At 45.6% G+C, this 57,671-nt stretch carries 49 protein-coding genes, 3 tRNA genes and 2 pseudogenes (1 of these 54 running past the window's edge); 18 read left to right on the forward strand and 36 right to left on the reverse strand.

From position 1 onward, the window contains the following. Positions 1–62 precede the first annotated feature (62 nt). The 7 genes from DWX33_RS19185 to mltG all read right to left on the reverse strand — a co-directional run bounded on the left by DWX33_RS19185 (position 63) and on the right by mltG (position 9,294). Positions 63–1,793: a bifunctional UDP-sugar hydrolase/5'-nucleotidase gene (locus tag DWX33_RS19185; RefSeq protein ID WP_122380883.1), complete on the reverse strand. Its 1,731-nt coding sequence runs from the start codon at positions 1,791–1,793 to the stop codon at positions 63–65. A gap of 18 nt (positions 1,794–1,811) precedes the next feature. After that, positions 1,812–4,238 (reverse strand): alpha-L-rhamnosidase N-terminal domain-containing protein, encoded by a 2,427-nt coding sequence (locus DWX33_RS19190; RefSeq protein WP_122380884.1) that lies wholly within the window; start codon positions 4,236–4,238, stop codon positions 1,812–1,814. 121 nt (positions 4,239–4,359) lie between these two features. Continuing rightward, positions 4,360–5,148 (reverse strand): 4Fe-4S binding protein, encoded by a 789-nt coding sequence (locus DWX33_RS19195; RefSeq protein ID WP_122380885.1) that lies wholly within the window; start codon positions 5,146–5,148, stop codon positions 4,360–4,362. Between the two features lie 5 nt (positions 5,149–5,153). Continuing rightward, positions 5,154–5,663 (reverse strand): TlpA disulfide reductase family protein, encoded by a 510-nt coding sequence (locus DWX33_RS19200; RefSeq protein ID WP_008778142.1) that lies wholly within the window; start codon positions 5,661–5,663, stop codon positions 5,154–5,156. A 297-nt stretch (positions 5,664–5,960) separates the two neighbouring features. Further along, positions 5,961–6,542, reverse strand: a complete 582-nt coding sequence (locus DWX33_RS19205) for an indolepyruvate oxidoreductase subunit beta (protein WP_034531934.1) — start codon at positions 6,540–6,542, stop codon at positions 5,961–5,963. After that, positions 6,539–8,140: a thiamine pyrophosphate-dependent enzyme gene (locus tag DWX33_RS19210; RefSeq protein ID WP_122380886.1), complete on the reverse strand. Its 1,602-nt coding sequence runs from the start codon at positions 8,138–8,140 to the stop codon at positions 6,539–6,541. Before DWX33_RS19210 ends, DWX33_RS19205 begins: the two co-directional genes overlap by 4 nt. Before the next feature lie 104 nt (positions 8,141–8,244). Beyond that, positions 8,245–9,294: an endolytic transglycosylase MltG gene (gene mltG / locus DWX33_RS19215; RefSeq protein WP_122380887.1), complete on the reverse strand. Its 1,050-nt coding sequence runs from the start codon at positions 9,292–9,294 to the stop codon at positions 8,245–8,247. A gap of 139 nt (positions 9,295–9,433) precedes the next feature. Here mltG and DWX33_RS19220 point away from each other — a divergent pair. Both DWX33_RS19220 and DWX33_RS19225 read left to right on the forward strand, forming a co-directional pair. Next, a tRNA-Ser gene (locus tag DWX33_RS19220) sits at positions 9,434–9,520 on the forward strand. A gap of 139 nt (positions 9,521–9,659) precedes the next feature. Next, positions 9,660–10,274: a recombinase family protein gene (locus tag DWX33_RS19225; protein ID WP_008773311.1), complete on the forward strand. Its 615-nt coding sequence runs from the start codon at positions 9,660–9,662 to the stop codon at positions 10,272–10,274. Positions 10,275–10,362: 88 nt separating this feature from the next. Here the strand turns inward: DWX33_RS19225 and DWX33_RS19230 are convergent, their stop codons facing one another. From DWX33_RS19230 to hypF, 4 genes are all read right to left on the reverse strand, one after another. After that, complete coding sequence (locus tag DWX33_RS19230; RefSeq protein WP_122380888.1) at positions 10,363–12,423, reverse strand: acetate--CoA ligase family protein; 2,061 nt, start codon at positions 12,421–12,423, stop codon at positions 10,363–10,365. Between the two features lie 79 nt (positions 12,424–12,502). Beyond that, positions 12,503–13,255 (reverse strand): hydrogenase nickel incorporation protein HypB, encoded by a 753-nt coding sequence (gene hypB / locus DWX33_RS19235; RefSeq protein ID WP_005865052.1) that lies wholly within the window; start codon positions 13,253–13,255, stop codon positions 12,503–12,505. 29 nt (positions 13,256–13,284) lie between these two features. After that, entirely contained in the window at positions 13,285–13,632 is a 348-nt protein-coding gene (gene hypA, locus DWX33_RS19240) for a hydrogenase maturation nickel metallochaperone HypA (protein ID WP_048928657.1), read from the reverse strand. 12 nt (positions 13,633–13,644) lie between these two features. After that, positions 13,645–15,927 (reverse strand): carbamoyltransferase HypF, encoded by a 2,283-nt coding sequence (gene hypF / locus DWX33_RS19245; protein ID WP_122380889.1) that lies wholly within the window; start codon positions 15,925–15,927, stop codon positions 13,645–13,647. 159 nt (positions 15,928–16,086) lie between these two features. On the opposite strand from hypF, the gene DWX33_RS19250 reads away from it, so the two are divergent. Genes DWX33_RS19250 through DWX33_RS19280 form a run of 7 tightly spaced genes read left to right on the forward strand, consistent with a single transcriptional unit; the run spans position 16,087 to position 22,525 of the window. Further along, positions 16,087–16,320, forward strand: coding sequence for a HypC/HybG/HupF family hydrogenase formation chaperone (locus DWX33_RS19250; protein WP_005865048.1), 234 nt, complete (start codon positions 16,087–16,089; stop codon positions 16,318–16,320). Beyond that, positions 16,308–17,387, forward strand: a complete 1,080-nt coding sequence (gene hypD / locus DWX33_RS19255) for a hydrogenase formation protein HypD (protein ID WP_122380890.1) — start codon at positions 16,308–16,310, stop codon at positions 17,385–17,387. Before DWX33_RS19250 ends, hypD begins: the two co-directional genes overlap by 13 nt. A gap of 6 nt (positions 17,388–17,393) precedes the next feature. Continuing rightward, positions 17,394–18,443, forward strand: coding sequence for a hydrogenase expression/formation protein HypE (hypE, locus tag DWX33_RS19260; RefSeq protein WP_122380891.1), 1,050 nt, complete (start codon positions 17,394–17,396; stop codon positions 18,441–18,443). Between the two features lie 19 nt (positions 18,444–18,462). Then, positions 18,463–19,560 (forward strand): hydrogenase small subunit, encoded by a 1,098-nt coding sequence (locus DWX33_RS19265; RefSeq protein WP_005865043.1) that lies wholly within the window; start codon positions 18,463–18,465, stop codon positions 19,558–19,560. A gap of 15 nt (positions 19,561–19,575) precedes the next feature. Continuing rightward, positions 19,576–21,297 carry a nickel-dependent hydrogenase large subunit gene (locus DWX33_RS19270; RefSeq protein WP_087346854.1) on the forward strand — a complete coding sequence of 574 codons (1,722 nt, stop codon included), beginning with the start codon at positions 19,576–19,578 and terminating at the stop codon, positions 21,295–21,297. 14 nt (positions 21,298–21,311) lie between these two features. Continuing rightward, on the forward strand, positions 21,312–22,049 hold the full coding sequence (gene cybH / locus DWX33_RS19275; protein WP_005865039.1) for a Ni/Fe-hydrogenase, b-type cytochrome subunit: 738 nt from the start codon (positions 21,312–21,314) through the stop codon (positions 22,047–22,049). Then, positions 22,046–22,525, forward strand: coding sequence for a HyaD/HybD family hydrogenase maturation endopeptidase (locus DWX33_RS19280; protein ID WP_005865036.1), 480 nt, complete (start codon positions 22,046–22,048; stop codon positions 22,523–22,525). Before cybH ends, DWX33_RS19280 begins: the two co-directional genes overlap by 4 nt. Here the strand turns inward: DWX33_RS19280 and DWX33_RS19285 are convergent. From DWX33_RS19285 to DWX33_RS19310, 6 genes are all read right to left on the reverse strand, one after another. Next, positions 22,491–23,228 (reverse strand): MIP/aquaporin family protein, encoded by a 738-nt coding sequence (locus DWX33_RS19285; protein WP_005855011.1) that lies wholly within the window; start codon positions 23,226–23,228, stop codon positions 22,491–22,493. The genes DWX33_RS19280 and DWX33_RS19285 overlap by 35 nt on opposite strands. A 56-nt stretch (positions 23,229–23,284) precedes the next feature. After that, positions 23,285–24,784 (reverse strand): glycerol kinase GlpK, encoded by a 1,500-nt coding sequence (glpK, locus tag DWX33_RS19290; protein WP_008773317.1) that lies wholly within the window; start codon positions 24,782–24,784, stop codon positions 23,285–23,287. A 32-nt stretch (positions 24,785–24,816) separates the two neighbouring features. Continuing rightward, on the reverse strand, positions 24,817–26,382 hold the full coding sequence (locus DWX33_RS19295) for a glycerol-3-phosphate dehydrogenase/oxidase (RefSeq protein WP_122380892.1): 1,566 nt from the start codon (positions 26,380–26,382) through the stop codon (positions 24,817–24,819). Between the two features lie 230 nt (positions 26,383–26,612). After that, the gene (locus DWX33_RS19300) at positions 26,613–28,958 is read right to left on the reverse strand and encodes a transglycosylase domain-containing protein (RefSeq protein ID WP_005865028.1); all 2,346 of its coding nucleotides are present in this window, start codon (positions 28,956–28,958) and stop codon (positions 26,613–26,615) included. Positions 28,959–29,044: 86 nt separating this feature from the next. After that, the gene (locus DWX33_RS19305; RefSeq protein ID WP_036618021.1) at positions 29,045–30,100 is read right to left on the reverse strand and encodes a YeiH family protein; all 1,056 of its coding nucleotides are present in this window, start codon (positions 30,098–30,100) and stop codon (positions 29,045–29,047) included. 109 nt (positions 30,101–30,209) lie between these two features. After that, positions 30,210–31,097 (reverse strand): LysR family transcriptional regulator, encoded by an 888-nt coding sequence (locus DWX33_RS19310; protein WP_008773321.1) that lies wholly within the window; start codon positions 31,095–31,097, stop codon positions 30,210–30,212. 81 nt (positions 31,098–31,178) lie between these two features. Here DWX33_RS19310 and DWX33_RS19315 point away from each other — a divergent pair, with 81 nt between their 5' ends. The 7 genes and pseudogenes from DWX33_RS19315 to DWX33_RS19350 all read left to right on the forward strand — a co-directional run bounded on the left by DWX33_RS19315 (position 31,179) and on the right by DWX33_RS19350 (position 38,193). Then, positions 31,179–32,108, forward strand: a complete 930-nt coding sequence (locus DWX33_RS19315) for a DUF5106 domain-containing protein (protein ID WP_034530440.1) — start codon at positions 31,179–31,181, stop codon at positions 32,106–32,108. 8 nt (positions 32,109–32,116) lie between these two features. Beyond that, a complete protein-coding gene (locus DWX33_RS19320) occupies positions 32,117–32,914 on the forward strand; it encodes a M48 family metallopeptidase (protein WP_008773322.1) in 798 nt (265 codons plus the stop codon). Between the two features lie 412 nt (positions 32,915–33,326). Beyond that, positions 33,327–33,933: pseudogene (locus DWX33_RS19325) on the forward strand (sensor histidine kinase); the annotation flags it as partial. 72 nt (positions 33,934–34,005) lie between these two features. Beyond that, positions 34,006–34,647 (forward strand): bifunctional nuclease family protein, encoded by a 642-nt coding sequence (locus DWX33_RS19330; protein WP_005854990.1) that lies wholly within the window; start codon positions 34,006–34,008, stop codon positions 34,645–34,647. Continuing rightward, positions 34,644–35,960 carry a NupC/NupG family nucleoside CNT transporter gene (locus DWX33_RS19335; RefSeq protein WP_057327342.1) on the forward strand — a complete coding sequence of 439 codons (1,317 nt, stop codon included), beginning with the start codon at positions 34,644–34,646 and terminating at the stop codon, positions 35,958–35,960. The genes DWX33_RS19330 and DWX33_RS19335 overlap by 4 nt, the downstream gene beginning before the upstream one ends. Before the next feature lie 31 nt (positions 35,961–35,991). Further along, positions 35,992–36,690, forward strand: coding sequence for a 16S rRNA (uracil(1498)-N(3))-methyltransferase (locus DWX33_RS19340; protein WP_122380893.1), 699 nt, complete (start codon positions 35,992–35,994; stop codon positions 36,688–36,690). A 765-nt stretch (positions 36,691–37,455) separates the two neighbouring features. After that, complete coding sequence (locus tag DWX33_RS19350) at positions 37,456–38,193, forward strand: DUF1080 domain-containing protein (RefSeq protein WP_057327341.1); 738 nt, start codon at positions 37,456–37,458, stop codon at positions 38,191–38,193. Positions 38,194–38,281: 88 nt separating this feature from the next. On the opposite strand, the gene guaA (DWX33_RS19355) is transcribed toward DWX33_RS19350, so the two are convergent. The 6 genes from guaA (DWX33_RS19355) to DWX33_RS19390 all read right to left on the reverse strand — a co-directional run bounded on the left by guaA (DWX33_RS19355) (position 38,282) and on the right by DWX33_RS19390 (position 43,001). Beyond that, complete coding sequence (gene guaA, locus DWX33_RS19355; RefSeq protein WP_005854978.1) at positions 38,282–39,589, reverse strand: glutamine-hydrolyzing GMP synthase; 1,308 nt, start codon at positions 39,587–39,589, stop codon at positions 38,282–38,284. 51 nt (positions 39,590–39,640) lie between these two features. Then, on the reverse strand, positions 39,641–41,161 hold the full coding sequence (gene guaA, locus DWX33_RS19360) for a glutamine-hydrolyzing GMP synthase (protein WP_005865010.1): 1,521 nt from the start codon (positions 41,159–41,161) through the stop codon (positions 39,641–39,643). Between the two features lie 516 nt (positions 41,162–41,677). Continuing rightward, on the reverse strand, positions 41,678–41,989 hold the full coding sequence (locus DWX33_RS19370) for a helix-turn-helix domain-containing protein (RefSeq protein ID WP_122380895.1): 312 nt from the start codon (positions 41,987–41,989) through the stop codon (positions 41,678–41,680). Then, entirely contained in the window at positions 41,986–42,351 is a 366-nt protein-coding gene (locus DWX33_RS19375) for a type II toxin-antitoxin system RelE/ParE family toxin (protein ID WP_122380896.1), read from the reverse strand. Before DWX33_RS19375 ends, DWX33_RS19370 begins: the two co-directional genes overlap by 4 nt. A gap of 468 nt (positions 42,352–42,819) precedes the next feature. Continuing rightward, a tRNA-Cys gene (locus tag DWX33_RS19385) sits at positions 42,820–42,891 on the reverse strand. Positions 42,892–42,929: 38 nt separating this feature from the next. After that, positions 42,930–43,001: transfer RNA gene (locus tag DWX33_RS19390), tRNA-Cys, on the reverse strand. A gap of 165 nt (positions 43,002–43,166) precedes the next feature. Here DWX33_RS19390 and rfbC point away from each other — a divergent pair. Then, positions 43,167–43,724 (forward strand): dTDP-4-dehydrorhamnose 3,5-epimerase, encoded by a 558-nt coding sequence (rfbC, locus tag DWX33_RS19395; RefSeq protein ID WP_036618026.1) that lies wholly within the window; start codon positions 43,167–43,169, stop codon positions 43,722–43,724. A gap of 13 nt (positions 43,725–43,737) precedes the next feature. Beyond that, entirely contained in the window at positions 43,738–44,877 is a 1,140-nt protein-coding gene (gene rfbB, locus DWX33_RS19400) for a dTDP-glucose 4,6-dehydratase (protein ID WP_122380897.1), read from the forward strand. Here the strand turns inward: rfbB and DWX33_RS19405 are convergent. The 13 genes and pseudogenes from DWX33_RS19405 to DWX33_RS19465 form a co-directional block, all read right to left on the reverse strand. Continuing rightward, positions 44,869–48,162 (reverse strand): AsmA-like C-terminal region-containing protein, encoded by a 3,294-nt coding sequence (locus tag DWX33_RS19405; RefSeq protein ID WP_122380898.1) that lies wholly within the window; start codon positions 48,160–48,162, stop codon positions 44,869–44,871. The two genes, rfbB and DWX33_RS19405, sit on opposite strands and share 9 nt — an antisense overlap. A 20-nt stretch (positions 48,163–48,182) precedes the next feature. After that, positions 48,183–49,895 (reverse strand): SWIM zinc finger domain-containing protein, encoded by a 1,713-nt coding sequence (locus tag DWX33_RS19410; RefSeq protein WP_147425519.1) that lies wholly within the window; start codon positions 49,893–49,895, stop codon positions 48,183–48,185. Positions 49,896–50,090: 195 nt separating this feature from the next. Continuing rightward, entirely contained in the window at positions 50,091–50,489 is a 399-nt protein-coding gene (locus DWX33_RS19415) for a polysaccharide biosynthesis protein (RefSeq protein WP_370450844.1), read from the reverse strand. 52 nt (positions 50,490–50,541) lie between these two features. Then, the gene (locus tag DWX33_RS19420; protein WP_122380901.1) at positions 50,542–51,789 is read right to left on the reverse strand and encodes a DegT/DnrJ/EryC1/StrS aminotransferase family protein; all 1,248 of its coding nucleotides are present in this window, start codon (positions 51,787–51,789) and stop codon (positions 50,542–50,544) included. A 13-nt stretch (positions 51,790–51,802) separates the two neighbouring features. Further along, positions 51,803–52,483: a PIG-L deacetylase family protein gene (locus DWX33_RS19425; RefSeq protein WP_009275880.1), complete on the reverse strand. Its 681-nt coding sequence runs from the start codon at positions 52,481–52,483 to the stop codon at positions 51,803–51,805. Beyond that, the gene (locus DWX33_RS19430) at positions 52,473–53,468 is read right to left on the reverse strand and encodes a formyltransferase family protein (protein ID WP_122380902.1); all 996 of its coding nucleotides are present in this window, start codon (positions 53,466–53,468) and stop codon (positions 52,473–52,475) included. Before DWX33_RS19430 ends, DWX33_RS19425 begins: the two co-directional genes overlap by 11 nt. Beyond that, positions 53,465–54,040, reverse strand: coding sequence for a sugar transferase (locus DWX33_RS19435; protein ID WP_122380903.1), 576 nt, complete (start codon positions 54,038–54,040; stop codon positions 53,465–53,467). The genes DWX33_RS19430 and DWX33_RS19435 overlap by 4 nt, the downstream gene beginning before the upstream one ends. An 87-nt stretch (positions 54,041–54,127) precedes the next feature. Next, positions 54,128–54,415: pseudogene (locus tag DWX33_RS19440) on the reverse strand (transposase); the annotation flags it as partial. A 28-nt stretch (positions 54,416–54,443) separates the two neighbouring features. Continuing rightward, a complete protein-coding gene (locus DWX33_RS22950; RefSeq protein WP_233570211.1) occupies positions 54,444–54,707 on the reverse strand; it encodes a hypothetical protein in 264 nt (87 codons plus the stop codon). Between the two features lie 166 nt (positions 54,708–54,873). Next, positions 54,874–55,383 (reverse strand): acyltransferase, encoded by a 510-nt coding sequence (locus tag DWX33_RS19450; RefSeq protein ID WP_122380904.1) that lies wholly within the window; start codon positions 55,381–55,383, stop codon positions 54,874–54,876. Between the two features lie 14 nt (positions 55,384–55,397). Further along, positions 55,398–56,456, reverse strand: coding sequence for a 3-oxoacyl-ACP synthase III family protein (locus DWX33_RS19455; RefSeq protein WP_122380905.1), 1,059 nt, complete (start codon positions 56,454–56,456; stop codon positions 55,398–55,400). An 11-nt stretch (positions 56,457–56,467) separates the two neighbouring features. Continuing rightward, the gene (locus DWX33_RS19460; RefSeq protein WP_122380906.1) at positions 56,468–56,707 is read right to left on the reverse strand and encodes an acyl carrier protein; all 240 of its coding nucleotides are present in this window, start codon (positions 56,705–56,707) and stop codon (positions 56,468–56,470) included. 12 nt (positions 56,708–56,719) lie between these two features. Next, on the reverse strand, positions 56,720–57,671 hold the 3' portion of the coding sequence (locus DWX33_RS19465; protein WP_122380907.1) for an AMP-binding protein. 446 nt of this gene lie beyond the right edge of the window; the window shows 952 of its 1,398 coding nt (coding positions 447–1,398); the start codon falls outside the window, past its right edge — the gene reads right to left on this strand; its stop codon occupies positions 56,720–56,722.

Below are 57,671 nucleotides of genomic sequence, written 5' to 3' on the forward strand. Positions count from 1 at the left end.
TGACTTTACCACCGTTTCCCATTGAGATACTATCGCAAACCAGACACTTCAAGGACGGAAACTCATTCCCCGAAAAGAAACTTACAATCCCGTTCGGCCGCCGGTCTCGTCCAATCCTGCGGGATCATTTGCCATTGGTTTAAAGGTTGTGGGCTAAGTACGCCCTTTTCCTTTATATATTGAATCATATAATAACGGAGGTCTTTATCGGTCGAATGAATGATACGACTCTTTAACTCGTCTTGGGGAATACCGGCCCCTTTCGTCAATAACTCACCTCCTCCATTACCTCGGTAAGAGTTGAGAGCTACTTTATACGTTTTATTCTCGTCGAAAGGCCTGTTATCCGCCATTTTCAAGATCGTAATCTTCTCACCCTCTGGTTTCGTTACGTCCACGGTGTAAATGATACCAGCTGCGGAGTCAAAGTTAAAACTGAAGTTGACGAATGAGACATAATTCTCCTGTCCTTTCTTTCTCTCTTTCAATAATAAGACATGATCGTCCGGAGATTTCATCCGGTTGGTCCACATAGCGTATGATTCCTCCAAGAAACCTTTGATCTCGGCTCCCGTCAAATTCATCGTATAAAGCATATTCTCATATTTGTAAAGACTGAACATATCGCTGATCGTGATATCCCCTTTATCTATTTTTGCGTCAAAGGATAACGGGGCGGCAAAAGAGACGTCCGCACCAGTCAACTCCAATTGTAAAGAGTGAATAAAATCAATAAAAGCGGATGGCCCAAAGTAAGCGGGACGGGTCGCAATACTCTCCGTAAAAGTTCCCACCTTCTCGGAGACAAAATCATTCACCGCTTTGTATTGCGGAGCGAATTTCTCCATAAACTCCTCGCTAGGCTCCAACTTATCCACATCCGTCAAAACACCCGATACTTGTTTGTCCAAAACCTTTCCATGCTCCATCTTTAACACGACATCAACGGAACCGACTACACGCCCATTACTTGCCGGATTTATCAGTAACACGGAATCTCCCTCGATATTCGCCACCTTACCACAATACCGGCGATGATCATGCCCCATCATAACCACATCGAAGCCCGGAATGCGCTGGGCAACCTCCATCGACGCATCCTCACGGTACTTGCCGGACATGGTACGAGCCTCATTTCCCGCATGAAAGATACCTACCACAACATCCGGTTTCTCCTTCTCCTGAATGATCTTCATCCATTTACGGGCCGTCTCTTCCATATCGGCGAAATAAAGACCTTGCCACAGAGTCTCCGGTAACCATACAGGAATGGCCGGAGTAATCATCCCCAGTACAACGATCTTCACACCATCACGCTCAAATACCTCATAGGGCTTTAAATAGTTCTCCCGGTCGGAGGTACGGATAATATTGGCACCCAAGATAGGGAAATCACATTGTTTGATCCAACGATCGAAAACGGCATGGCCAGCCTCTACATCATGGTTACCCATATTTCCCGCATTGTACCCCATATAATTCATCATGGCGGAAGCTATATGCGTAGAGACCGTATCCATGAAATTGTAATAATACGCCGAAGGTTGTCCTTGCAAGATATCGCCATTATCCAATAGCAAAAGGTTATCGCCATACGCCCGGCGTTCTTCTTGCACGAACGAATATACCCGTGCCAGACTTCCTCCCCACTCCCGCTGCTCGATAAAATTATACGGGAAGAAGTTTCCATGGATATCACTGGTTTCCACTAATTTCAACTTTACTTCCTTCGTTGTCGCCGACAGACCGAGAGCGACCAGCAGCAATAAGGCAATTGAATAAACTCGTCTCATATAAGGATTTTAGATAGATTAATGACGCAAAGATAACGAAATAACCTGTTCGCCCGGTTTCAACGGGATTTCTTTTCCATTCCAGATAAATATACCCGTAGTACCTTCCGGCAAGACCAGACGGGCGGTTCCCTCACCTCTTTCATTCAATTTATAAGCGGCGGTCACGCTTCCAAGCGGATGTGGGATCGTACCGGAAACCTCCTTCAGTTTTCCCAAAGACGGAGCGATCCGTATCTTCCTAAATCCGGGAGCATCGCTATCTATCCCCAACAAGATCCGGTAAAACTCGATATTCGGACTGGCTCCCCAAGCATGGCAATCAGAACGGGATGGCTCCGGCATCTCTGCCCATGTGGTCAATCCCAACGCCATCTGATCCCGCCATATTTGTAAGTTATCCAAGAACTGATCCCCTAAACCGGAAGCTTTCAACGCTTGATTCAAGTAATAACGGAAATATATCGTACACTGGATCAAGCTCGTATCCGCCAAGGTTTGGTTCATCACCTTTACGGCCTCCTCCCCTTTCGTAACCCCAGTCAAGATCGCCAAGGCGTTCACATGCTGGGAATAGCTGCGATGATCCTGCGTATCGGCGAATAGATTACGGGCAGCGTCCCAATATTTCGGGCGGATCGTCTTACGCATCTCGGTAGCGATCTTCCGGTAATGATCCGCCATGGCAGGGAGGCCGATCGCTTGTTCCATCTCCGCCGCAAATTCCAAGGTCATTATATACATCAAATCTTGGAGCGCCGAGTTTCCCTCTTTCTCCCGTATCGGCTCGCCATAATCAAAACCGGCCGCCCAATCCACGAAGAACCAATGAGGAACGTACGACAAACTATAATCCGGCTTCAACCATTGCTCGTACCACGACAAAACCTGACGGTAAGCGGGAAGCAAGGTCTTCATGTATGCCTCATCCCCACGGTACATCCAATAATCGTGCCCCATACAAATCCACCAGAGAGAGAACGAGGATATAAACTGATGTACGCTAGACGGATATCGGCTCATCGTAATCCCTTCCGCCACCATGGACTGCCGTCCTTGCTCTAGGGCATTCTTCACCATATAAGGGTCTGATGTATTATACATGGAAATCATTGCCTGTATGCGTGTATCCCCGAAATATTGCAGTTGCTCGTAATACGGGCAGTCCATATACGTCTCATTGGCGCACAGACGGGCGGTACGCCATCCTATCTCGAGCATACGGCCCAGCTCCTCATGTCCCGGAGCGGAGAAAGCGGTCTCGTTACGGAAAGGATAGGCGGAGAAAGTCCCATACATATCCTCGATCACCAAAGGCTCGGAAGCCGTCTTCACTTTCAACTCCACATATCTCCATGTACGCCACCACAGGGAGGTGAAGAGACGATTATCTCCCCCATCAGCCAGTATCTTATCCCCGTACCCGATAAACTGCTTATCCGTCAACTCGTCCCGATGTCCCTTGCCATTCAACGCATACGATTTAGTGGTCGATTCCTCTTCTTGCTTATAGAGGGCTTCCGAATAACCGATATGGATCTCGGCCTCCTTTCCTTTGCTGAAGGCTAAGGAGAAATAACCCGTCGTCAGGTAATCATTATCCAGAAGCAAGCGGACCTCCGTATTCGCCGGGATCGTCAAAGCTTTTGGCCAGTAAGGAAATCCTTGCGGGCATTCGATCCCTTCCGACCGGCGGAGCTTGGCCAGCCGCTCGATCCGGCTGTCCATCGGAGGTATCGGGCTAGGAACCAGCAACCGTCCCGGGTAATCTCTCGATCCTTTCGTGGCACCCTCCATACCCCGTACGGCCTTCTCCCATTTCCTGTCGTCGTAATCCGGTTGTTCCCAGCCCCAAGGATAAGCGGAGGCTTCCAGTTCCTCGCCCGGGCCAGCCACGTAATACCCCAATACCTGCCATTCGGTCCAAGGAGCATACGCCTTATTACGCAGGCAGACCCAAGTGGTATCCGTATTTACCACCGCCTCATGCCCCGTATTGCCTTGCAGGATAAAACCCGTCTGATCGTAACTGATCTGGGCAACAGGTTTCCGCTCGGCATAATTCCAGACAACGGAGGCCAGCGTATTCTTCCCTTTCCTCAGATAAGGAGCCAGATCCACCGTCTCGAAACTCCAGTTATAGATATCCCCACGGGCCGGGCCCAAGGATACCAATTTCCCGTTTACATATAATTTATAACGGTTATCGGCGGAAACATGGACGATAAACCGGGAAGGAACCACCTCCAGATCGAACGATTTACGAAAATGATAGACCCCATATACATTCGGGGCCTCACCCGGGTAGGAGATCCAACGGGCTTTCCATCGTCCCTCGAAAAGAGAAGGATCGATCTTCTCCTGATTATACCCTTTCAGGCTAATCTGGGAGGAAAGGGAGAAGGCTTGAAACACAAAAAGCAAAAGGAATAAATAGGTTTTCATACAAACACGGTATTATTTGAGATTAACGATCCGAACAAAGGTACAAAAAAAGAGAAAGCGCCAAAAGAACTTTTGCCTTTTGACGCTTTCCCTCACCATATACCGGATGCCCGGTCCTCCATTAGAAGAATATCTCCGGCTCCCTGCGCGCGCTAAAGTTCTTATGGAGCATCGCCGTGTAAGGAGTATCGAAAGTACGTGCGCCCTCGGGACACTCTTTCACGCAGGCGCAACATTTGATACATAGGTTCGGGTCGCTATACATACCCTCGTCTGCCAAGGATATCGCATGCGTAGGACACACATCCACGCAATACTCACATTGCGTACATAAATCGTTATCCGTAACAGGAGCTTGAGGAGTGGAAGGGCCTTTCACCCGATACGGGAAATTACCTTTCACCTCCAAGGTGGACAAGCATTCCACGCAGGAAACCTTCTCCAGCTCCTCGATAATCTTTTTCCCGAATTCCGTAGCCTGATTAAGATCCGACTCGTCCGGACGCCCCTCGGCAATGGGCATCCCCTTGCGGCTGAAAGAATGCTCGCCGATAAACGCTCCGGCAGCCACAGGTACGAACCCCTGCTCCGACACTAAATCACAGAGCTCTTTCAAGGCATCCTCATAATCCCGGTTCCCATACAGTACCACGGGGACTACCGGCGCATGGTGGGTAGAACGGAACATGCGAAAACGTTCCATGGCAGTCTCCGCCACACGGCCACCGTATACAGGAGCGGCTATAATCGTCAGCTCATCATCAATATACTCTTCCATATCCAGACTCTCACAAGTGACATCCGACTCGGACATCGAAGTGGCACCCATTCCTTCCGCTATCGCGTAAACGATCTTGGCGGACGTGTGTGTCGGAGAAAAATAAATTAAATGTATGTTACTATATTTCATGATTCTTATTTTAACGCACCCTCTATTTTAGTCATTAACTCAGCAAATTCCTCATCGGTATAGCCTTTGCTCGTATAAATGATCTTCCCGTCTTTTCCGACCAAATAGCCACGAGGGATCAAGTTCTTGGCGAAAGCGCCGAAAATAGCCCGGTCCTTATCGGGATACAAAGGAAAATCGAAGCCTTTTTTCTCGTTATATTTCTGTAGATCGGCATCGGAATGCTCACGCCCGATCACCAAGAGAACGAAGTCCTTGTTGTTCTTGTATTTGGGCCAGAGGGTTTGTTGGACAGCGGCCAATTCTTTTTGGCAGGGAGGACACCAAGTGGCGAAGAAATTCACGAGGATCACTTTTCCCTTTAACGAAGCGGACTGCAACTTACTCCCGTTGTCGGAAACAATCGTAAATGACGGCATGGTATCACCGACCTTCACGATATCGGAATTATCCTCCTGAGCTTTGCCTACGAAAGCCAATAACGCTAGTAAACTAGCCAATAAATACTTCTTCATAACCTTAATCATTTCTCGTTTAGGATTCAGCGACAAAGATACATTAAAATTCTCATCAAACCGCATAATTCTAAGGCTTACGAAAGTTCTACGGTGCCGTACCTACCCCTCGACAACGCCTACGGAGTTTTTTCGATGCTGTACCTACCCCTCGACAGTGCCTCCAGAGTTTTTTTGATGCCGTACCTACCCCTCGACAGCTCTTCTAAAAGTTCTAGGGGGTTAGATGTTAAAAAAAACGTACGTGAAACCCGGAGATGTCACGTACGCTGATATCATGCAAACCCGGAGAAAGATTTACCGCAGACTTTGCGCTAAGTCATAACCGGCTTTCAACGCCTTTAGGTTCATATTAACTATATCCTCGCCCTTACGACCGAATATCTGACGGATTCCCGCCTCGATCTTATCATACTCGATCCCGATAAATGGGGCAGCTGCACCCAACATCACGATATTGGCGGCACGGACAGAACCCGCTTCCTTGGCGATCTCCTCCACGTCCAATACGACCTTGTGAGGGAGCTTGTCCAACTCGGCGTTCACTTTCTCGATCTCCGGATAGTTCGGGATGTTCACGAACGGACGGGAGTTCGTCACCAGCCAACCCTCTTTCTTCAGGTAAGGCAGATAACGCAAGCTCTCCATCGGTTCCAAAGAGATGATCAAATCGGCGTGGCCCTTCGGGATCAAGTCCGAGGCGATCGGCTCGTCGGAAAGACGCAGGTTAGACTGCACGTCTCCCCCCCGTTGACTCATACCGTGTACTTCCGCTTGCTTCATATACAGACCTTCTTTTAAGGCAGCTTCTCCAATAACGGCGGCGATAGAAAGGATACCCTGTCCTCCTACGCCTGATAGTATAATATCTGTTTTCATTTCTTGCTTGCTTTTTTCTTTCTGGTTAATGTCTGGATACACTCACGGCGAGGGATCAATACGGATACGCCCTTGTACTCGATTTCCTCACGGATGATAGACTTCATCTCCTCGAAGTTCTTTTTTAAAGGAACCATCACACGGATGTGAGCCGGGTCCACACCGATACCGGCGCAGATAGATTCCAGACGTCCCGTTCCGGCGGAATCCTGCCCTCCGGTCATGGCCGTTGTCTCATTATCGGAGATAACGATGGTGATATTCGTGTTCTCGTTCACGCAATCCAGCAAACCAGTCATACCGGAATGGGTAAACGTAGAATCGCCGATCACGGAGATAGCCGGGAATACACCCGCGTCGGAAGCACCCTTCGCCATCGTGATAGAGGCCCCCATATCGATACAAGAATCGATCGCACGGAAAGGAGGCAAAGCTCCCAAGGTATAACAGCCGATATCGCCAAACACCTTAGCCGTACCGTTATACTCGGCGATCACCTCGTTCAAGGCCTCATACATATCCCGGTGTCCACAACCTTGGCACAATGCGGGCGGACGTTGCTCAACCACCTCGGGGATCGCATAATAGCTCTGGATCTCCTTACCCAAGGCTTTGCCTACCGCATCTGGCGTAAGCTCGCCGTCACGCTGAAGCGTACCGTCCAGACGGCCATGAACCGTCACGCCCTTCCCCAAGAAACCCTTCAATTGCTCCTCGACAACCGGATACCCCTCTTCCAGCACCAAGATCTCCTTACACTCGCCAACGATCTTCTCCACTTGCTTTCTCGGAAGCGGATACTGGGAGATCTTCAATACGGGATGCTCGAAACCGTCCGGATAATTCTCGGAAAGATAATTGAAAGCGATACCCGTCGTGATGATACCCAAGTCTTTATTCGGGGCATCGAAATACTTATTATATGCGGAATTCTCGGAAGCTTCCGTGAAAGCCTCTTGAGACGCCAGCAAACTCTTGAAACGTTTACGGGCCAATGCCGGGAGTAAGATAAAACGTTGGCGACCGTCTTCCGGACAATTCATCCGGTTCTCCGGCTTCAACGGGCTGGTTACGACACCGGCACGAGAATGCGCCATACGGGTCGTTACACGCAGCAAGATAGGATACCCTAATTTCTCGGATAACTCGAATCCATGATATACCATATCATAAGCCTCTTGCTGGCTGGATGGCTCAAACATCGGGATCATGGCGAAATTGCCATAAACACGGTTGTCTTGCTCATTCTGGGAAGAGTGCATGGATGGGTCGTCGGCCGTAAGGATGATCATACCTCCGTTGATACCGCTCATAGCGGCGTTCATAAAGCAATCGGCGGCTACATTCAAACCCACGTGCTTCATGCAGCAAAGCGCACGTTTACCGGCATAGCACATACCCAAAGCGGCTTCCATGGCGGTTTTCTCATTTGCGCTCCAGCGACAATGGATACCTCTTTCCTTCGTTACCGGAGAACCTTGGATATATTCTGTGATTTCAGTAGAAGGGGTTCCCGGGTATGCGTACACCCCGGAGATTCCAGCGTCTATAGCGGCTTGCGCTATGGCCTCGTCCCCCAAAAATAAATGTTTTTCCATGTGTATCTGTTTTCTTAATATTGACTATTCACACTATTTAGCTGCCAAAGGTAATGAAAAATGTTCAATTTAGAATGAGAGACTTATGATTTATACTAGATCCATTACCGTATCCGGCGCCTATTCAACTCCGCCCGATACCGGTTGGCATTGCGGTTATGCTCCGCCAACGTCACGGCGAAATTATGCCGTCCCGAGAAATCCTCCTTAGCGCACATGTATAAGTATTTATGTTTCGTATGATTCAATACGCTATTCAAGCCCTTGATAGTAGGAATCCGTAGAGGACCAGGAGGTAGGCCCGCATATTTATAGGTATTATAGGGAGAATCTATTTCCAAATGCTCAAATAAGATACGTCGCAAAGAAAAATCCCCCACCGCGAACTTTACGGTAGGGTCTGCCTGTAAAGGAATACCAGCATGAAGGCGGTTGATATAAAGGCCCGCCACGATTGGATATTCGTCCGATGCCGCCGTCTCCTCTTCTACGATAGAAGCCAAGATAGATACCTCGACTGGAGTAAGCCCGATCTCCTCTGCCTTTTTCAATCGTTCCGGTGTCCAGAAAGCGTCATATTCACGCTTCATGCGACGTATAAATTTATCCGCGGATATATTCCAATAAATCTCATAGGTATTAGGAATGAAGAGGGCATTGATCGTTTCCGGGGTAAAACCTAAAGAGTCGCAATACACAGAATCATTCAATAAACACAGGAGATTTTCCTTCCCGAACATCAATTGATCACTTATACGTTCCGCCAAATCTTCCTTGAAACGGACATTATTAAAAGTAACCCGGGCCGCTACTTGATGTCCTCTCCGCAAGTCATTCAATAAGGTTAAATTACTCATGCCGGGCTTCACGGCGTATCGACCGGTACGCATGGACGCAGGATACTTCAACAATCCACTCAATTGCTTAAAGCTACCGATACGGAGACAGTTCGCCGAATCCCTCAACTGCCGGCAAAGATCATCAAAATCCTTTTTATCATCTATATAGACATAGACCGTCTTATCCGGCTTAAAATTCGGAGCCCAAGCCAAACGGTACACCCAAAAGCCTCCACCGCCTATCAAAACAACGAGAATCGCTATCAAGGCGATAATTATCGGGCGCCTCGATAAAATTTGTTTGTTCAAATCCATGAATAATCTATTGAATATCAGAATAAGGCACAAAAGTAGTATCTTTTTTCGAAAAAAATGATGTGCAAAGCCTTGTTTATTTAAAATTATAGTTCTACCTTTGCATCGCAATTCTAAGGAAGAAGCACAGAACACACAAGGAAGTGTGGGTGAGTGGCTGAAACCACCAGTTTGCTAAACTGACGTACTCGTTAGGGTACCGGGGGTTCGAATCCCCCCGCTTCCGCAAAGAGCCAACTAATAAATTTATTAGTTGGTTTTTTTGTTTTTAAGCCAACCGAATTAAAGTGTTTCATATATTTGTCATATTTGAACTTATCGTAAGTCGATCTGTTATTAAAAGGAGATAATTAAATATATACATTATGACAATTGCTTTTATCCGAACATATAACAATAAGCAAAACTCCGAGGTCCAAGAAGCTGTGATCCGGGAATTTGCAGAATCTCAGAAGATAGAGATCGGGAAGTGGGCTAAAGAGGTGGGAAATAGTCCTCGTGCGAACCGCAGACTGGAAAGTATTGTCAAATCTTTAAGTCCCGGGGATGAGATACTTGTGTCCGATATATCCCGTGTGAGCCGTAAGATGATCGAGATCATCCATATCATTTTGCTTTGTATAGAGCGAAAGGTAACGCTCCGTAGCGTAAGCGACGGATATGTGTTCGAGGATAATATCGACAGTAAGACTTTGGCCTTTACCTTCGGTCTGGTCTCTGAGATCGAGCGAAAGCTGGTCTCTATCCGTACGAAGGAAGCCCTTGCCTTGATCAGAAGTAAAGGTGTGGTGCTGGGCCGTCCGAAAGGTAGTCAACAAATGGGACGCTTGGAGCCTTATAAGGAACAAATCGAGAAAGACTTGAAAGATCCGAGCTTGACTTACGCCCAGATAGCGGAGAAATACAATGTATCGCTAAGTAGCTTCAAACGCTTTCTGAAAGAGTATCTTCCCGATAAGAAAAAGAAGAAGAAGAAATAATGATTCAATGTGCCAATATGCCAATGAAATACCAGAAGTGGATAATTCAGATATTAGCATATTCGCATATTGGCACATTGAATCATTATTATTTCTCTATACGGATACGGGCGTCTACAGCGAACAAGCCTCTATCCGTAGCCACCAACGGATTTATATCCATTTCCTTTATCTCGCTGGCAAAACGCAATAAGGTAGAGAGGCGAACGATAATGTCCGCATATTGTTGCTCGTCGATGCCCTTTTGCCCACGCGTACCTTTAATGATCGGATACCCTCTCAAAGAACGAATCATTGAATAAGTCTCATCATATGATAACGGTGCCAAACCATAAGACACATCCTTCAATACCTCCACGAAGATTCCACCCAACCCGCAAAGTACCACATGGCCGAAACGATCCTCATATTTAGCTCCCAAGAATAATTCCTGTCCTTTCAACATCGGTTGTACCATGATGCCCGTAACACCCGGCAGACGCATCATACGTTCATACTCGAACAATAAATGCTCTTCTCCACGGATATTCAAGGCCACACCACCGATATCGCTCTTATGCACAGGCCCCACAACCTTGGCTACCACCGGATATTTCACCCTCTTGGCAAAAGCCAGCAACGCATCCCTATCATCCGAAGCATATTCCTCCACTAACGGGATATTAGCGGCACGCAACAATGTACGCACTTCCTCCGGATTTAAATAACCGCTACCCGGCAACCGGTCTATGATACGACGAACTTCCGGTACATCCACGCCATATAGCTGGATATCCGTGCTCATCGGTTTCGGCGTATTGATCACCCGTGAAAGGGCGGTACCCAATGTCACCTCGTCCGAGAAGTTCACATGGCCTTTCTTGACAAAGCTCTTCACCTCCGGTCCGGCCGTTACGATAGACGGTAATATCGGGAAGATCGGCTTCTTGCACTCTTCCATCTTTTTATGAAGTACCTCGTAGGTATCATAAAGTTTTACCAAACCGGGACTACCGAAGATGACCATCATCAAATCCACATTATCGAAACGATTCTCACAGAAATCGATGGCTGTAGCCAGATGTTCCGGTGTCCCCGTACCGATAATATCAATCGGATTACCGACAGCGGCACCCGGATACAGTTTGGATTTCAACTCATCAGCGATAGGGCCTTCCAAACTAGGAACATTCAAACGCCCCTTGGATAAAGCGTCCGCCAGCATTACCGCAGGCCCTCCGGCATGTGTCACGATCGCACAATTCTTCCCTTTCACGTCTTTCAAGGTAAAGATACTCGCCACGGTAGTCAATTCCTCACGGCTAAAACAACGCACGATACCCGCCTTACGGAACAAAGCCTCCACGGCAGAGTCCGAACTAGCGATAGCGCCCGTATGCGAAGAGGCAGCTCGCTTTCCCGACTCCGTACTTCCCGCCTTGATAGCGGCGATCTTGCATCCCTTACGTATCAAGGAAGACGCATGATACAACAATTTATCCGGTTGCTTGATTTGCTCGATATACAACATCTTGATCTTGGAATCCAATACCGGATCAAAGTTCCGATCCATATATTCAAGGATATCCTCTACTCCATTCTGCTTGGAGTTCCCAACCGACCAAACAGAAGAGAAACGCAGCCCTTTTGTCAGCGCCGACTCGATAATGAACAAGGCCGTACCGCCGGAGCTAGAGATGAAATCCACGCCATCGGGATGGAATTCCGGTATCGGTTGCGTAAACACGCCATGATAATTCATATTCATCAACCCTATACAGTTCGGGCCGATCAAGGAGGCTCCCGCCTCATTCACGACATCCAGCATCTGTTGTTCCAAGATACCGCCCTCGTGTGTCTCCTCGCCGAAGCCGGCCGAGATCACGATAAAAGCTTTTACCCCCTTTTGCCGGGCCAGCACTTCCATCACCTCGGGGCACGATTTACTCGGAATCGAGATGATCGCCAACTCCGTCTCCGGGATATCATGTACAGAAGGATAAGACTTGACGCCTTGCACGTCTGTCTCCTTGGCGTTTACCACACATAATTCTCCTTTATATTTTCCATCCAACAGGTTTCGCACGATACGACCGCCCGGTTTATGTACGTTGTTGGAACCTCCCACCACTACGATGCTTTGAGGATTAATCAATTCTCGGTTAATCATAACATTTTGATTAGTTAGATTCAATGAATGGGAGCAAATATAGTTTTTTTCTCCATTTATTCATTAAAACCCGGGGTATTTATTTACACTTTGCACTCTCTGTCTGCAACCAGTCACACCATGCATCCATCCCGTCTCCTTTCGTGGCGGACACCTCGAATATCTGGAGATGGTGATTTACCTTCAAGGCGTTTTCCCGAAGCACTTCCACTTTTGTATTCAGATAAGGAGCCAGATCAATCTTGTTGATTACGCAGATATCTGCCTCCTGAAAGATATGTGGGTATTTCAACGGTTTATCATCTCCCTCCGTCGTACTCACGATAACGACTTTCTTGGACTCTCCGAGATCGAACATGGCCGGACAGACCAGATTGCCGACATTCTCTATAAAAAGGATCGCTCCCTCCTTCGGATTCAGATGCTTAACGGCATGATTGACCATGTCGGCTTCCAAATGACAGCCGGTACCGGTATTTACCTGAAACACGGGAATCTCCAACGCCGCTATACGGTCGGCATCGTTTGAGGTTTGTTGATCGCCTTCTATCACATAGATCGGTCGCTTCGCTTTCAAACGGCGGATCGTCTCTTCCAGCAAGGTTGTCTTACCGGATCCGGGCGAACTCATCAAGTTCAGGCAGAACAGGTTCTTAGCCTCGAAATATCCCCGGTTTCGCTCCGCCAATAAGTTGTTACGTTGAAGTATATCTTGTTCCAGATTGATTACGATCCCTTCATCAGGATGGTGATGATGTTCATGGCCATGAGAATGCTCATGCGTATGATCGTGATGGTGATGATGCTCTCCGCATCCGCAAGTTCCGCACATAGTATTTAAGTTTTTATTTCATTAATATATCATTCCTTTTTAATAACAATCGACTTCACCCGAAGTTCCTTCCCTTTAAGGATTTTAACTAAATAGGAGCCACAATGGGGACAAGGGGAAAACAAGGCGTTCATTGGGAAAATGGTCTCACAGTCGCTACACTGTCCTTCCCCCTCAATATAATGACGGATAATCCGGGCCTTTTCCAGCTTGCTACCTTTTATGGCGCTATCCAATGCGAACGCTAAGGTTTGGATCTCTACGCCGGACAAATGTCCTATCTCTAACTCCAACTCTTCGACCACCGAGGCTCCCCGGTTATCCGCTTGTTCCTCGACCAGCTCCACGATACTACGGGCTATAGACAACTCATGCATATCTGATCTCTTTTAAAAGGGAGTCACCGAGGCGATCGTTAATTGCCCCACGGCTATCCCCCCATCGTTACAAGGTATACGAGACGGAATATAGACGGGGACCCCAGCCATGATGAACTGTCTCCTCATCGACTCCGTCAATAATTTATTCTGGAAACATCCTCCCGAGATAACCACTTGTGTCGCTTTCGTCCGTTTAATCAACAAGCGGGCTTTCTGCACAAACAAGGAAGCCAATGTCGTATGGAAACGGGCGGATATCAAGCTCACCGGGACCTCGTTCGTCTTATCATGCAATAATGCCTCAAACAAAGAATAAAAAGAGATTTCCTCTCCCTCCGCCGAGACTGGATACGCATAAGCGTTCCTCTCTCCCATCGCCGCCTGCTCCAATAAGACCGGAGCCTCCGCTTGGTGGCTGGAGACATCGCAAATCCCCAATAAAGAAGCTACCGCATCAAACAGCCGGCCAGCGCTGGATGTATAGGGTGTATTCACACCTTTCTCCATCATTCGTTCAAGCATAGCGATCCTTTCCGTGCCTATGCGTTCCACGAAATCGGCCGGATAAGGAATACCCGACGGTTCGTCCTTGAAATAATGCCACAAATAGGCGACAACCATTCGCCATGGCTCCTCAGCCGCCTTGTCGCCTCCCGGTAACGGGACATACTCAAAATGGGAAAGGCGACGGTATTTCGCTCGGTCACAAAAGAAGAACTCGCCTCCCCAAACCTTACCATCATCACCCAGACCTGTCCCATCCATCACGATAGCGAGAACCGGCTCATTCAATCCATGCTCCAACATACAAGCAGCGGCATGGGCATGATGATGTTGTACCTTTAATAAAGGTAAGGAAAGAGATTTCGAGATACGTTCCGCCTCTTGGCTGGAAAGATAATCCGGATGCAGGTCACAAACCAATCGCTGGGGATTGAAACGAAACAAATGACGAAACCGCTCCATAGATTCCGTATAGAACCGGAAAGTCTCCCAGTTCTTTAAGTCGCCAATATATTGACTTTGCAGGATCGTCTCTCCTTTCCCCAAAGCGAACGTGTTCACTTTCTCCGCACCGAAAGCCATGATCCCCTCCACATTTGTATCCGTGAAAAAGGGTTCCGGCACATAGCCCCGGGAACGACGGATCAAGCAAGGTTGTCCTCCGCAGACCTGCAATACAGAATCATCTACCCGGTTATGGATCGGGCGATTATGATGCAAGAGGATCGCTACCTTTCCCGCTAATTGCGCCTCCGCATCCTCCGGGGTGATCGCTATCGGCAAATCGCTTAGATTCCCGCTGGTCATTACCAACGCAGGTATCCCTGTACGAGCAAACCAATCGTAATGAATCGGCATATAAGACAACATACATCCTAGCGTATGCATGCCCGGATTGATTCCGGAAGCTAACCGGCTCCGTTGCCTCAGCAGTACGATCGGACGGCGCCAAGAAACTAAGCATCGCTCCTCCATCGGCTCCGTTACTGTATAGACTTGCAGATGTTCCAGATCACGGAACATAACAGCGAATGGTTTGGTATCCCGCTGCTTTATCTCTCGCAGACGGGCAACCGCTCTCTCGTTCGAGGCATCACAAATCAAATGATAGCCTCCGATTCCTTTAGCCGCAATAACCTCTCCACCAAGCAATAGACGAGAGGTAAGTTTCAATAAGGTCTCATAATCGATATAAGTCTCCTCGTTATAAGTCGCGTAATAAGTCGGGCCACAATGATTGCAAGCGACCGGTTGGGCATGGAAACGGCGATCGATAACATTCGTATATTCTTTCTCACAATCGGGACACATAAGGAAACCGCCCATCGTTGTCTGCGAACGGTCGTAAGGAAGGTCCCGGATAATAGAGAAACGAGGGCCACAATGCGTACAATTAATAAAAGGATATCCGATTCGATGGGGTTGCGTAGTCCGGTCTCGCATACAATCCGCACAAACAGCGATATCCGGGGAGACCTGCGTGATCTCATCCGATTCTGAATGGCTGGGCGTAATCGTAAAATCGTCAAAATCATCTTCATCCATTTCCGTAGATGTATAGGAGATCCGATGGATATAAGCGACACGAGGATGCTCGGTCCGTATACGACTTATCAGCAAATCCCGATCATCCGGAGTAGCGGCAACCAATATACGTACTCCATTATTCATATTCTCCACACAACCTTTCATCCCCAGATCTTTAGCGATCCGGTAGATAAAAGGGCGAAAACCAACCCCTTGAACCAAGCCTTGAATAATCAACGCATATACTTTATTCTTCGCCATAGCACAAATATAGGAATAAATGTCTAATCAGACACGAATCGACTATCGTATTTACTAAAGAGATATTATCTATCATCTTATAAATAATATTTATCAATTTTATCTTTCCCTCTTAAACATATTAAGTATCTTTGAGGTTATTAAATAAATTGAAACGATATGTGTTTAGCGGTACCCGGAAAGATTATCTCAATCGATCGAAGCATCCCCGAAATGACCATGGCTAAAGTTGATTTCGGAGGCATCCTAAAGAATATATGTATTGAATGGGTGGATGTGAAACAGGGGGATTATATCCTCGCTCACGCAGGGATCGCTATATCTGTTGTAGATGAGAAAGAAGCGGAGGAAACACTGAAAGACCTTAAAGAATTACAAAAGTGCGTTTCGTAGACGAATATAGAAGCAACGAGAAGGTACAAACTCTTCTGGAGGCCATCCGCAAAAAGGTGACACGACCTTGGTATATCATGGAGATTTGTGGCGGGCAAACACATGCTATCGCCCGTTATCGGCTGGAAGAGATGTTGCCGCCGGATATTCAACTGCTCCATGGGCCGGGCTGCCCGGTCTGTGTAACACCGGTCGAGACAATCGACTACGCCTTGAAGTTGGCGACACAGCCGAATGTGATCTTAGCCTCTTTCGGGGATATGATGCGAGTTCCGGGAAGTAAGGAGGATTTATTGAGCGTAAAAGCGAGAGGAGCGGATATCCGTATGCTATATACGCCCTTGGATGCCCTATCACTGGCCGAGGAGAACCCGGATAAGGAAATCGTATTCTTCGCGATTGGTTTTGAGACAACCGCACCTGTCCACCTCATGGCTTTGAAAGAGGCCATACGCCGAGGACTTCCGAACTTTTCCATATTGACTTCCCTATTCACGGTACCACCCGCTATCGAGGCTATCTTATCCGATCCGGAAAGTAAAGTAGACGGTTTCCTGACAGCCGGACATGTCTGCGTCATCACAGGCAACAGGGCCTATCACCGATTAACCGCCCGATATAAAATCCCGATGGTCGTCACCGGATTCGAGCCGGTAGATCTATTATATGGTATCTACCGCTGTGTCTCCCAGTTGGAAGCCGGAAGTTATGAGGTAGAGAACGCTTACAAACGGGCCGTCCCCGAACAAGGGAATGCCGCCGCCCGCCAACTTATGGACGAGATGCTGGAACCTTGCGACCAAGACTGGCGGGGCATCGGAATCATCCCCTCCAGCGGGCTTCAACTTCGGTCCGAATATAAAAGATATTCCTCCCGAATGAGATTTCAATTGTGTCCGGAAGAAAACCAGATCGCATCCGAATGCATCGCCGGTCTGATTATGAGAGGTTTGAGACAACCCTCGGACTGTCCCCATTTCGGGAAGGCCTGCCATCCCACCCATCCGCTGGGAGCCCCGATGGTCTCCTCGGAAGGGGTTTGTGCCGCTTATTATAGATATAAATAGAAAGATATGAATATACACTTGAATTGCCCGATTCCTTTTACCGACTCAGACCGTGTGTTACTAGCGCACGGAGGGGGAGGACGCATGACACACCAACTGATCAGCCAAGTATTTTATCCGGCTTTCCGGAACCCATTATTGGAGCAGGATCATGACGGATGCGTGTTCCCTATGGAAGAAGGGCGACTGGCCTACTCTACCGACTCCTTCGTGGTAGACCCGATCTTTTTCCCCGGAGGAGATATCGGTGATCTGGCGATCAACGGGACCGTTAACGATTTGGCTTGTTGTGGTGCCCGTCCTTTGTATCTGACCGCCGGGTTTATACTGGAAGAGGGCTTGCCTCTAGCAGATCTTCAGCGTATCGTACAATCCATGAAACGTGCGGCGGAGCGTGCCGGCGTACAGATCGTAGCAGGAGACACAAAAGTGGTGGAACGGGGCAAATGCGATAAATTGTTTATCAACACCAGTGGGATCGGGATCGTCCCTCCGGGCATACGAATCGCCCCAGACCAAGCGACTCCCGGCGATGTCGTCATTTGTAGCGGCCCGATTGGTCTACATGGTATCACGATCCTTTCCGCACGGGAAAGCTTGGGATTCGAGACGGATCTAAAAAGTGATACCGCTTCGCTAAACATTATGATTTCTGAGCTGTTACATACTATAGGAGAGGTACATGTCTTACGTGACCCCACCCGAGGTGGCGTAAGCGGAACCCTCAACGAGATCGCCCAAGACGCTGGTGTGGATATCCTGCTGGACGAAGACGCCCTGCCTATTCCGGAAGCGGTACGTGCCGCATCCGAGATGCTAGGATTAGACCCACTCTATATAGCGAACGAAGGATTGGTTCTTGTGATCCTGCCGGAAAGCCTTGCGGAACAAGCGTTACCCCTTATGAGACGTTTTGAGGAGGGCAGGCAAGCGACCGTTATCGGCCGTATCACCAAGCAAAGCGGAGAGCAAGCCCGGGTCAAGATGAAGACATTATACGGTAACTACCGGATCATCGATATGCTAAGCGGGGAGCAACTCCCCCGTATTTGTTAGAATACTTAATTGCTGAGATATGGAAAATAAAAGACCGTCCGTTTACGAAGAGTGCCGTCAGAAAGGCATCTCCCGCCGGGACTTCCTGAAGTTCTGTACCACCATGGCCGCCCTGATGGGATTGGAGGCTTCGGGAGTGGCACAGGTAGTAAATGCCTTGGAGACGAAACCCCGCCTTCCGATCATCTGGCTACACCTACAGGAATGTACCTGTTGTACCGAATCGTTTATCCGTGCCGCCCACCCGATCGTGGCGACCTTGTTGTTAGACAAGATTTCCCTAGACTATACCGAGACGCTGATGGCCGCCGCCGGCGAACAGGCCGAGGCCGCTAAGGAAGAGACCATGAAAAAATATTACGGCAATTATCTGCTGATGATCGAGGGATCGTTACCTACAAAAGATGAGGCTTATTGTTGCGTAGGCGGCAAGAGTGCCTTGCAGATCACCGAAGAGGCCGCCGCAGGAGCTAAAGCGATCATCGCTTGGGGCAACTGCGCTTCCGCCGGTTGCGTGCAAGCAGCGAACCCGAATCCTACCGGCGCTAAAGGTATCCATAAAGTCATCAAAGGTAAACCTATTATTAATGTACAAGGCTGTCCTCCGATCGCCGACGTGATGGCGGGTGTCATTATCTATATGTTGACCTTCGATCGTATGCCACAATTGGATGGATTGGGCCGTCCGAAGATGTTCTACTCACGCCGGGTACATGATACGTGCTACCGCCGTGCGAATTTCGACGCCGGTTTGTTCGTGGAGAGCTTCGACGATGAGAACGCCAAGCATGGCTACTGCCTGTATAAAGTGGGATGCAAAGGTCCAAGCACCTATAACTCGTGCGGTATCATCAAATGGAACGAGGGCACCAGTTACCCAATCCAAAGCGGTCACCCCTGTTTAGGTTGCAGCGAGGAGAATTTCTGGGACAACAGCCCGTTCTATAAACGTATGCCCGATATACACGGATTCGGTATCGAGGCCACGGCGGATCAGATCGGTCTGGCTCTTGGAGCCGCTACCGCCGCCGGTATCGCCGTACATGCCGTAGCGACTAACATACGGAAAAAAGAGCTTATCGACAATGATGAGCCGGAAAGTAAATCTACGATCTAATAAAACACTACTATCATGTCAGAAAGAATTGTCATAGACCCCATTACCCGTATAGAAGGCCACCTGCGGGTAGAGGCTGAAATAGAAGGTGGCACTATCAAGAACGCCTATAGCTCGGGTACCATGGTGCGGGGCATCGAGAATATCGTAAAAGACCGGGATCCCCGGGATGTATGGGCTTTCGTAGGCCGTGTTTGCGGCGTATGTACTTCCATCCACTCGCTTGCCTCGGTACGGGCGGTCGAGAATGCACGGGGTATCGTGATCCCTCCCAACGCCAGTATGGTTCGTAATATCATGCAAGCCGTATTGTATATGCATGACCATACGGTGCATTTCTATCAATTGCATGCATTGGATTGGGTAGATGTGGTATCCGCCTTAAAAGCCGATCCGAAAGCCGCCGCTTTACTTGCCCAGCAACTTTCTCCATGGGCAAAGAATACCGAGGGGTATTTCACCGCCACACAACAACGGCTAAAGAAGTTCGTTGCCAGCGGGCAGCTTGGTATATTCGCCAATGGGTATTGGGGACATCCGGACTATAAACTTACGCCGGAACAGAACCTTATCGCTACCGTCCATTATCTGGACGCATTGGAATGGCAGAAAGAGGTCGTCAAGGTACACGCTGTGTTCGGGGGCAAGAATCCGCATCCAAACTATATCGTAGGCGGTATGCCTTGCAGCATCGACTTAAATGAGGCCAATGCGATCAACGCAGATCGACTCGCTCTGGTAAAGCAGAAACTAGAGGAGGCGAAAACTTTCATTAATCAAGTGTATATCCCAGATTTATTGATGATCGCCAACGTCTATAAAGACAAATGGAGTAAGATTGGCGGAGGCGTACGAAACTATTTGTCTTACGGAGACTACCCGGTGTTCGATCTCGGGGAAGTGGAAAGTTATAAGATCCCCAGAGGAATCGTCTTGGATCGTGACCTTAGCAAGGTACATCCCGTAGACGCTAACTCCCCGGAAGAAATCAAGGAGTACATTTATCATTCATGGTATAAATACACGCAAGGAGACAAAGCCGGTTTGCATCCCTACGAGGGAGAGACCCATCTGGAATATACCGGCCCTCGTCCCCCCTATAAGTTATTGGACGTAGAGGATAAATATAGTTGGATCAAGACGCCACGGTGGAAACAGGAACCAATGGAAGTGGGTCCGTTAGCCCGTTTGATCGTAGCTTACGCCGCAGGGAAGGAACCCCAAAAGAGTATCGTAGACGAGACTTTACGTCAGCTCGACTTGCCGGTAGATGCTTTATTCTCTACCCTAGGACGCACCGCCGCTCGTGGATTGGAATGTAGAATGGCAGCAGACTGGGCCCTTGAGTTTTTCAACCAATTGATCAAGAACCTCGAGAACGGGGATTCCCGGATGGCAAACAGTGCCGAATGGGAACGGGAGAACTGGCCCGATCATGAGCAAGGCGTAGGATTGGCCGAAGCTCCCCGTGGAGCATTAGCCCATTTTATCGTGATCGACAAGAACCGGGTAAAGAACTACCAGATGGTAGTGCCTACTACTTGGAACGCCTCACCGAGGGATGAGAACGGCGTATTGTCCGCCTACGAATCCGCTTTGATCGGTACGCCGATATACGATCCGAAGCAACCCCTAGAGATTCTTCGGACGATCCACTCTTTCGATCCTTGTCTGGCTTGTGCCGTGCATCTGTATGACGAGGAAGGAAAATATGTGCACCAAGTTGATACATTCTAAAAAGCGATAGAGCCATGAAGAGTCGTAAGAAACGTTTAAGGGAAGTGTATGTATGGGAATTGCCCGTACGTATCTATCATTGGGTGAACGCGCTCTGTATCGTCATACTCTGCGTGACAGGCTTTATCATCGCCGATCCTCCCGCGATCATGTCCGCTTCGGAGGCTTATTTCAGCTATTGGTTCGGCGTGGTTCGGTTTATCCATTTCGTAACAGCGTTCGTATTCTTCTTCAATTTCGTATTCCGGCTTTATTGGGGATTCGTCGGGAATCGTTATGCCAGATGGAATAACTTCATCCCTTTAAAGAAATCCCAATGGAAAGAGGTATTGGAGGTGATCAAGGTAGATATCTTGATGATTAAGAACAAACCGGTAGACAGTATCGGGCATAACGCCTTGGCTAGCTTGATTTATTTCGGAACTTTCTGGGCATTTTTGTTACAAAGTATCACAGGATTCGGCCTGTACGCGAAGATGAGCCAGTCTTTCTTCCCACAATTGTTCGCATGGACCATCCCGTTGATGGGCGGGGACTTGATGGCTCGCCAGATTCATCATTTCCTGATGTGGTTCTTCATCCTTTTCGCTATCGTTCATATTTATCTGGTATTTTATCATGACTATATCGAGCAACGTGGCGAGACTTCGTCCATCATCGGTGGCTGGAAGTTTATCGAGGAAGACATAGCGGACAAGGAAGAGGTAACCGAGACTGCCGAGACTATCACTAAGATCGCTAAAAAAGGATGAAAGTGGAGAAGGAAACATTAGTATTAGGAGTAGGCAATTTATTGCTGAAAGACGAAGGTGTAGGCATACACGTTATCAAGGCTTTAGAAAACGAGAAGCTCCCGGCTCACGTCCATTTGATGGACGGGGGCACGGGAGGACTTCATTTATTAAGTTGGCTGCAAGGATATGACCGTATCATCATGATCGACGCCACGCTGGATAATAACCCTCCGGGCACCGTCCGTCTGATCCAACCTCGTTACGCCACCGACTTTCCCCCGCTCATGAGCGCCCACGAGATCGGTCTAAAAGATATGATCGACGCCATGATCCTAACCGACGATCTCCCGGAAACCCATCTCATTGTCATCTCCGCCCTCAATATCAACGAGGTCGGAATGGATCTGACACCCGAGGTAAAGGCTGCGGTTCCGAAAGTGATCCGGATGATACAAGAGATTATTTCAATACATAATAGAGCATACCGGCAATAGCGGCCCCAGCTATCGGCCCTAAAACAGGTACCCAAGCATACTCCCAATGGCTGCTGCCTTTTCCCTTGATCGGCAAAATAAAGTGTATGAACCGGGGAGCTAAATCACGGGCAGGGTTAATCGCGTAACCGGTAGTTCCACCTAAGGAAAGGCCGATTACCCAGACCGTAAACGCTACCGGAATGGCACCTACCGAACCTAAACCTATCGGCAAGGTACTATTGCTTTCGTAGGTTAGTTCTCCGTCCGTTATAAAAAATACGACAAACATCAAGGCGAACGTACCGATCATCTCACCTAAGAAATTAATTGGATAATCTTTGATAGCAGGACTCGTACAGAATACGCCTAATTCCGCATCCGGATCATCCGTAGCGTTGAAGTGATCCTTATAAACCAGCCAGACCAATAAAGCGCCCAAAGCGGCACCTATCATTTGCCCGGCTATATAAGTACATACATCACACCAAGGGAAAGTCCCTCCGATCGCCAAGCCGATCGATACCGCCGGATTCAAATGTGCGCCACTATAAGGGCCGGCTACCACAACACCGATAAATACGCCTAAAGCCCAAGCGGTCGTTATCGCTATCCAGCCCGCTCCATTGCCTTTTGTTTTCGACAAACAGACATTCGCTACAACTCCTCCTCCCATCAGGATCAAGAGCATAGTCCCTAATAATTCCGCTAAAAATGGAGACATAAGATAATAATTTAAGAATTTGTTAACTTGTTAATCTGCCTATAAGATGATTTTCATTATTCAGCCCAATTCTGAGAACGCCCCACCGCCTTATGCCATTCGTTCAATAATTTACGGGCAGTATCCTCTTTCATTTGTGGGTTAAAGACCTTATCCAAGCACCATTGTTCTTTCAGTTCATCGATATCCTTCCAATAGCCGATCGCCAAGCCCGCCAAATAAGCGGCTCCCAAAGCAGTCGTCTCCAATACATTCGGACGTACGACCGGACAGCGGCAGATATCGGACTGGAATTGCATCAAGAAGTTATTAGCGATAGCACCGCCATCTACCCGAATCTCTTTCGGCTTGGCGTGAATATCGTTTTCCATGGCCATCAATACATCATATACTTGATAGCAGATGCCCTCCAAAGCCGCACGGGTCAAGTGGGCCGCCGTAGTTCCGCGGGTAATCCCGATAATAGCGCCACGTGCGTATTGATCCCAATACGGCGCACCCAAACCCGTTAACGCCGGCACAAAATAAACACCCCCATTATCACTGACGGATTTCGCCATTTGCTCCGTAATCGAGGCATTCGGAATCAAGCCGATCCCATCCCTCAACCATTGAACGACGGCACCTCCCACAAAGACACTACCTTCCAGCGCATAGGTCGTCTGATCCCCTAATTTCCATGCGATCGTTGTCAATAGGTTATTCTGGGAAAGAACGGGTTCCTTGCCGGTATTCAGGATCATAAAGCAGCCGGTTCCGTAGGTTGTCTTGATCATACCATCCTCTACGCAGAGCTGGCCGAACAGAGCCGCCTGTTGGTCGCCAGCCATACCGGATACCGGGATGCCTTTCTTAAAAATAGGAGTTGATGTCTCGCAGTAAACCTCGCTACAGGCTTTCACTTGCGGTAACATCGAGGCAGGTATCGTAAACAAGTCCAATAACTCTTGATCCCATTGCAAAGTACGGATATTGAAAAGCATGGTACGGGAAGCGTTCGTCACATCCGTAATGAATTGAGCGCCCCGGGTAAGTTTCCAAACCAGCCAAGTATCTACCGTACCGAAGCATAGCTCTCCCCGCTCCGCACGCTCCCGGATACCCTTTACGTTATCCAATATCCATTTTATCTTCGTGGCGGAGAAATAAGCGTCGATCACCAATCCGGTCTTCTGCTGAATACGTTCCGCCCAACCTTGCGATTTAAGTTCCTCGCAATAATCCGCCGTACGGCGATCCTGCCATACGATCGCATTGTATACGGGAAAGCCAGTCTCCCGGTCCCAGATGATGGTAGTCTCCCGTTGGTTAGCGATTCCGATACAGGCGATATGGCTATCCGTGACATCCGCTTTTGCCATCGCCTCCTTGATGACAGACGATTGGGTGTACCAAATCTCATTCGGGTCGTGCTCTACCCAGCCCGGTTTCGGGAAATACTGTTGGAATGGCTTCTGAGCCAACGTAATAATAGTTCCTTGATGATTAAACAGGATAGCCCGGGAGCTAGTGGTTCCCTGATCGATCGCCAACACATATTTATTTCGAAAATTCATATCCTTCTATATTAGTATCGTTTATCAATTTGTCAATTCAGTATATAATTCGAGGCAACCTCATTAAACGCCTTTACCTGAGCAGAGGTCCAAGTCTCGTCCTTCCCCCATTCCGTAGCCAGAATCCCCGCTACTTTAGGAGCCATCGCCATCGCTGCCCGTGCGTCTAAGAATAAGATACGCAAACGGCGTGCCAATACATCCTCCAAAGTACGAGGCATCTCATTACGGACCAGCCAAGTTACCTCTCCTACCGTATAGGCATAGTCCGGATGCAACTTCTCCGCCATGGCGGGGGAAGAGGCCACTAAGTTACGGATTTCGTCGGCATCCGTACCATATACGTATAAAGGATCGGAGAAATCCGGATTCTTCCGGCTACCATGGATTTGGTAACGCTCGGTAATACAGTCTTTTGTAGGAATATGCATGTAACGTATCGCTAGGTCTAGGGTATCTTGAGCCATTTTCCGGTAGGTTGTCCATTTGCCTCCGATAATGGTGATCAAGCCGGATTTCTCCCGGATCAATTTATGGCTACGTGATATCTCTTTTGTCTTTTTACCTTCGCTACTGGGAGCGGCGAGCGGACGAAGCCCCGCGAACACGGATAAGACATCGCTTCGCTTGGGTGGCCGGGTCAAATAATTAGCGGCCGTATCGAGTATAAATTGGATTTCTTTCTCTAAGGCTACCGGCTCTTTTTCCGGCGATTCCATCAAGGTATCCGTTGTCCCTACCACGACTTTATCATGCCAAGGTACGGCGAACAACACACGTCCATCCGATGTCTTAGGAATCATAATGGCGCAATCACTTTGCAAGAAAGAGGAATCCAATACCAAATGGACTCCTTGGCTGGGGCGAACGGTCGGGCGTTTACCCGGCTCGTCCATTTGCAAGATCTCATCGGCGAAGACACCGGTAGCGTTGATCACGCAACGGGATCTTACTTGATAAACCGTACCGGTCTCCTCATCTCGAACCGTAACGCCGGATACTTTGCGGTCGTCGTCCTTCAGAAGCCCTATGACTTTCGCGTAGTTCAAGATACAAGCGCCAGCGTCGATAGAGCTGCGGACCATATTAATCGCAAGACGGGAATCATCGAACTGGCCGTCATGATAAAGCACCCCGGCGGTCATCCCTTTCGAACGAAGCATCGGAATGGTACGGAGCGCCCGTTTCGGACCGATACAAACCGAACGTCCCAGACCTAATTTTCCGGCCATCACATCATATAGGATCAGGCCTATCGTATAAAACGGGCCTTCCCACCAACGATAACAAGGGATTAAGAAGGTTTGATCTTTTACCAAATGGGGAGCGTTCTGGCGTAGCAGGCCTCGTTCGCGCAAGGCTTCCAGAACCAAGGAGATATCTCCTTGCGCCAAATAACGGACACCGCCATGGACCAACTTCGTACTACGGCTGGAAGTTCCTTTCGTAAAGTCCGATTGTTCGAATAAGGCGACTCTATATCCTCTTGTCGAAGCATCCAGAGCGATACCTATGCCGGTAGCCCCTCCTCCGATCACAAGAAAATCAAAGACTTCAGACGGGTCTTCCAACTGAGAAATCATTTTACTACGGTCCATATAGCTCCTCCTTTCTTAAGATTAACAGTTACAAATCTAACCATTAATTCTTAGTATAACAAAGGATTTGGGAAAAAGGATCAGTAGCGCTTTCTGTTTTCCATAAAGATAACTGCAGTTTCTATTGGAAGAAACAAAAGTTTCCTGCTGAAGAAACTTTTGTTTTGCTATAGGGAAACAAAAGTTTTCCTTACGGGGAATTTAAAAAAACTGTAATAGTCTGATTATTATCACTCAAACATCTTATCGATACCTCCCGTATCCGGTGGGGTCGTGGGGCTATCTTCCTCCCCTCCTTCGCTACATGGGTTCGCGTATTTCTCGGGGATCTCGAAAGTCTCGTCTTCCGAGTAGCCTAACGTTTTATCTTTATAAACCTTTTGCATATAAAGGGCGTAAATCGGTAACGCCATACTCGCTCCCTGCCCTTCCGCCAAGCGGTCGAAATGGATGGAACGGTCCTCGCCGCCTACCCAGCAGCCGGAAACCAAGCTAGGCGTAAATCCCATGAACCAACCGTCGGAGTTATTCTGGGTCGTTCCGGTCTTACCACCCATCTCCGCCTTGATACCGTAGCGGAAACGTACACGTCCTCCGGTACCACCGTCGATTACGCTTTTCAACATATGTAGCATCTTATAGGAAGCATCTTCCGTCAGCACCTCACTCATCTGTGGGGTAAAGTTCGCGATTGTATTTCCATATGAATCTTCTATACGGGTCACGAATAAAGGTTCTACCCGGATGCCCTTGTTGGCAAATACCGTATAGGCCCCGACCATCTCACCCACCGATACATCCGGAGTACCCAGACAGACCGAGATAACCGGATCGATATGATTCTTCAAACCGAAAGAATGAAGCAAACGAACAAACGTATAAGGTGAGAGCTGGCTCATCAGATAAGCGGTTACCCAGTTATCCGAGTTCTGTAATCCCCACTTGATCGTAACCATCTCGCCGATTCGCTTCGCGCTGGCGTTACGGGGAACCCACAAACGACCGTTCTCGTCCATCAACTGCTGCTGCACATGTAGCATCTGGTCGCAAGGACTGATCCCCTCGATCATCGCCAACGAATAAAGGAACGGTTTCATGGTAGAACCGATCTGACGGCGACCGCCATTCACCATATCATATTGGAAGTCATTATAGTCAATACCACCTACATAAGCCTTGACCTGCCCGGTGCGAGGGTCCATCGACATAAACGCCGTACGCAAGAAACTCTTATGATAACGAATCGAATCCAAGGGAGACATGATCGTATCGATCGGACCATCCCAACTAAACACACGCATATCGACAGGCTTCTCAAACTCCTCGCGCATATCGGCCTCAGCCATTCCACTCTTTTTCATCGCCCGATAGCGATCTGTCTGGTGCATCGCACGCATCAACATCGTGTCTACTTGACCGACACTTACGTCTCTTGAGAACGGAGCATAGCTACGTCCCTTCTTTTCCCGGAAGAAAGCCGGTTGAAGATCTTTACTCATATGCTCGCGGACAGCGTCTTCCGCATATTTCTGCATACGGGAATCGATGCTCGTATAGATTTTCAAGCCATCCGTATAAAGATTATAGTATTCTCCGTCGGCTTTTTTATTTTTGTTACACCATCCATATAATGGATTCGTCGCCCAAGATAATGAGTCCTCACTGAATTTCTGAGATTGCCAAGAGGCGTAATCCTTACGCTCCGGTTTCTTCGCGGTCATTGTCAGACGAAGGTATTCACGGAAGTAAGGAGCCAAACCGTCTTTATGGTCCATACGGGTAAAATGTACGACCAAGGGTAAAGCCTTCAACGAATCACATTCCGCCTTGGTTATGTACCCGGCCTTTTCCATCTGCTCCAAAACCGTATTACGACGGCCGATGGTACGCTTGTTATGGCGAACCGGATTGAAATAAGAAGGGTTCTTGCACATGCCTACCAACGTGGCGGCTTCCTCGATCTTCAAGGTTTTAGGGGTCTTCCCGAAATACACACGAGACGCGGATTGGATTCCCACGGCATTGTACAAGAAGTCAAACTTATTCAGATACATATTTATAATCTCTTCCTTTGTGTAATAACGTTCCAATTGAACCGCGATCACCCATTCGATCGGTTTCTGGAAAAGACGTTCCATCATATTATCGGCACTCGGCGAGAATAATTGCTTCGCTAATTGCTGGGTAATGGTACTACCGCCACCACCGCTTTTTTGCATCAAGATACCTCGCTTCACGATGGCACGAAACAAACCCTGCGCATCGATACCGCTATGTTCGGCGAACCGGATATCCTCGGTAGCGATCAAGGCTTTCACCAAATCCGGCGAAAGATCCTCATAATTCACGTAAATACGATTGTCTTTGCTATGCGCATAGGCTCCCAACGCCTTTCCGTCCGAGGAGATAACTTGGGAAGCATATTTATCAATCGGGTTCTCCAATTGTTCCACCGGAGGCATATAACCAATTGAACCATTCGCTATCGCCATAAACACCATTACCACCGCCCCTAATATAGCGAGGTATACTATCCAACAAGAAATAAGGATACCTTTTGTAATCTTTGATGCCATCTTTTTATATTTCACGGTATGGATAAAAGACTCATCTTATCCACAACGACCTATTTAAGATCACAAAAATAGAGGAAAATACGATCTTATGCAAGTTGAGGCACATATTTCGCCAACAAATAACCACCAGCTAGTAACCAAACATATAAAATAGTGGCCAAAACAAAGGGCTTAGCGCCAGCTTTCTTAAATTTCTCGATACTAGTCTCCGTACCAAGAGCAGTCATGGCCATTGTCAGCATGAATGTATCTACCTGATTGATCCCATCTACAACCGCATGAGGAAGCAAGTCGAGCGAATTGAAACCAATCACGGCCAAGAAACCAAACGCAAACCAAGGAATAGTGATCTTACCACGAGAAGGGGCAACGCCTCCGCCATTCCTCCCCCCGTTAACAACGGACTTCACAGCGGTTCGAGCCAACATGAAACTCATGACTACTAGCACAGGAGCTAACATCATCACACGAATCATTTTCACGATAATAGCCGCATCCGAAATTTCCTTTCCCATAGCGTTACCGGCTCCTACCACATGAGCTACCTCATGCAAGGTCGCACCCGTATAAAGTCCCATTTGCTCCGGGTCTAAATCAAGAATACCCGCACGGTACATCACCGGATAAATAAACATAGAAAGCGTACCGAAAATCACGACTGTCGATACGGCAACCGCCGTCTTATGAGCCTCGCACTTCACGACCGGTTCAGCGCCCAATACCGCGGCAGCCCCGCAAATAGCGCTACCCGTGGCGGTCAGTAAAGCAAGGTCTTTATCCATTTTCATCAATCGCCCCACCCAAACACCGATCAAGATGGTAAGCACCACGATCACCATATCGATCAGGATTGCCGGAAGGCCGATCGCAATCACGCTCTGGAAGGTCAGCTTAAACCCATATAGTACGATACCCGCACGAAGCACTTGCTTAGTACAAAACAGGATACCCGGAACCCACGTCTCCGGCAAATGGTTTCTCAGGCTGTTGGCGTACAACATACCTAAAATAATGCCGACAATCAGCGGACTGAATGACATTTGTTTAACAAACTGGAACTCCGCGATATAGAATGCGGAACAAGAGAAAAGGGCTATCAGCAAGACACCATGTAATACGTTACCTCGTTTTTCGCTAAACATAATTATTGATTTATTTAGTACAACATATCATTATTTGATTTCGTTCGCGAAAGTACATATTTTCATCCGATCCCTTACTTCACAAGTTTTTATAGCGAATAACCTAAAGTTATTGCCAATGTTGACTGGCAAAACGCATGAAACTTTCTTCCATACCGCTGTTCTGTCCCTGCGGCTCCACAAAGGAGAAAGTCCGTTCGGCCTTAAAACCCTCAATATCTATCACTTTCAAACGTCCAGCCATCAGCTCACGTGTCACCGCCCGAATAGAAAGAATTCCCAAAGCATCGGAATTTTCCAAGAATAATTTGATACTCTCCGTACTACCTAGCTGCAATAATACGTTCAATTGCGACAGTTTGATCTGGTGTTTTGCCAAGGTCCCCTCCAAGACCTCAAGCGTACCGGAGCCATTTTCACGAAGTACTACGGGCAAAGCACAAAGTTGTTCCAACGTCAGTTCGTCATAAGCAGCCAACTTAGACCCTACATGAGTGACAACCACTAACTCATCCTTCATAAAAGGTATATAATGCATCGTATTTTGACGGGTAGTCCCTTCCACCAATCCTAACGTTATTTTTCCATCTCGCAAAGCCAACTCTATATCCCGGCTATTCCCATTCAATACAGATACATGTATATCCGGAAACATCTTAATGAATAAAGCAAGCACGGGCGGAAGAACATATTGGGATATTGTCGTACTGGCACCTAAATGTAAATCCCCCAGAAAATTATTTGTCAACAGATTCATCTCGAAATCCAATTGACGATACGAAGCCAATAAGGAATGGGTATGCGAAAACAACAACTCGCCCGCACGAGTTAAACGGATCTGGCTACCTGTTCGTTCAAAGAGAGGCGTCTTATACTGAACCTCCAACTCATGGATATGCTTGCTAATAGCGGGTTGGCTAATGAACAATTCCCGGGACGCTTTCGTGAAGCTTAAGTTACAAGCTACGCTATGAAATACTTTTAATCGAAAATCCATGATATTCTACCTTTTGCTGTTTTAATTTAACAAAGATAAAAAAAATACTATATATTTGTGGATTGAAACATAAATATATGAATGAATATGAAATATCTATATGTTTTATTGTTGACGTTGACCGTCAACGCATGCAGTGGTCAACGCAATCAAAAAACGGAGGAATCCAATGTAGCGCCACCCACCTTTGAAATGGTCTCGGTCCCCACCTTAATCACGGACCCAGTGGAAAGGGCCGAATATTTAGTGAAACATTATTGGGATAAATTCGACTTCAAGGATACGACCTATATCCATGAACCTCAAGTGACCGAGCAGGCATTATCCAACTATATAGATTTGATGAACTATGTCTCGCCTGCAGCTATGTCTTCTTCCGTAAAAGCGATGATGAAACAAACAGAACAAGACAGTGCCATGTTTCAGTACTTTTCCGAGATGATGGAGAAATATCTATACGACCCGAATTCCCCCCTAAGGAATGAGGAAATGTATATAGCAGTATTGGAATATCTTACCGAATCCTCGTCATTAAGCGATGTGGAAAAGATACGTCCCGCCCATTTGCTAGAGCTCGCATTAAAAAACAGAATCGGGACGCCTGCGACCGATTTCACGTACACATTAGCGAACGGAAAAACCGGGAAATTATACAATATAAAAGCGGATTATCTATTATTATTTTTCTATAATCCGGACTGCCATGCTTGTCAAGAAATAACCAGACAAATGGAATCGTCCTTCTTGATCAATGAATTTTCAAAAAGCAACAAACTAAAGATCTTAGCCGTTTATCCGGACGAGGATCTGGACGCATGGAAAGAGCATGTTTCCGTCATGCCTAAAGATTGGATCAACTCATACGACAAAAGTGTTTCGCTTAAAAACGACGAGATCTACGACTTAAAAGCGATACCCACATTATATCTATTAAACAAAGAGAAAAAAGTATTGTTGAAAGACGCTACTTTTCAACAGATCGAAAATTATTTATCACAAACAACTAACTAATTTAAAACATGAAAAAAATCTTATTGTCCTTGGCTTTCTTAGCAGGAGTGAGCCTAACGGTTTCCGCCCAATTCAAGATTGGCGGCAAGACCATTAATACGAAAAAAGTGATTAATGCCGCGACTGATGTAGCGCATGCCGCTACTCTATCCGACGAGGATGTAGCCAAAATGGCAAAAGAGTACATCCAATGGATGGACACTCATAACGAGGTAGCAGGTCCGGATACGGAAATGGGACAACGCTTGGAACGCTTGACCGCCAATGTAAAGAAAGTTTCCGGCCTAGACTTAAACTTTAAAGTATATAATGTAGTAGATGTAAACGCTTTCGCCTGTGGAGACGGAAGTGTACGCGTATGTGGCGGATTGATGAAAATCATGGACGATGACGAGGTATTCGCCGTTATCGGTCATGAGATCGGGCACGTCGTTCATTCCGACTCTAAAGACGCCATGAAAAACGCTTACTTGACCTCCGCCGCTAAAAACGCCGCCGGAGCCGTAAGTGGAACCGTATCCAAACTGACCGACTCTCAACTGGGAGACATGGCACAGGCCTTGGCCGGCGCTCAATATTCCCAGAAACAAGAGTATGAGGCGGACGAATTCGGTTTCCAGTTTTGTATAGATAACGGGCGAGATCCGTACGGAATGTCTAACTCATTAAATAAATTGTTACAACTAAGTGAGTCAGAAGCTAAATCGTCCAAGTTTATGCAGATGTTCTCAAGCCATCCCGAGACTCAAAAACGTGCCGATCGGGTAAAAGAGAAGGCCGATGAGTACGTGAAAAGCAAGCAATAACTGTTAACGGTCCTTTAGCAGGACGGACTATTATTAAAATAAAGCTAACGTATCAAGGATTTGCGCCACGAAATCATGCTGTACAACATAAAATACTATATATTTGCACCGTGTTTTTCATGGTATTAGATTTTAAGGTTAGCAATGAAGATTGGTCGTCCGTGACGGATGACCATTTTTTTGCTTTGATAATCAAAAAAACTTCTACCTTTGCGAAAGATCTATCTATTGAGAGTCATGAAACACACACATAAATATCTAGTTCTCGCAATACCCATATTTCTTGTTTCTTTGTTAGCCTTAGGTTGCCAAGAAAAAGAAGAAAAGAAAGTTGTGCTTATCCATTCTTTTGAGCAAAAGAAAGATACCTACCCGATTTTTAATGAAACGCTGAAACGAACATTCGATAAACCGGACTCCATTGAACGCTATTGTCGGATTCTCGAATCTTATGAACACAGACATCGAGCTCAGTAAGGCAGAACGGGAAAACTTTACCGAGTTAATCAATACGAACAGCGATCTGTTATTGAACCTTATCAATGATATCTTAGATCTTTCCCGTATCGAATCGGGCCGTATGTCATTCTCTTTCCAGCAATATTCTCTAAATGAATTAATAAGCACGATTTACCAGACTTTCCAAGTTTTAATGCCGGAGAACGTAGAACTTCGTATGCAGGTTGACACAAGTGATTACCAACTTTCTTAGCAACGCTATTAAATTCACGCAAAAGGGATATATATTGATTGGTTATGAATACCGAGAGGAAGAGCGGCATGTACATATTTTCGTAGAAGATACCGGCATTGGTATCCCGAAAGAAAAGCAAGACGCCGTTTTCAATCGTTTCACGAAACTGGATGAATTCGCCAAAGGTACCGGCTTGGGACTATCCATTTGCAAAGTGATAGCCGAACGTTTCGATGGGTATATCGCCGTAGAGTCCGAAATAGGAAAAGGAAGCCGTTTTTCCATTATCCTTCCCCTTAACCCCAAACACACTGAAAGTGATTAATCACATTTATTCGCGATAATCCCGAAAATAATATTACTTTTGCTTTTGTATACAATTTTAAATTTCAGATCTGTGAGTACAAGAATAAAATTAAGGGTTCAAGGATTAGCGAACAGCCAAATTCAATCCGGGGCCTATGCGTTAATTTTGGCAGAGGAAAATGGTCCACGGCGAATTCCAATCATCGTAGGAACCGCTGAAGCACAGTCTATAGCGATCGCTTTGGAGCATATCGTACCTCCTCGTCCATTAACACACGACTTATTCGCCACTTTTGCGCAAGCCTTCAACGTCATTCTTAAGGAAGTCTACATATACAAATTCGAAGATGGTGTGTTTTACTCAGAATTAGAGTTTAGCGACGGTGAGCGCTCGATAAAGCTGGACTCTCGTACTTCCGACGCGATTGCCATAGCGCTTCGCGTAAATTGCGACATCTTTACTTCCGAGGAGATTGTAAAGGAATGCGGTGTCGTACTGGAAGACACCCTGTCCATCCCCGCTGACGAACCGGAGGAGGATGACAATTTATTAGAATTAGAACCGGATGAGATTAAGGACGAAGCCCAGTTAAAGAAATGGTTAAGCCTATTGGATATCCAAGAAATAAACGAGCGATTGGAAGACGCTATAGCGGACGAAAATTACGAATACGCAAAAATGTATAAAGACGAGTTGCGCCGTCGAGAAGAAGAGGAGGACACAAACAAATGATTGGAGAACAAGGAGGATTCGGACTGGTCTCACTTTTAAGAGGTCTGCTTGGGATCATTACGATTTTAGGTATCGCCTATGCGATGAGTTATGACCGTAAACGGATCGATTGGAAATTAGTTGGTGGAGGTTTGTTCATGCAGATCGTATTCGCCTTGGCGGTTTTATATGTGCCGTTCGTCGGAAGCCTATTGGAAGGATGTGGCAAGATATTTGTTAAGTTGATGGACTTCACGGATGCCGGTCTTACTTTCTTATTAGGCCCGTATGCCTCTAAAGCGGCAGGATTCAGTTTCTTGCTTCATTCGCTACCGATTGTTATTTTCTTCTCCGCCTTGGTTTCCATGTTTTACTATTGGGGGATTATCCAGAAAGTAGTCGGTGCCTTTGCGTGGGTATTGCGTAAATTCATGAATATATCCGGCTCGGAGGGATTAGTGGCCGCCGGTAATATTTTTATGGGAATGACAGAATCTCCTGTGTTGATCAAGAATTACCTGCCGACGATGAATCGTTCGGAGATATTTTTGGTCATGGTATCCGGAATGGGTACGATCGCCGGTTCCGTAATGGGTACTTACATAGGTATGTTGGGAGGAACAGACCCGGCGGCGAAGGTTTTATTCGCCACTCACTTGCTCTCGGCTTCCGTAATGGCAGTACCGGGTTCAATCGTTTTAGCGAAAATGCTTTGTCCGCAGACGGAAGAAGCCACGGACCATGTAGCTATCTCCGGCAAGGAAAAAGAGAACTCGAATATTCTAGATGCCATCTCATCGGGTACGGTTACCGGCGTAAAGTTGATGACGAATATTGCCGCGATGTTATTGGTATTCATATCCCTTGTAGCGTTAGCGAATTATATTACGGAAGGTGTGATAGGGCGTTATACCGGACTGAACGACTGGATTGTAAAGATTACGGACGGTAAGGCGCAGGGCTTGACCTTCCAGTTTATACTGGGTGTAATCACCTCTCCTTTCATGTGGTTGATCGGGGTTCCCAGCCAAGACATCATGTTAGTTGGTTCTTTATTGGGACAAAAGACCATATTGAACGAATTTGTCGCCTATTTCCAATTGCAGCAATGGAAAGATGCCGGATTATTCATGTATGAGAAATCGATCTTGATGTCTACTTATATCCTTTGCGGATTCGCTAATATATCGTCTATCGGTATCTTATTAGGCGGATTGGGCGTATTAGCCCCGGAAAAACGAGGATTAATTTCACGTATCGGCGTACCGGCCATGATCGGCGGAGCCCTGGTCTCTGTGCTATCGGCTACTATAATTGGTATGATCCTTGGGTAATTGAGAATTGAGAATTGAAAATTAGATGGTCATGCAGATTTTTTATACACCAGATATAGCTATCAAGCCGGAATTACCGGAAGAAGAAGCAGGACATTGTATACGGGTACTTCGTCTAGGTGAAGGCGATGAGATAGTATTGACGGATGGGCAAGGCTCTTTTTATAAAGCGGCTATTAGCCGGGCGCATCCCAAACATTGTGAGGTGACCCTCTTAGAGAGTTGGAAACAACCCGATCTCTGGAACTTCAATCTCCATATAGCCATAGCTCCTACCAAAAACATGGACCGGATGGAGTGGTTCGTGGAGAAAGCGACGGAAATAGGGATCAATGCGATCACCTGTTTGAATTGTCGTTTCTCAGAGCGTAAAGAGATCAAGCCGATTCGATTGGAGAAGATATTGGTCAGTGCCATGAAGCAATCCCAGAAAGCGACTTTGCCAGCGTTAGAAGGAATGACAGATTTCAAGAAGTTTGTCGCCACTCCCTTTGACGGGCGTAAGTTTATCGCCCATTGCGAGGAAGGCGAGAAGCCACTATTAAAACATACGTATCAGCCGGGAGAGAATGCCTTAATCCTCATCGGACCGGAAGGTGATTTTAGCCCGGAAGAAATCAAGCTGGCTCAAGAGAAGGGCTTCGAGCCGATCTCTTTAGGAGAGAGCCGGCTGCGTACGGAAACGGCTGCGCTAGTGGCTTGCCATACGATTCATGTGTTAAATCAATAGAGTCCGGTAAGATGCCTCACATTACCGGAGGGTAATCGTAACTTGATTATTGATCGCAGATGCCCTGTCTGTTATTCGGATTCGTTTTAACAGTTTGTCAATCTATCCCCATATTCTGTCTTGTTTACAGACAGAAGTACGGGATGGCTTATAAAAACGTCACTCTCCAGCAGTCAAAAAAACATCCGATCAATCACTGACAGGATGTCTTTACTGCTTGTCACAAATGAAAACCACCTTAACTAAACAAGCAAATGCGTTGCAATTGCAATTATCAATTTTAATGAATACAACAAAAACATGAACGCAGATCAGCATATTTGATCAATAGCCACCGCAAATATACGAAAAAAACAGACCTATGCTATAATATACTATAGCTATTTACATAAAAATCTTCACATACTTTGTTACTCTATTTATGATAAACGAGAGTGACAAAATAATAATACAACGTATTGTGCAAAGGATAAAATCTTTACGCAAGGAACGTAGTATGTCACAACGTGAACTGATGTTCAGATCCGACGTCAATATTTTTATATTAGAACAAGCCAAACAAGATATCAAAATCGGAACCTTAATTAAAATAACCAGAGCATTAAATATCTCTTTATCCGACTTTCTAAAGGGTATTGAAGATGACACTAATATAGAATAATCCTATTTCCATTAAAAATACGTTAATCCTCATAAGGGTTATTAAGCAAATTGCTACATTTGTAATGATATTAACAAATCTAATCTAATAACAATTTAAGTAACATGAAAAATTTGTTCAAATCATTCTTGATTCTTTCAGCCATAGCTATGGCTATCCCCTGTATCGCTCAAACTCCGAATACATTGACTAAGAAGGAGAAAAAAGCTGGCTGGGAATTATTATTCAACGGAAAAGACTTCTCAGGATGGCGTCAATGTAACGGAACCGCTATGCCCGCGAACTGGGTTATAGAAGACAATGCAATGAAAGTATTTACCGGCGAAGGCAAGAAACCGGGACAAGGCGCTAATGGCGATATCCTTTACCAGAACAAAAAGTTCAAAAACTTCGAGCTTTCGGTAGACTGGAAAGCCAGCAAGATGGGCAACTCCGGTATCTTCTATTATGTACGCGAAGTACCCGGCAAACCTATTTATTATGCGGCTCCCGAAGTACAGGTACTAGATAACGTGGACGCAACCGACAACAAATTAGCGAACCACCTAGCAGGTTCTCTATATGACATGCTTCCCGCAGATCCGAAAACAGTTAATCCTGCCGGCGAGTGGAATACGATCGTAATCCGTGTAAAAGATGGAAAAGTAACGCATACTCAAAATGGCAAAAAAGTAGTTGAGTACACTTTATGGAGCAAAGAGTGGGATGATCTGGTAGCTAACAGTAAATTCAAGAACTTCCCGGGTTTTACCGAAGGTATCTCTAAAGAAGGTTATATAGGTCTGCAAGATCATGGCTATCCTATATGGTTCCGTAATATCAAGATCCGTGAACTAAAATAGTTCTTCGAATCTATCGTATATAAATAAAAAGCCCGGGATTCAGATAAATCACCGGGCCTTTTTATATCTGTTTAATAAGTAAGCCTAATTACTCCCACTCAATTGTCGCATTCGGTTTCGGAGACATATCGTAGCATACACGATTCACGTTCTTCACCTCTTTCAAGATACGATCCGTAATCTTCATCAAGATAGGCCAGTCAACCGGTTCGATCGTAGCGGTCATGGCATCTACCGTATTGACGGCACGGATAATCACGGGCCATTCGAAAGAACGGGCGTTATCACGTACGCCAACCGACTTAAAGTCGGGTACTACCGTAAAGTATTGCCATACCTTTTTATCCAATCCGGCGTTCTTGAACTCCTCCCGTAAGATCGCATCCGACTCACGTACCGCTTCCAGTCTATCACGAGTGATAGCGCCCAAGCAACGTACGCCCAAACCCGGTCCGGGGAACGGCTGGCGATAAACCATGTCATAAGGCAAACCTAACTCTACGCCACAAGCACGAACCTCGTCCTTGAATAATTGACGCAAAGGCTCAACCAACTCAAATTGCAAATCTTCCGGCAGACCGCCTACGTTATGATGGGATTTCACCATCTTAGCCGTCTTCGTTCCACTCTCCACGATATCCGGATAGATCGTTCCTTGAGCCAAGAAATCGATTCCATCTAATTTGCGAGCTTCTTCCTCAAATACACGGATAAACTCACCACCGATAATCTTACGCTTTTGCTCCGGATCTTCCACGTCAGCTAGCTTGTTCAAGAAACGATCTGTAGCGTCTACATACACCAAATTGGCATTCAACTGGTTCTTGAAGACCTCAACGACATCCTCGGACTCGCCCTTACGCATCAAACCATGATTCACATGCACGCAAACCAATTTATCGCCGATCGCTTTCAAAAGCAAAGCGGCTACTACAGAGCTATCGACACCTCCAGACAAGGCCAGCAGAACTTTCTTATCCCCTACCTGACGCTTTACCAATTCAATCTGGTCATTGACAAAATTCGTCATATTCCAGTTTGCCTCAGCCTTGCAAGTATCGAACACGAAAGACTTGACAGCGCCCTTGATCGCCTCGACATCATCCGTAAACTCCGGCAATTTAACCTCGCACAACGCCTTATCGTGACCTGCGGCCATTACAGGAGTGCCCATCTCGTAAATACCCGGATTCACGTCGATAGCTACACCGTCGATAACATTGTTTGGGCCACCATTGATAATGATACCTTTCACGTTTGGCAAGGCTTTTAATTCCTCAACCGTGATGTCATGCGGATAAATCTCACTATAAACGCCTAACGCACGAATAGCACGAGCCAACACCGTATTCTCATGACTACCTAAATCCAAGATAACAATCATATCTTGCTTCATGTGACTTTTAAATTTTATTGATTTTACACTTTGTTATACCTAAGACAAATGTCACTCCCACTCGATGGTTGCAGGCGGCTTCGAGCTGATGTCGTACACGACTCTATTTACGCCTTTCACCTTATTGATAATCTCGTTGGAAACTTTGGCGAGGAACTCGTACGGAAGCTGCGCCCAATCGGCGGTCATAGCGTCTGTAGAAGTGACCGCACGTAAAGCTACCGTATTCTCATAGGTACGCTCATCGCCCATTACACCTACGGATTGAATCGGAAGTAAGATTACCCCAGCTTGCCAAATCTTATCGTAAAGTCCCCACTCACGCATCAATGACATATAGATATCGTCAGCGTCTTGCAGGATACGTACCTTTTCCGGCGTGATATCACCCAAGATACGGATACCCAATCCCGGTCCCGGGAACGGATGGCGCTTGATCAAATGCGGTTGCATACCCAACTCCATACCGACACGGCGAACCTCATCCTTGAAAAGAAGACGAAGCGGCTCGACGAGTTTCAAGTTCATCGTATCCGGAAGTCCGCCCACATTATGATGGCTCTTGATAACCGTACCTGTGATAGACAGCGACTCGATCACATCCGGATAAATCGTACCTTGCCCCAGCCACTTGATATCTTTCAGCTTATGCGCCTCCTCATCGAAGACATCGATAAATCCTTTGCCGATGATCTTACGTTTCTTCTCCGGTTCCGTAACGCCCGCTAGTTCTTTATAGAACTTATCTTTCGCGTTTACGCCGATCACGTTCAATCCTAAATGCTCATAATCCCTCATTACGTTCTCGAACTCATTCTTGCGCAGCAAACCATGATCCACGAAAATGCAAGTCAAGTTCTTACCGATCGCCTTATTCAGCAATACGGCCGTAACAGATGAATCCACACCGCCGGAAAGAGCCAAGATCACCTTGTCATCTCCCAATTGCTCCTTCAACTCAGCTACGGTAGATTCGATAAAGGAAGCCGGTGTCCAATCCTTGGCGCATCCGCAAATATTCAAGAAGTTATCCAGCAACTTCGTACCGTCTGTCGAATGGAATACTTCCGGATGAAACTGAACGCCCCACGTTTGCTCACCTTCCACATGGTAAGCGGCAGCCCTCACGTCGTCTGTGCTGGCGATCACCTTGAATTTATCCGGCAATACGGTAATCGTATCCCCATGAGACATCCATATCTGTGAACCCACATGGATCCCTTTCAGTAATTCATCCTCACCATCAATGTGCGACAAATTAGCACGTCCATACTCACGTGAATTAGCCGGTTCCACATTACCTCCGGATGTATAAGCTAGAAACTGCGCTCCATAACAAATACCTAAGACAGGATATTTTCCCCGTATCTCGGTCAAGTCCGCCTTAAAGGCATTCTCATCGTATACGGAATAAGGACTTCCGGAAAGGATCACACCTTTCACGTCGGTAGCGTCATGCGGGAATTTGTTATAAGGAACGATCTCACAATACATATTCAACTCTCTGACCCTACGGCCGATAAGCTGGGTTGTTTGCGAGCCGAAATCAAGAATAATAAGTTTCTCGTGCATGCAATTATGATTATTTAATTGAGTGGCGCAAAGGTAGTAATAAATTCGGGAAGCATAAACACACTGGGCAAATATTCTTCCTTATCACGATACTTTTAAAAGATCTTCCCTTGTCCTATTACGCCTTTCCTCCTGAGACATTCATTATCCACCATCCGTTGCACGATCGTCCACCAACTGTTACATGATCATGCAACGGATGGTGGACGATCATGCAACAGCTATTAGAAGATGAATACCTCAAGAGGAAAACCACAAATCCCCCTAAGGATCCGGCCAAGGGAAGCCGAGAAAACAGCGAACCGTCCGATAACCCGACGAGGGTTCCGGACGGACAAAACAAAAAAAGCCTCGAAGCGTTCATTACAAACAACTTCGAGGCTTTCCTCCGAGGTTCCTGGCGGATTTTAAACTACCAAGTTAATCTCTTTATTTCCAGTCAATTAGAACACTTGCAATTCCGCTACTATAAAACAATTGTAAAACAAATATTCTGTTTAAATCGTTTATTAATAGTCATAAAAATGTAGGAGTAAACTCAATACCCAAAGCACGAGCAATACGAAAGAAACTCGAAATCTGTATATCTGTCTCTCCTTTTTCCACACGAGCAATATAACTTCTTGCTGTGCCAACCTTTTCGGCTAACTCTTGCTGGGTTATCCTTAGTTCTTTCCGGCGGTCACGCAATATCTCGCCATAATACCACGCTATTGACTTCTCATGGAAAGCAGTACGAGAGTCAGTACCCACCTCTCCATATTTATTGTCCAGTAACTCACCCGCTGTATGCAACTTAGCTAACTTATGTTCATCTAACTTTCTCATAACTCAAAGTCTTTTAATATCCGTTCTGCGATCTTTATTTGCTTACTATAGTCTTTTGTGGATTTCTTCAGAAAACCATTCAAGAGTAGTATCTTCTTTGAAAGAATGATGTTCTCATTATCAACAGCAAAAAGAATCGTTCTATATTCATTCGTATTAACAGAAACCCTCATTTCATACAAGTCCGTATGCTCCAAATGTTTCACGAACTTCGTACTAAGTACATACTCTGTTTTGATAATATCCATAGTATGTTCAAACTTAGCTTTTACTTTATCTTGCAACATACCGTAGAACTCTGCAAACTCATCTGAGAAATACAGTTCACGTATATCATTATCCTTTTTATCTGTTGCTTTCATGATGCAAATGTAACTAATCAGATACAATTAAGCAAATATAACATAGACTCTTTAAAGCATTTAACACAAATCGCTTCAGGTTCTTATACTTACCCTTTAGAAATCAAGGATAGGAATATTATACTTATCCCAAAAGGCTGTGAGCTTTTGAAGTTCTTCCTGTACTTCCATTTTTTGGATGCCGTAATAATAGGTAGAATACCCATTTATGCTGTTTGAATAATAAAGTCCACAAATATTTTCCATAACATCGGTGTAATTAATAACACTCGGATTCAGATATAAAGGAGTTTGTCCCTTTAATCTAACTTATCATAATATTTTATGCAACTCGGTAAGCCTTAGGTACGAAATTCTCCAAATGAACAATTTACGGCTACCCCCCGATAACCCGGCGAGAGTTACGGACGGACAAAACAAAAAAAGCCTCGAAGCGTTCATTACAAACAACTTCGAGGCTTTCCTATGAGGTTCCTGGCGGATTCGAACCGCCGTACATGGTTTTGCAGACCACTGACTAAGCCACTCATCCAAGGAACCGAATCAATCAAAAATAAAAGTAATTTTCAATTACCAAGAGGTTCCTGGCGGATTCGAACCGCCGTACACGGTTTTGCAGACCGCTGACTAAGCCACTCATCCAAGGAACCATAATTTCAATACAAAACAACTACTTTCGTTTTGCGAGTGCAAAGAAAGATAATAATATTGGAATTACCAAACTTTTCCTTTCTTTTTTATTTTTCCCTCCGAATATTATAGAAGTAGAGAAAATGAGCTTACCTTTGCCTATCAAATAGATAAATAACGAAAAAATGACTTATACAGAAACTGTAATACCGGGCGTATGGATCATTGAGCCAAAGGTATTGAAAGATGCGCGCGGATACTTTATGGAAGCTTTTAAGCAAGCGGAATTCGAGGAGCATATCGGAAAAATCCAGTTCGTGCAAGACAACGAATCTTGCTCCTCTAAAGGCGTATTACGAGGATTACACTATCAGCTAGCGCCCTATTCTCAATCTAAATTAGTCAGGGTGATCAAAGGACGGGTATTGGATGTAGCCGTAGATGTACGTGAAGGCTCGCCCACATTCGGCAAATATGTAGCTGTAGAGTTATCGGACGAGAATAAACGCCAGTTATTTATTCCACAGGGATTCGCCCACGGATTCCATGTATTAAGTGACGAGGCTATCTTTACCTATAAAGTAGATAATCCATATACTCCAACGCATGAACGGGGAATCCGCTATGACGATCCCACGGTCCATGTAGATTGGAGCATCACAGATCCGGAATCGATCAACCTATCCGAGAAAGACACCAAGGCTCCATCGCTGAAAGACGCTGAGCTTAATTTCAAATACTAAACACTGTACAGATATGAAAACTTACCTAGTTACCGGCGCCGCCGGTTTTATCGGTGCCAATTTCATCAAACACATGCTGGCGAAATATGACGATATCAAGATCGTTGTCCTAGACTTGCTGACTTACGCAGGTAATTTAGGCACCATCGCCGAGGATATCGATGGAGTACGTTGCGAGTTCGTGAAAGGCGATATTTGCGATCGTGCCTTGGCCGACCAGCTATTCGAGAAATACAACTTCAATTATGTCGTGAACTTCGCCGCTGAAAGTCATGTAGACCGAAGCATCGAAAATCCCCAGCTATTCCTGCAAACCAACATCCTCGGTACACAAAACCTATTGGACGCCGCACGAAAAGCATGGGTTACCGGTAAGGCCGAGACAGGTTATCCGGTATGGCGTGAAGGTGTACGTTTCCATCAAGTCTCTACCGATGAGGTCTATGGAAGCCTAGGTGCCGAAGGGTATTTCCACGAGACCACGCCTTTAGATCCCCGAAGCCCGTACAGCGCCTCCAAGACAAGCGCGGACTTATTCGTAAAGGCTTACCACGAGACGTATAAGATGCCGGTATCTATTACCCGTTGTTCCAACAACTACGGACCTTACCATTTCCCGGAAAAATTGATTCCTTTAATTATAAAGAACATATTGGAAGGTAAATCCCTACCTGTATATGGTGACGGCACAAACGTACGCGACTGGTTATATGTAGAGGATCACTGCAAGGCGATCGACGCCGTAATCCACCACGGACGTGTGGGAGAGGTTTACAACGTAGGCGGTCATAACGAGAAGCAGAACATCGAGATCGTAAAACTCACGATCCGGACGATCCATCAACTAATGACCGAACAACCGGAATATCGCCAAGTATTAAAGAAAAAAGAGATCGGTGCCGATGGAGAAATCTCTATCGACTGGATCAACGACAGCTTGATTACATTCGTGAAAGACCGTCTGGGCCATGATCAACGATACGCCATCGACCCGACGAAGATCACCAACGAATTAGGCTGGACACCAGAGACCTGCTTCGAGGTCGGTATCGTAAAAACCATCCGTTGGTATCTTGAGAACCAAAAATGGGTAGAGGATATCACCGGTGGAGATTACATGAAATATTACGAGCAAATGTATGGATCACGTTGATTCCTCAACGTGACCGTGTGTATGTGGATGAATCTCAGAGAGGCTGTTTCCTAATTCGGGAGCGGCCTCTCTTATTTGTTTCCGGATCGTCTCGCGTATCTCCTCACGCACATTCCTGCGGGTACTATCCAGTTCCGCTTGCTTGGCAGGTTTCAAGAAATCTTTATATTTACATTTCACTATCTTGAACTTGAAATCATCCAAATTCCCTTTTATATCGATACCCAGCTTAAACGGTACCGGCGATTTTAAAACCGAGAGGTGGTAATCGAACGTCATATCCAAATTATGCGTTCCTCCTACGGCTACTTTATACCGGTCCATCTCCACCAAGAATGGGAATACCTCGATCTTGTTATCATGGATCGCTAAATCTACCGCTATACTATCAATCATATTCCGTTTTTTATTCTTGAACATCAGCGTCTTCGATATCTCGGTAAATGTCTCACCATCCAGCAGCACCATATTCTTTCCGCTCAGGTAGCAAGAGGCATTTACAGACGGCAGCAACACAGACATCGTAGAATCCGCCTTGCAAGTCGCCGTCATCTGGCAATCTACCATGCCTTCGAACGAACGAAGCATAGGGACCAATGTGTCGATGTCCGGGAATAAACTGATTAACCGTTCCACTAAAATATCATTTAAGGACAACTCAAATCCCATAGTCGCCTCTTGATCTGTTTTGGTCGTATAAACCATCGTCAGATCTCCGGAACCGATATTCGAGCTCATACATAAATCGCTCAGATTGATACTTTGATCCCGGATTACAACCTCACCTTTCACATCCTCCAACTTCAGATCCTTAAAATCTATTTTTTTAGCATTTGTATGAAGCGTCAGATCCAAGAATTTCGGAACGACAAATAGTTGAGAGATCGAATCCGTAGCGACACTATCCACGGTATTCGCTAATAGATGATCCGTCTCCAGTACGGAGATACTGTCTTCCGAGAAGGCCCTAACCGAGTTGGATGCCAATTGATCAGAAAACTGCAAACCTTTACCTATAGCTAGCATCAACTGGTTACAATCGATCAGATCGGATTCCAACTCGAAATTCGCTTTCAGCTTTCCTCCCCGTAGCATGGCCCGCCGGATGCCGCTAAGCTCTCCGCTCAAAGTAAGATCGCTCTTTCCTAAATGCAGGCGGGCACCACTCAACGTCATATTGTTAGTATTGAATTTCACGCTTGTCTCATCAATATACATCGGAATGGGGAATAAGCGGCTAAAGCCCCTCAATTGCTTAAACCTCACTTGTCCCCGAGCCTCCCATTGGCGTAAGACACTGTTTGAGGAAGCGACCGAATCCACTTGCGACCGCTGTCTATTCGCCCTTCGGGTGGTCTGCGTGCGCCTGCGCAAGGTATCACCGGCGGCGATACGGCGTTCACGTTGTTGACGAATCGCTTGCCGATAAGGTAATGCTTCCAAAGAGAACTGGCTCTCCGTCAGAACCATACCCGTCCGTAAAGGGATAAGAATATATTTTAAGGTGTCCACCGAGATCGTAGCTCCCGCCATAGGGATCCGCTTATCTGTAGAAGAAGCCTTGATGCCCCCTTTCAACACGGTCTTACCGGCCACCATCCAGGTAGAATCCGGCAACTTGGTGCGCAAATGATCAAATTCCAACCCTGCAGTCATAGGGATAACAGCCGTTGTATCAATAACCGGCGTCGTATTGGCTACCATCTTCAATCCACCGATATTCGTACTGATCTCATCCTTATACTTTATATTCAAGGTATCCACCGATAGATTAGCGCTCAACAATCCTTTCGCATTCAGATATTTACTTTCATTTTCCGTAGATCCTACAAACAGATTCGCCCCAGCGATATACATATCCACGCCTAACGGCTTACTAAACGCCTTGAAGCGATCAACCGTCAAATTGCCGGATGATTTGACCTTGGCGAAGCGGCTATTCACGATATCATCCACCTTAAACACCGTAGATAAATCAGCCATCACGGTACCCTCCAGCAGCAGTGTGTCGGGATTCAAGAACTCTTTAGCCAAACGGGTAAAATCGACCTGCCCTTTCATCTCCGCCCGAATCGCGGGATTCCTCCAGATATCCCTAACCTCGCCACTCATGGTCAGCGAGGTATTCAACCCGATCAATGTCAGCTCCTCCAAAGAGACATACGAAGAATCCGGGTAAGCGCCATTCAAATGTAAATCCACGTCCATGCGCAAGGTATCGATCCCCTGTTCAATACCTTTTACATGATAAGAACCATCCTCTATCTTGCAGCATAAGTTCACGGTCGGAACGATACTATCCCCTAATTCTCCACGGATATCCCCTTCCAAAATAATACGTCCCTCAGCAAGTGTTTTATCCCGATCCTTAAAATATTCATCCGGAATAAAATGTAAGAGATCATTCATATCGGAAACCTTCAACCCGAAAGTCATATCGATCCGTGACGGATTATCCTCGGTAGCCGGCACCATAAAGCCATCCGCCGTAAAAGGCAGGTTATTCACCAGCAACTCCGCGTCCCTCAACCCAATCCGGCGAAGTCCGTCAGCCAACAACAAACGTCCCTTGAAGCGTAACGCTAACTTATTCGCCAAAGAATAAGACGGGCTACGGAATACGATCGAGGAAGAACCGGTCTCCACATCCAACTTATTTCCTCGTTGGGTCAAAAGGCCGTCTATATGTAAAAAGAAACCATCGATCGCCGTATATAAATCCTGCTGCCGGTCATCATAGACAAAATGCCCATTCGTAATATGCACTTGCTGCAAATCTATTTTAGGCAATGGAGATGACGATGATTCATCTACCGAATCCATCTCACTTTGATAAATCTCCCAATTCGCCTTTCCCTCCTCATTCACATAACCATAAAAACGGATACTATCCATGATAACCCGAGGAATCGTCACTTTCCCGCTAAACAGATAATCCGTAGGGTTAAATACGACGATCGCTTTTTTGAAAGACAACAAGGAATCCGAAGGAATCATCAAATCCTCCTGATGTTCTATAGAATCCTCAGCCTGATGTGAGATCAAACGCCCATTTGTCAACTTCACTCCCAGATAAGGATACGTCTCGAAATAAGTCAACTCCACCCGATCACATTCCAAGTGCGCCTCTATGAATTCGTTTGTTTTTTCTACGACCAGCGGTGTCAGCTTCTCCGGAGGTAAGACCGCCCATTTCAGTATACCAACCCCGATCAAGGGAAGTATGAAAAAGATCCCGACCAACACAGACACAACAACCAATAATATTTTCTTCCACTTCATCATCTTCGAATTTTATTACCCTTTTATATCTTCGCCAATTCCTCAAGCATAGCCCTTCGGGCAGGATAAAGCTTTCTCAATCGCTCGATCAGTCCCACTGCCATCAGACGGGCACCTAATTTTATCATCCGGCGTATATATCTGCAAGCCGACTGATAATGCTCCCGTCCCATCTGTCGCTCCATATAACCCAGTATCAGATCCCTATACATCGCGGCCAACTCCATCGGATAAGAATCAGCCAAATACTGTTCAGCCTCGACGACACGATCTAGCGTGGCATTCTCTTGAAGCAATTTAAAGAAATCTGCCCACCTAGATTCCCACACATACAGCTGCGAAATTCCCGCATAATCGATGCCATATCTCGATTTATTGCTCATTTCGCTCACAAGCCCATCTACATACGACGGCCACTGATCTTGAGGTGTAAGCGATTTCAGCAAATCATAATAATATTTCTGGGGATGGTAACGTCCTGATCGTGTCACAAAAAAATACCGAGCAAGCGAGATCATACGTGCCACGTCATTGGTTTCCATATAAAGACTCAATAAATAGTTACGCCAGTCATCTGCCAAGCCGGGAAGTTCCTTCTCGTCTTTCCGGACACCTTCAGCTGCCAGCTTTTCCGCCTTCTCGTACTCTTTTCCAGCCAATGCTTTTTCGATCAACTCTTTTCTAAAATCGGAATTTTCCAGATGACTTTCCATAAAACCAAGACAAGCCTTTTCATCTTCCGTCTTTCTAATAAGCTCCAACATCAAGTTTTGGGATTGCCTGTACTCCCAATCCCACGAATCCCCAGTCGGCCTGACTAGAGAGAGGTTCATCTTGATACGTTCTATCTCAGGCTCGGTTTTCATCATACGGATAGCTATATCAATCAAATCGAAATGCCAATCCCAGCCTTTCAAAAATCCTTTCTCAAACCCCACCATCAGCCAATCAAACAATTCATCATGCAAGGCTTCATCCAAATCAGACTCCACAAGTGTCTCCAGTAATTCAAATCCACCAGCGATACAACCGCCGATCGTCCCGTTACTATCGTCGGAACAATCAAGAACCTCCCTCATTACCTCAGTAACAGCTTCCGCCACATAAAGGGCTTTCCTCTTTTTCCCCTTCTCTAATCCGGCTAACGCATCATCAATGATCCCTAACACTTCACTACCCAGTTGCCCAGCTTCCCGATATTCAACAAATCCATGCCTTCCGGTATACGTTTTCACCAGTTTTTCCAATTGTTTCACGTATAACTCTTTCGATTCCGGATACAAATTTGGCATATGCTTCGCCACGAACAAATGCCGGAAACCTTTATCCGTAGCACACATATCACGTACGAATGCCCTTAATTCATCATGAGTCAATTGCTTAAGTATTTGTTCCATCTGCAGTGTTTCCGACTCTTTCTTTTTCCGGGGAGAGGCCTTTACCTTTGTCAGATTATCCAGATCCAATAAATCTTTTTGCAAATAAAATAACACGGCAACTACATGCTTACATACGACTCCCCAATCGTACGGACAGTCACAATCATATTCCATGACCTTATCCCCCTTTATATGCAAATGAACCGCATAGATTTCCGATCCTTCCACGGTAGCCTCATAATCTCCACCGCCCAAGTCTTCCACTTCGGTAACATATCCTTTTTTGAAATAATCGAATCCTCGTTTTAGGATCGTTCCATCTATTTGCTGCTCAAAATTACTCAGTGATAAATCCATATTCATAGCAATATTATCTACGTTGTGTCTTACAAATGTATGTAAAATAATCAAACTATCATTATAGACTTTCCAAAACTTGATTAATACCCCAACCTCCTCAAAAGCAAACCCGCCTCTCTTGCCTCCCTACATTGGGAAGAAAGAAAGGCGGGCTCATCCATTCATTTCAAATAATTTACTTTTTATTTCGCTCTATTCATCCAGGACCTCGTATTTAGAATGCTGGCTCTTGAACTCGGGAACAATCTCCTTCATCCGCTTCACGATCTGCATATCCCCCTCCACGGCACAAGCATGTACCAAGGCATCAATCCGCAGATTGGCGTCCGCATAATCATACGCACGGACTTGGGCGATCTTGATCTTCGGATGAAAAGTAGGCTTGAAGGTCTCCTCCTCGTTGAGTACCTCCTCATACAATTTCTCTCCGTCTCGCAATCCCGTGAACCCGATCTCGATTCCCTTCACCCCGCTCAGACGGATCATACGCTCTTCATTTACCAAAGCAATGATGTACTCAACTTTGTCTTCCAGATGATAGTTACGAGGTATATCCATAATGATTATTTTACTGAAAATAAAAATAATCATTTATCATCTTAACACTAACTTTTCCGATAAAAATATTAGAGTACATTTGCTCTCAATTGTAACAAATATTCTTCTTTATACAATCCACAATATAAGCCACATCCTCATCCGTCACATAGGGGCCGGAAGGCAAGCACAACCCAACCTTAAACAAAGATTCGCTCACCCCATTCACATAAGCCGGGCAATCCTTATAGACAGGTTGCTTATGCATCGGCTTCCACAAAGGGCGAGATTCTATACCCATCGCGTCAAGTCCCACACGCATCGCCTCGACATTGGCATTCGGCTCGCAATCCGTATGTGCGTTAACCGCCGCATGAGTCACACCGCCCGCACCACCAACAGCACCTTGTACCATTGCTTGATAAGCATTCTCCTGCCCTTTCACCCTCAATAAAGGATCCAAGACAATCGTATTCAACCAATAATTACTATCAAAACGACCGGAAGGATTCTCATGCAAGGTGATCCCTTTCACATCCTTCAACAGTTCCCGGTATAAATCACACGTATGCTTATGATGAGCCACATGAGCGTCAGCCACCGTCATCTGACCACGCCCGATACCCGCACAAATATTCGATATCCGGTAATTATACCCGATCCGCTCATGCTGGTAATACGGATAAGCCTCCCGAGCCTGCGTAGCGTAGAACATGATCTCCCGCTTAGCCTCTTCATCCGGACAAATCAACGCACCACCACCACTAGTCGTAATCATCTTATTCCCATTGAACGACAGCACCCCATATTTTCCAAACGTACCCAACATACGTCCATCATAGCGAGAGCCAAAACCCTCCGCCGCATCCTCAATGACCGGAATCCCATACCGATCAGCGACAGCCATAATCTCATCCACCTTATAAGGCATCCCATATAAGGCCACCGGAACAATCGCTTTCGGTGTTTTTCCCGTCTTCCCGATACGATCTTGAATCGCCTCTTCCAACAACACAGGATCCATATTCCAAGTATCCACCTCCGAATCCACGAATACAGGCGTAGCCCCCAAATAAGTGATCGGATGCGAGGAAGCACAGAAGGTAAAGCTCTGTACCAGCACCTCATCCGCCGGCTTCACGCCACAGGCAAGCAACGCCAAATGCACTGCGGCAGTACCGGCAGACAGAGCTACCACATGTTTACCTTCACCCACGAATTCCTCCAGATCTTTCTCAAATCCATTCACGTTCGGACCCAGAGGCACGACCCAGTTCGTATCAAAGGCTTCTTTGATATACATTTGTTCTTTGCCGCTCATGTGAGCAAGGCAAAGATAAATTCGTTTATTCATTATTATTGTGATTTTAGAAAATACTTCGGATCAGCATAAAAGCCTCAGCTCTTTCTACGCTAATTGTAGCACCTCTATATTTCGCCAAAGCTTCCAAAGCCTCTAAAGAACGAGAACTAGGGAACCGCCTTAGTTGAGATTGATAACACTCCATCGCTCTCAATTTCATTTTCATTCCATCTTGACTACAAGGAATGAATACCGTGGGAATAAAAGCATCATCCGCATAAGGAGCAGCCCATTCAGTTTCAGATAACGTTTCATAGGTATAAACTCGCTTAACCGTATAATCTCCAACAGGACGACAAGCGACTAATACACTGTCAAAGACCATCCGATGATCTTTATGAATATCTCCTCTATGGGGAATAAACACAGTATCTATTTGATTTTCGGATATACATTTTGAAACTTCACGAGACATGATATAACCTGGATATTGATCTAATGCAGGAGCCGGAAAATCAAAGAAAAAGGTCTGTTTTACACCTAGTAAACGATGAGCCTCCAGTGCCTCTGTTCTAACACGCTGAATACCTTTTTCGGAAAAAATATTTGGATCAGATTTACTGGCATTTGTCATAATCAGCACATACACATTATGACCTTCTTGTATCATCTTATAAATAGTTGCCCCACAGCCCAATATTTCATCATCCGCATGAGGTGCGATAAACAAAACATTATTTTTCATTTTTCAACAACGTTAAATCTTGCTTTATCATTTCTATCTCATTCCGCAAACGGAAAATCTCATATTGATCATAATAGCCTAATCTAGAACCTACAACCAAATGCTCATCGACAGGTCTATCCAAATAATCAACCATGTTATATTTCACCAATTCAACATAACCATCAGCTGTTTGAACAACAGGATTATCATTGTTGAAATTTACGACACGGCCAATAACACCTTTCGCATATCCAGAAGCATAATAATTAGATTTCCATACCAGAACCTTATTATTACCATAAAAAGAGAAAGCCCCGGGATGAGGCGATGTACTAGCCTTTATCAAACGATCAATATCTTTTGCCGTATTCGACCAATCTATACAACCATCCAAAGGAGCCCGCCTAGCATAGAAAGTAGCCGCCTTCCCATCTTGAGGAATCCCTTTTAATCCGACAGAAAACAAAGAAGGAAGCCAACGATCCAAAGCCCGAACCATAGACTCTTTCAACTTAACACCAATAGAAGTAACATCATCATCTTCCCTTATAGAAAAAGGTTCCTGCACAAAAATATCCCCTTCATCAGCATTTGTGTCTATTTTAAAAAAAGTTGCCGCACCTTCTCCCTTGTCCAATATCAGCCAAGCCATAGGAGCCCGACCCCGTCCTTTTGGCAACTTCGTTGGATGAAATCCTACACAAGCCAATCGAGGTAATCTTATAATATCTTCATCAACCAACTGAGAGACACCAACCACAAAAAGAATATCAACCGAAGCGTTCCTAATTTGCTCCTTGATATCGTTCGAATTTATTTTTATGAAAGGATAATAAGAAAGATGATTATCTTCCGCAAATCTACGCATCGAACAATAACCACTTACATTTAAAGTCGAGTGAGGTTCATACCCCCAAACTCCAACAACATTAAATGAATATTCCACCAACTTTTGTAACGTCAGCAAACTACTGCCAACACTACCAATCAATCCAACCCTCATTTCTTAATATATTTTTCTTCTCCAAACAAAACAATCGCCACGGTCTTGACAAGAATCCTCAAATCCAACATAAACGACATACGGTCAACATACTCACGATCCAAGCATAAACGCTCTTCCCAAGGAAGATAGATATTACCATTAACTTGCGCCCAACCTGTCATTCCCGGCCTAACTTCACATCGTTTCTTTGCAATTTCTCCAAATTTCTCATATAAACTCGGTAACGCAGGGCGAGGGCCAACTAAAGACATATCACCGATAAACACATTCCATATTTGAGGCAACTCGTCAATCTTAAAACGCCTCAAGAGTCCCCCTATTCTTGTAACATCCGGATCTTGCAAATACGTTTGTTTCACATTAGGATCTCTCTCCTTATTTGTCATCGTACGCAATTTATAAATCCTAAAAACACGCCCATTTTCACCAACTCTACTTTGCAAATAAAAAATAGGGCCTTTCGAATCCAACTTTATCAAAACAGCAACTATGATAAAAAGAGGAAATAAAAGCAACAAGATAGCAAAGGAAATTAAAAAGTCAAATAAACGCTTAAATTTCAAATACATAACATATAAAAAATATAACGATTTAGGACAGTAAACACTCAATTTAGGGCATCCCCCTTTAAAATTGTTAATAAATTAGTTTTGATTTTAACATTGGCTGGTAGTCAATGTGATTTTGTCAAGAACCATATTAACATAATCCCTGCACCCATTAAAGATATTTTTGAAAAAAGTTCCGATGAAGTTCCAGATAGAACTACCATGAAGCTTTGCCGTTCCAATCACACTGTGATAAGTTACAGCCATCTCAACACTGACATCACTACCATTGTGAAGTGAATTATTACGTTGAGTAATCAGCTTTCGAATGGTTCGCTCAGCCAGATTGTTGTCTATCGGTAATTCACCATCATCCAAGTAAGCAAAGAACTGTTCACGTATGATTGACAACACACGACTGTGTTTACAGCGCATATCGGTGTTGAAACAGATGCAGGCCGTTACTCATGCAAACCTCAATCCATATACGAACATCCGACCATTTCTTGTCTTCATTTGTTATGGAACTTTTAGAGGAAACCTCTGTATTACCAGATGGGGCAACATCCGGAATGCCATCTACATGAACCTCCACTATCTTATTACGTGTATCCTTGTACCACTTTTGAAAAATATTGTATGGAACCTTATTCCGTTTACAAAAGGACTGAACAGACTCTCCGCTCAGTAGTGACTCTGTCTAGTACTGGAAGTAAAACCTCTCTAAATCTTCGCTACTATACATAATCTATAAATTTATTGTTCGCTGCGAATCTACAAAATATACCATAGAGCCCTAAATTGAGTGCTTACACAAATAACGTATTTTCAACAGAATAAATAAACTGCTATATTTATGAATTAGGCCTTTCACCCCGGCAAATCATATACCCCTTATTATGTAATTTTATGTTGATTTTTATAACCTTAGCTGGATTACCAGCCACGATACATCCATCAGAAACATCTTTTGTAACAACTGCATTTGCCCCAACAATGACATGATTACCAATCTTTAATCCTGGATTAATAACAGCCCCCCATCCAATATTTACATGATCTCCAATATAAGTATCTAAATACGCACCATTTCTATAACCATCGTGAGCCAATATTAAAGCATTCTGTGATATTCGAACATAATCACCAATATGAACACCTTTAGGATTAACTCCATCTATCTTAGCTTTTCTATTTATGTTACACATAATTCCAACATCACATCCTCTAATTTTTCGAAGATAAAATGCGTTCATTTTATTCACACTCAGAAATAAAAAAACTTTTATTTTTTGCTTTAAAGTTCTTTTCGGATCATCTTCTGAAGAGAAAAAAACACGAAAAGGATTACTTTCTTTTACCATAAGTCACTTTTTCTTTAAAATATAGTTATTAATAAAATACACATCGGTTTTGTCTTCATCCACATGGTCCCCCAACTCAATCCCAGTCCAAATGAAGACATTAACAGCCTCGTTTCTTTGGTCCTAAGTTGATCTGCGATCCTTGTTACCATCAATGACGGTATCGAAGCACCTCCTAAGTTCCCATACTCTTCCAAATTGTAAGGCACTTTCTCTTTAGGTAACTTCAATTTCTTCACGATACGATCCACGATCATCTTGTTCGCCTGATGAATCAAGAAATAATCTATATCTGTTTCACGATTGATATTATAATCCGCTAAGAAAGCCTCAACGGATTTAGGAGGACGGGATATGGCGAACGAGAATACATTCATACCGTTTATCAACGTATGAATAGGCGCACGCACAATGCCATTACCAAAATCCTCATATTCAAAAGAGGCAGGAGTAGCCGGATGGCGAAAACCACCATGAGGGGTCATCAGAGCCTCATATCCCTTTCCGTATGTATGGAAGTCTACTACAATATCATTAGCGGTCTCATCATATTCCAATGCGATCGCCGTACCGCAATCTCCAAATAAAGGTACACGGCTTTTGTCTTTCATGGAACCCATTCGCAAGGCCGTATCCCCTATAAGTAGTAACGCACGCTTCACATTACCCGCCGTCAACAAATTACCGGCAACCGTTATGGCATACATACAACCACAGCATCCCATGGGTATGTCCATACAGAAACAATTTTCCGACAAGCCAAGCCTATCCTGTAACACACAAGAGGTCGGGGGAGTACGATAATCGCCTGTAACAGACTCGAACAACAATACATCGATACTATCTTTCTCCCATCCTAACTCTACAAGTAGTTTTTCAGCGGCAGCCTGACACATATCCGAAGCGCACATGGTATCCGGGGCTATATGCCTACGTTTTATACCAACCGTATTGTCGAACACATCCGCTTCCTCTTGAGAAAGAAGTCCTAATTCGGAAGTTGTTACCACATTCTTAGGAACAGCCATAGCCACTCCTTTCATGCCAACATTCTTAATTTCCCACCTTGCCATAAGTCCAACCGTTAAAGCTCAACATCGTACTTCTTCAAGATCTCACGTCCTTTACCGTATGAGGTAAATTCCATGATATCTTCCGGGTCAAACATAATATCCAAAGACTCTTCCAATAAAGCGATTATATTCAATTGATGAACAGAATCCCACGCATCCACGCTGTCTTTTGAAAAGCCATCATTCAACACTGTGATTTCTACACCAAACACTTCTACAAAAGCATTATTATACTTCTCTATATTTGTCATTACTATTTACTTTTATGAATTTAACTTACTATACAATATCTTTCCGGCCTCATTCTTGGGAATTTCATCAATCACTTTGATCTCAAAGGCAGAGGCCACCAATTTGGTCTTTTCCACCAACACCTCTTTTACCGCCGTCGCATATTGCTCATTAGTCAAGTAAACGGTCATCTTCTCGTCCGTACCTACGCAAGCACATTCTATCGGATATTTTCCTTTGATTATCTGCTCGCACTCATCCAATCCGATGCGCATACCGAACAGTTTCAAGAAACGCCCCATGCGCCCCACTATGTAGTAACAGCCATCCTCATCCCGATAAGCCAAATCACCGGTACGCATAAAACCATTGCGTTCATCACCCAGCGACAGGTCTTCCCGACTACGGGCATATCCCATCGTCACATTTTTACCGCAATAACACATCTCACCTTCGGTATTGGCCCCCTCTATACGATTTCCCTCACGATCTATCAACGACAACTCCGCATTAGGAACAGCCCGGCCTATACTACCGACTTTCTCAATGGCCCATTCCGCAGGTAAATAAGCCATACGAGCAGTCCCCTCCGATTGTCCATAAGTCGCGATCCAACGTTTTCCATTGTCACGACAATATTCAGCGAACTTCAAATTCAACTGACGAGACATTTTACCACCACCTTGAGTAAGTAAGGTCAGATCCGGCAAATCCATCCGGAAAAAACGCATTAAGTTCAATATCTCAAAACTATAAGGCACCCCTGTAAAACTGGTAGCCCGTTGTTCCTTCATAAAGTTCCAAAAAGCCTTGTCTGTCATGCTCTGATTGGTTATCAATACAGTGGCACCCACATACAAGTGACTGAACACGACAGACAATCCCATCGTATAATATAGGGGCAACACCAGCAAGGGTCTGTCATTAGAGGTAAGTCCAAAGAAAGTCGATATATTCAAAGCCGCCGCCTCTATATTCTCATAC

Origin of the sequence: Parabacteroides sp. AF19-14 (assembly GCF_003635485.1) — a bacterium.
Classification (GTDB): Bacteria; Bacteroidota; Bacteroidia; order Bacteroidales; family Tannerellaceae; genus Parabacteroides; species Parabacteroides distasonis.

Excerpts from the sequence above, each read along its gene's own strand:
- guaA (WP_005865010.1), bottom strand. The coding sequence starts at position 41,161 with ATGCACGAGAAACTTATTATTCTTGATTTCGGCTCGCAAACAACCCAG.
- rfbC (WP_036618026.1), top strand. The coding sequence starts at position 43,167 with ATGACTTATACAGAAACTGTAATACCGGGCGTATGGATCATTGAGCCA.
- DWX33_RS19195 (WP_122380885.1), bottom strand. The coding sequence starts at position 5,148 with ATGAAATATAGTAACATACATTTAATTTATTTTTCTCCGACACACACG.
- mltG (WP_122380887.1), bottom strand. The coding sequence starts at position 9,294 with ATGGATTTGAACAAACAAATTTTATCGAGGCGCCCGATAATTATCGCC.
- DWX33_RS19280 (WP_005865036.1), top strand. The coding sequence starts at position 22,046 with ATGAAAGTGGAGAAGGAAACATTAGTATTAGGAGTAGGCAATTTATTG.
- DWX33_RS19405 (WP_122380898.1), bottom strand. The coding sequence starts at position 48,162 with ATGATGAAGTGGAAGAAAATATTATTGGTTGTTGTGTCTGTGTTGGTC.
- DWX33_RS19190 (WP_122380884.1), bottom strand. The coding sequence starts at position 4,238 with ATGAAAACCTATTTATTCCTTTTGCTTTTTGTGTTTCAAGCCTTCTCC.
- hypB (WP_005865052.1), bottom strand. The coding sequence starts at position 13,255 with ATGTGCGGAACTTGCGGATGCGGAGAGCATCATCACCATCACGATCAT.
- DWX33_RS19425 (WP_009275880.1), bottom strand. The coding sequence starts at position 52,483 with ATGAAAAATAATGTTTTGTTTATCGCACCTCATGCGGATGATGAAATA.
- DWX33_RS19270 (WP_087346854.1), top strand. The coding sequence starts at position 19,576 with ATGTCAGAAAGAATTGTCATAGACCCCATTACCCGTATAGAAGGCCAC.
- DWX33_RS19315 (WP_034530440.1), top strand. The coding sequence starts at position 31,179 with ATGAATATGAAATATCTATATGTTTTATTGTTGACGTTGACCGTCAAC.
- cybH (WP_005865039.1), top strand. The coding sequence starts at position 21,312 with ATGAAGAGTCGTAAGAAACGTTTAAGGGAAGTGTATGTATGGGAATTG.
- DWX33_RS19225 (WP_008773311.1), top strand. The coding sequence starts at position 9,660 with ATGACAATTGCTTTTATCCGAACATATAACAATAAGCAAAACTCCGAG.
- DWX33_RS19310 (WP_008773321.1), bottom strand. The coding sequence starts at position 31,097 with ATGGATTTTCGATTAAAAGTATTTCATAGCGTAGCTTGTAACTTAAGC.
- DWX33_RS19415 (WP_370450844.1), bottom strand. The coding sequence starts at position 50,489 with ATGATTATTTTTATTTTCAGTAAAATAATCATTATGGATATACCTCGT.
- DWX33_RS19230 (WP_122380888.1), bottom strand. The coding sequence starts at position 12,423 with ATGATTAACCGAGAATTGATTAATCCTCAAAGCATCGTAGTGGTGGGA.
- DWX33_RS19350 (WP_057327341.1), top strand. The coding sequence starts at position 37,456 with ATGAAAAATTTGTTCAAATCATTCTTGATTCTTTCAGCCATAGCTATG.
- DWX33_RS19410 (WP_147425519.1), bottom strand. The coding sequence starts at position 49,895 with ATGGATTTATCACTGAGTAATTTTGAGCAGCAAATAGATGGAACGATC.
- DWX33_RS19460 (WP_122380906.1), bottom strand. The coding sequence starts at position 56,707 with ATGACAAATATAGAGAAGTATAATAATGCTTTTGTAGAAGTGTTTGGT.
- DWX33_RS19300 (WP_005865028.1), bottom strand. The coding sequence starts at position 28,958 with ATGGCATCAAAGATTACAAAAGGTATCCTTATTTCTTGTTGGATAGTA.
- DWX33_RS19340 (WP_122380893.1), top strand. The coding sequence starts at position 35,992 with ATGCAGATTTTTTATACACCAGATATAGCTATCAAGCCGGAATTACCG.
- rfbB (WP_122380897.1), top strand. The coding sequence starts at position 43,738 with ATGAAAACTTACCTAGTTACCGGCGCCGCCGGTTTTATCGGTGCCAAT.
- DWX33_RS19185 (WP_122380883.1), bottom strand. The coding sequence starts at position 1,793 with ATGAGACGAGTTTATTCAATTGCCTTATTGCTGCTGGTCGCTCTCGGT.
- DWX33_RS19265 (WP_005865043.1), top strand. The coding sequence starts at position 18,463 with ATGGAAAATAAAAGACCGTCCGTTTACGAAGAGTGCCGTCAGAAAGGC.
- hypE (WP_122380891.1), top strand. The coding sequence starts at position 17,394 with ATGAATATACACTTGAATTGCCCGATTCCTTTTACCGACTCAGACCGT.
- DWX33_RS19430 (WP_122380902.1), bottom strand. The coding sequence starts at position 53,468 with ATGAGGGTTGGATTGATTGGTAGTGTTGGCAGTAGTTTGCTGACGTTA.
- DWX33_RS19455 (WP_122380905.1), bottom strand. The coding sequence starts at position 56,456 with ATGGCAAGGTGGGAAATTAAGAATGTTGGCATGAAAGGAGTGGCTATG.
- DWX33_RS19375 (WP_122380896.1), bottom strand. The coding sequence starts at position 42,351 with ATGAAAGCAACAGATAAAAAGGATAATGATATACGTGAACTGTATTTC.
- DWX33_RS19210 (WP_122380886.1), bottom strand. The coding sequence starts at position 8,140 with ATGGAAAAACATTTATTTTTGGGGGACGAGGCCATAGCGCAAGCCGCT.
- DWX33_RS19295 (WP_122380892.1), bottom strand. The coding sequence starts at position 26,382 with ATGGACCGTAGTAAAATGATTTCTCAGTTGGAAGACCCGTCTGAAGTC.
- DWX33_RS19250 (WP_005865048.1), top strand. The coding sequence starts at position 16,087 with ATGTGTTTAGCGGTACCCGGAAAGATTATCTCAATCGATCGAAGCATC.
- DWX33_RS19335 (WP_057327342.1), top strand. The coding sequence starts at position 34,644 with ATGATTGGAGAACAAGGAGGATTCGGACTGGTCTCACTTTTAAGAGGT.
- DWX33_RS19420 (WP_122380901.1), bottom strand. The coding sequence starts at position 51,789 with ATGAATAAACGAATTTATCTTTGCCTTGCTCACATGAGCGGCAAAGAA.
- DWX33_RS19285 (WP_005855011.1), bottom strand. The coding sequence starts at position 23,228 with ATGTCTCCATTTTTAGCGGAATTATTAGGGACTATGCTCTTGATCCTG.
- DWX33_RS19320 (WP_008773322.1), top strand. The coding sequence starts at position 32,117 with ATGAAAAAAATCTTATTGTCCTTGGCTTTCTTAGCAGGAGTGAGCCTA.
- DWX33_RS19450 (WP_122380904.1), bottom strand. The coding sequence starts at position 55,383 with ATGGTAAAAGAAAGTAATCCTTTTCGTGTTTTTTTCTCTTCAGAAGAT.
- DWX33_RS19205 (WP_034531934.1), bottom strand. The coding sequence starts at position 6,542 with ATGAAAACAGATATTATACTATCAGGCGTAGGAGGACAGGGTATCCTT.
- hypA (WP_048928657.1), bottom strand. The coding sequence starts at position 13,632 with ATGCATGAGTTGTCTATAGCCCGTAGTATCGTGGAGCTGGTCGAGGAA.
- DWX33_RS19200 (WP_008778142.1), bottom strand. The coding sequence starts at position 5,663 with ATGAAGAAGTATTTATTGGCTAGTTTACTAGCGTTATTGGCTTTCGTA.
- guaA (WP_005854978.1), bottom strand. The coding sequence starts at position 39,589 with ATGAAGCAAGATATGATTGTTATCTTGGATTTAGGTAGTCATGAGAAT.
- hypF (WP_122380889.1), bottom strand. The coding sequence starts at position 15,927 with ATGGCGAAGAATAAAGTATATGCGTTGATTATTCAAGGCTTGGTTCAA.
- DWX33_RS19435 (WP_122380903.1), bottom strand. The coding sequence starts at position 54,040 with ATGTATTTGAAATTTAAGCGTTTATTTGACTTTTTAATTTCCTTTGCT.
- DWX33_RS19305 (WP_036618021.1), bottom strand. The coding sequence starts at position 30,100 with ATGTTTAGCGAAAAACGAGGTAACGTATTACATGGTGTCTTGCTGATA.
- DWX33_RS19370 (WP_122380895.1), bottom strand. The coding sequence starts at position 41,989 with ATGAGAAAGTTAGATGAACATAAGTTAGCTAAGTTGCATACAGCGGGT.
- glpK (WP_008773317.1), bottom strand. The coding sequence starts at position 24,784 with ATGAATTTTCGAAATAAATATGTGTTGGCGATCGATCAGGGAACCACT.